This is a genomic window from Microbulbifer sp. CNSA002 (genome assembly GCF_047324085.1).
In the GTDB taxonomy this organism is placed as follows: Bacteria; Pseudomonadota; Gammaproteobacteria; order Pseudomonadales; family Cellvibrionaceae; genus Microbulbifer.
On sequence record NZ_CP172449.1, the window covers coordinates 57672 to 115342 of the forward strand.

Consider the following 57671-nt stretch of genomic DNA (forward strand, 5'->3'; position numbering starts at 1 on the left):
AACCTTTAAGCAAACACATATTCTTTTAATTATTATTATACTGCAAGCTGCTTTTGGGATGTGGACGGTAACCTTGAAGCTTTGGCCGCAGGTAGTTACTGCTCATCTATTAGGTGGAATGGCAACATTATCTATGTTGTGGATTCTCTGTGAAAGGTTGGCTGGTAAACCTAGACAATTACATGGGAGGTATTTGCCGGGAATAAGGCGATTACGGCTACTTGCTCTGACTGCAGTTGCAATAGTAATTCTACAGATTGGACTCGGCGGTTGGACCAGCTCTAATTACGCAGCTTTAGCCTGTCCAGATTTTCCAACTTGTCATAACCAATGGTGGCCACAGGCAAACTTTGTAGAAGGCTTTAATATTTTTCAACAAATTGGCCCAAATTATTTAGGTGGTGCATTAGAGAATGATGCGCGTACAGCCATACATCTTGCCCATCGTATTGGAGCACTGATTACAACAGCAATTGTACTTATTCTTTCAGTTTTAGCTTGGAGATATGAATTGAGAGGTTGGTCATTATGGCTTACCGGGGTACTACTTCTTCAAGTCAGCTTGGGAATAGCAAATGTTGTTATGTCTCTACCATTAGGGATTGCTGTGGCACACAATGCTGGTGCAGCTCTTCTACTTCTTAGTTTGCTAACTTTTTGTTATCGAATATACACAATGAATGCCGTCATTATAAATAAACAAGAGGTAGTCAATGTGGAAGTAATAGTGCGGGGAGAAGGTTTAACTACCGTATCCAATCTTAATTAGATACTAAGCGTATATAAATATAAAAATAGGTGCGAATATGGCCATAAACTCCACGGGAATACATCAAATTCAATGGCGGGACTACTATGAGCTTACTAAGCCTCGAGTAGTTATGCTTATGCTGTTAACTTCTGTTATTGGAATGTTTTTAGCTGTTCCAGGAATGGTGCCGCTAGATATTTTAGTATTTGGTAATTTGGGAATTGCATTTTGTGCGGGTAGTGCTGCGGCAGTAAATCATTTAGTTGATCGTCATATTGATACAAAAATGGCTCGTACCAGTAATCGCCCGATTGCGAAAGGACGGCTTGAGCCAGTTAAAGCGGTTGCCTTTGCTCTTATCTTGGGTGTGACAGGAATGTTTATCCTGTTGGTTTTTGTAAATGCCCTTACCGCTTGGCTAACCTTAATATCTCTTCTCGGATATGCGGTGATTTACACCATGTTCCTGAAACGCGCCACACCACAAAACATTGTTATTGGCGGGCTTGCAGGAGCCGCTCCGCCCCTACTGGGATGGACTGCGGTTACTGGGGAAGTGCATGGGCATGCATTGTTGTTAGTATTGATTATTTTTGCTTGGACTCCTCCACACTTTTGGGCCCTTGCCGTACATAGAAAAGAAGAGTATGCAAAAGCTGATGTTCCTATGTTGCCGGTTACACATGGAATACCCTATACAAACCTAAATATAGTTTTGTATACCTTTATTTTACTGGCCGTTAGCCTATTGCCCTTTGCCACCGCGATGTTTGGGTGGTTATATTTGCTGGGAGCTGTCGTACTTGGATTTGGTTTTGTTTATTGGAGCCTTGTAATGCTCATTGGAAAGGATCTCAATGCTGGCATGGAGACTTTCAAATATTCAATAATTTATTTAATGGCACTATTTTTTATCATGCTATTAGATCATTATTTAATTGAGGTGTGAGGGAAAAGTGGAAAATCAATATTCTGCCATCGATAAACAGAAACGTGGAATTAGAATTACCGTTATTGTTCTTCTAGTATTGATTCTTGCTGTGCTTGCTGGATTTATACATAAGCTCGGACAGCCTCGTATTATTACTGATGAGGAACTTAGAATTAATGGCACTGTAAAACTGCAGAGACCAAGAATCATAGAAGATATACAATTATTGTCTGATGACAGTAGAGATTTCTATACCAAAGACTTTCAAGGTAAGTGGACTTTGGTATTTTTTGGGTTTACCCACTGTCCAGATATCTGTCCAACAACTCTATCTACACTTAATAATTTTTATAAAACTTTAGACGAAAGCACCAGAGCATCTACAGACGTAGTACTCGTATCGGTTGACCCAAGCAGGGATAAGCCGGAGCAGTTGGGGCAGTATGTCCGTTATTTTAATTCTGAATTTCGTGGTATTACCGGTGATTTTTTTAAGCTGAAGAAATTTGCCACTCAGCTAAATGTACCTTTTAATAAAGTTTCTCTTGCTGAGGGCGGTTATACTATCGATCATGGATCTCAAGTTGTATTAATTAATCCTAGAGGACATTATCACGCCTTTTTTAAGGCACCTCTAGATCCTGCGAAAATGAAGTTGACCTATCGTTCAATACGAGCGACCTTTAATGGATAGTGAAGGAATCGCATGAGTCATTGTTATCAAATAAGATATTAATTCTGAGCCAATCGATGCAAAATGAAGTTGCTGCTTTAAGGAAAAAAGGAGATCAGACACCATCTGGTATGGTTAGTCCTTGGGCTGCACCTATCTTGCTATCACTTTGTATAATTCCTTTTGGCTGGAGTGGGCTTATAGCCCCTTTAATCTGGATTTTCCTGCGAGCAATAGAGTCTACTAGCAGTTGGCCGAGAGCGCTGTCTTTTCTTTCTGTAGCAGTTTTAATGCTAGTATCGGGGTTAAATTTGCTTCCCGGTAGTGAACATATCCAGGTATTGCCACCCTATACAGATGCAAGTGGTAATCTTATCTATGCCAGCATAAACAGCGGTAAAGCAGTTATTGCTATTGCCTTATTGGCTTTTATGTTGCGCATGAAGCAGACCTTCCGTTTTACGGACTTACCCTATCTTTTATTGGCTATATTTACTCCCGTTGCATTGGGTCTACTCCTATATACGCCTTCGATAAAATTTACTGGCACTATCGCCGTTGCGGTAATGATAAACTTAGTAATTGTTTGCATTTCTGAAGAGGGGTTCTTCCGGTGGATATTACAGCGGGGTACCGAAGAACTATTAGGGCGCTGGCGCTGGTTATCCGTACCAGTTGTAGCTACGGTGTTTGTGCTTCTACATGGAGGGTGGTCAACAGATATCTCCGCAGTTCTATTATTGATAGTCGCCTCAATCTGTTATGCATTGATTTGGACATTGCGGCAGAATTTGTGGATATGCGTAATGACGCATTGGGGGGTAAATCTTTTGCATATGCTCTTGTTGCCTTACCCGTTACCCGGCTAGGCCATATATCATCTGCTTTGGATCATTGTTTTATTGTTACCCGTAAGATTCAGCCAATCTGCAGTTATAAGAAAGACAACGATTTAATCTTTGTAGATTAACAAATCAAAGTATTGTATTTAAGAAATGTGATTCTAGATGAGCACCATATACGGTAAATTTTCTAGATATATTCATACAAATAGGGAGATTGTCATTTGAAAAATTATTTTTTAGTTGGGACATTATGTGCACTAACTTGCAACCCTGTATTTGCAGGTGAAGGTAAAGATCTGGCTCAAGAGCTGGTTCAAGAGTATTTGATTGTTGATGGACATGTAGATGTTCCCTATCGTCTCGAACAAGCTGAAGAAGATGTTGGACTTAGTACGGATAAGGGAGACTTTGATTACCCTCGAGCTAAAGCAGGTGGACTAAATGCTCCCTTTATGTCTATTTATGTCCCTGCAGAAAAGGAGGACGAGGGTATTGCCAAATCGTATGCAGATACTTTGATTGATAAAGTGGAGGCAATGGTCAAACAGCACCCGGATAAGTTTGCAATACCTAAGTCAATAAATGATCTACAAAAGCAAGTCGATGCCGGCTTAATTTCCTTACCTTTGGGTATAGAGAACGGAGCTCCTATTGAGGGAGATCTTGCCAATTTAAAGTATTTCTCTGATAGAGGGGTGAAGTACATTACCTTAGCCCACTCAAAGAGCAATCATATCTCTGATTCCTCGTATGATAAAAACAGGCCCTGGGAAGGTTTGAGTGCATTCGGAAAGCGCTTGGTACGAGAGATGAATCGGATGGGAGTAATGATCGATATTTCCCACGTATCAGATGCAGCTTTTTGGCAAGTTGTTGATTTATCCGCTGTTCCTGTTATCGCTTCACACTCTTCGGCAAGGCATTTTACGCCGGGATTTGAACGAAATATGAATGATGAAATGATAAAGGCGTTGGCTGACAACGGCGGTATCATCATGGTGAATTTTGGCTCTACTTTTATTAGTGGTGATTCACTGAATTCATATCGTGAAATAACTGATCAGGTTGAGAAATTTGCTAAAGAAAAGGGTTTACCCAAAGATAGTAAGGAAGTTGAGGAGTACTCCGATAAGCTTTCAGCTGAGAAGTTCATTTATGCAGATTTGGAAGATGTTCTTGATCATTTCGACCATATTCGTGATTTAGTGGGAGTGGATCATATAGGCATTGGATCGGATTTTGACGGTGTCGGAGATAGCTTGCCCGTCGGCTTAAAAGACGTCTCTCAATATCCTAATTTGGTTGAAGGCCTGCTAAAGCGTGGGTATAGCAAGCAGGACATTAAAAAAATTCTAGGCGGAAATTTAGTTAGAGTTTGGCAAGCTAATGAAGATTACGCCAAGCGCAATAAAGGATGAGACTCACACTCCTCTAACCAGCTGAGGCTGCACTATTCTGTCAATAATGTTCAAACGGGCAAAGCCCGTTTGTTTTGTATTATTAATGCAGAAAATGCTTTTGGCCGGTTATTTTCGATCTAAGAAAGTACGATTGATGGTGGGTTGGACTGGATTGTCGATTGCCGGTGTATTCTTTATGTGGGGAATTTTGGGTTTTATTCCCTTTATTCCCTCAATGTTAGATATTTTTGGCGTATTGGGATTGCGAATTCCTGCGGCCCTCACCGTGCTTGGATTACTGATGGCTGCAATAGGATTTTGGGAGTCCGATGAAGATTAGAGGGCTTGCTAGGTGTTGAAGGCGTCAGATTTCTTTATCTTGTTGGCAGTTTTAGTTTCACTGGTATTATCCGCCGGTTTATGGTTTAGCGGCTATAAGGAGCAGGGCATATTTACCGCCCTTTGGGTTCCAACCGTGCTCACTTTGGGTATCTATTTCAAAGTGACGGCTCTATTGGCCCGCAGGAACTGACTATGCCAGAGTCTTACTTGCTTTTTATTGGGATAGCAGTCTCACTGTTTGAATTGATCGGTATTATGCTGGGTATCCATGAGTTTCGTAAAGCGGGACTGGAAATGGCTAAACAGAGAATTTCCCTAGAGGCTGCTGCAAAGAAGGCTAGACAGAATATAGAGAACAAATAAATAGCGGCTGAAAAAGCAAAGCGGCGAAAATTGAAAAGGGGAAGCGTAAGCTTCCCCTTTTTTATGTGCTGATCTACTTATAGTGATTAGAAACTATAAGTCATCTTGCCGTAGATAAAGCGACCACGGGGATCGTGTTGTGACTGCACATAACCATAAAGGTCTGCGTCGCCATCACCGATAGCGAAGGGCGGCTCCTCATCGAAGACATTATCCGCACCCAGGCTCAATACCATATTCTCGAAGCCGGTATAACGGGCCTGCATATTCATGGTCAGGAAGGAGTCTACAGTGCGGGAGTTATTGCTGTCATAGTCGAGAGTCCCGTCGAAATCGATGTCCGGAGTATCCTCAAACTCACCAATATAGCTGAGTCCGGCACTAAATCCGAAGGTGTCAAAGGTCCAGTCAGCGGTAGCGTTCCAACGGTGTTGTGGATACTCGTACTCTCCGGCCAGATCGCGGGTGATAAATGCGTCTCCGCTGGAGTTCAGTTCGACACGCTCAAATTCAGCCAGGTAGGAGTAATCCAGGCGCAGGCCAAGCTCTCCGCCCACTAGCTCGAATCCGCTGTAGACAATACTTAGGTCGACGCCTGATACGTCCTGTTCGCCGATATTGGTGAAGCTGCTGTCAATAGATTGCAGGGCGCCAAGGGTTTGGCCGTCAACTGGTGTATCGCGACGGCACACGGTGCTGTCTTGGTCCCAGCAGTAGAGGTTGTAGATATAGCCGAAGGGGACCTCGTCAATCTTACCTTCCTGGGTGATATTCCAATAATCCAGAGACAGTCGCAGGTCCTCTATAGGCTCGTAAACAGCGCCAATGTTGAAGGATTCAGACTCTTCCGCATCAAGGTCCGGGTTTCCAGAGAAGATAATGGTGTAATCGGTGCTCGCGCAGTAAGCATCGTTAACTTCACAGCCGTAGGTATCGACAAAGAATAGGGATTCCTGTGATGGGCCGAGACCGACCTGCGCCAATGATGGCGCGCGGAAGCCGGTGCCCCAAGAGGCGCGCAAGGACAGCTGATCAGTTGCAGTCCACAACAGATTTGCCATGGGGTTGGTGGTGCTGCCAAAGTCGCTGTAATCATCGTAGCGGGCGGCCACAGTCAGATCGAACCTGGCGGGGAGGGGAATAGCTACCTCTACATAAGCGGAGGAGATATCCCGGCTGGCGCTGGCGGATACGGACTCAGTACCGAAGATCAAACCGCGCTGGAACTGGTCATCAGGGATATCGGAAGCCTTTTCCTCCCGATATTCCAGGCCTGCGGCCATTGCGATGGTGCCACTGGCGGTATCGACTAAATCTCCATTGACTGAGAAGTTATAGCTGGTCAGGTCAGACTTGCCTTGTCGGACCAGGCTGGTGGTGATGGCATCAATCACTGAGTCCGGGTTCTGAACCCCGCCAAACGGATTGTAGTTACCGGCATTAATCTGCTCCTGTAACAGGTCCGTACGCACCCAGCCTTGGGAGCGGTCACCGGTCTGGGTTGTTTCACTGCGGGAGCGCTGAACAGAAGCCTCCCAGTCCCAGTCGGCGACAGAGCCGCGCAGGCCGAAGACACCGCGCAAGTTATCGGTTTCGATATCCCACTGGCGGGCGCCTGCATCCACGGTACGATAGCGGTAAATATCAACATCTTCGCCGAATGGGTTATTGGGATGATCTGCCAATACATAGAGACCCGCGTCGCCATCGAGGGGGGTGGGTGCACCCTGGGCTACGGAGGTATTGTGCTGAACAGCGACCTCGCTAAAGAACTCCAAGCCTTCGGCCAACTGGGTATGGCCAAGCATTAATAGGCCAGTGCGCTCGGCTTCGGGTGTGATCAAAGTCCAGGGGCCGTAATCATAGACACAGACTTCACCGGTATCGCGCTCTTCGGGACAGTTGGGATCGGAAACAAAGGTACCGCCCACATTGAAGCTACCGGGATAGCCCCTGGAGGAGCGGAAGTCCATACCGCCACGGCTGGACTGGTTAGCGGTATCCAGTCCACTGCGCTCGGTGCTGGATAGGCGGCTGTTTTTATGGTGGTCAAAAATAACAGTCAGGTTTGAGTCATCCCCATTGATACCCCATACGGCGGACATGGATTGCTCGTCATAGCCATCGGCACCGCCGTAATCTACGGATACCTCAGTACCTTCAAAGTCTCTACGTAACACCAGATTGACCACACCGGCAACGGCATCGGAACCGTAAATTGCGGATGCTCCATCCTTTAGGACTTCGACCCGCTCAATCGCCGCAAGGGGTACACTGTTGATATCCACAAAGTTGGTAGTGATGCTCTCGGCAAATGCGCTGATAGCCACCCGGCGGCCATTTACCAATACTAAAGTGGCGTCGGCACCCATACCGCGCAGGCTCACAGCGGCAGCCCCATTTGCGGTAGAGTCTTGGTTGTTACCCCGGGTTGAGAAGGTGCCATTACCTGCGGCGGGGTTTTTCTCAAAAAGCTGCTGCAGATTGGTGTAGCCGGACTTTTCGATGGCATCGCGATCCATTACCTGGATCGGGGTAGCTGTTTCAAATTCAGCATTTCGACTAATACGGGAACCCACAACTGCAACTTCTTCCATCGCCTGATCCTCGGCGGCAAAGAGTGTTTGTGGGCTAGTGGCAGCGGTTGCCGCCACTATGGCTGTAGTTAATACCTTGCGACGAAGAGAGAACTTTTCCATATCGTTGTGAGTCCATTTTTTTGTCATTATTGGTGACCGGCCTAATACGGCTGGTCGTCGGGCAACACTAGCAACGACGGAAAATTGACACAATTAGCTAGCGGCTAACCATCAGCTTATTGCGATAAACGGTGACGGACATCTCACCAACGGGTAGATTTAAGCGACAATTTGCGACAAATAACGAAATAAAATAAGAAATTAGGATGAGATTAACCTGCGGCTACCTTCAGCTGGCACGCAGTTGTGAAGTGAGAAAGAACAGTGCTGCGGCCAGAACAATGGACGGGCCCGCCGGTGTATTCCACAGGATAGAGGCAAGAAGACCGAGTACTACCGCTAAGCATCCCAGTAATGAGGCCAACACCGCCATACGCTCTGGAGTGTGCGACAGTTTTCGCGCGGTAGCTGCGGGAATAATCAGTAGGGCGGTAATTAACAGAACCCCGACAACTTTCATTGCGATCGCAATCAGTATTGCCAGCATCAACATCAGAGCGATCCGCAATCGCTCGATAGGGACACCTTCCACTGAAGCTAATTCCTCATGCAGGGTGAAAGCCAGTAACTGTTCCCACAGGAAATAAAGGAGTCCCAGGATTGTGGCGGCGGCAATGGCCATTAGTACCAGATCCTGGCCACTGACCGCGAGTAAATCTCCCAGCAACAGAGATAAGAGATCCACCTTAATCTTAAAAAAACTGACGGTGACAATCCCCAGTGCCAGCATGGAGTGGGACAATATGCCCAGCAAGGTATCTACAGCGAGCTTTTGGCGCTGCTGTAAATACATCAGCAGCAGTGCCAGTACACAGCAAGTAATACCGACGGCCACCGTTGGCATAATCTGTAGTACAAAACCCAGCGTCACTCCAAGAAGGGCTGAGTGAGCCAGGGTGTCGCCGAAATAGGCCATGCGTCGCCACACGGCGAAGCAGCCCAAAGGGCCGCTGACAACAGCGACCATAAGGCCGGCGGCGAGGGCGTACCAGAGAAATTGGCTGTGCAGTAATTCGCCGAAATCAACCACTTATTTTTGCTCTTTGTTTTTAGTATTTGTGTGAGTGTGTTGATGATTGCAGCTGCTTGCGGGCGCAATATCTCCACTTAATTTATGTTGGTGGTTATGTTGGTGGGTATAGGGGGCGACCTTGTCCCCAAATAATTCCAGATAGGCAGGGTGGCGGCTTACTTGCTCCGGGTGTCCGTGACAACAGATATGCTGGTTCAAACAAAGGACCCGGTCGGTTGCAGCCATAACTAAATGAAGGTCGTGGGAAACCAGTAACACACCGCAGCCGAGCTCGTCGCGCAGAGTGGCAATTAACTGGTACAACTCACTTTGACCACCGATATCGACTCCCTGAGTGGGTTCATCAAGGACCAGCAGCTGAGGTTTGCGCGATGCGGCACGAGCGAGTAAGACCCGCTGCATTTCTCCACCGGATAGATTTGCCAGAGAGGCGCCTCTAAGCTGCCCTGCGCCCACCCTGTCCAATGCCGACTGCGCTTGCTCGGGCTTCATGGCCGGTTGGCCAAGTTGCAAGAAGCGTTCAACTGACATGGGCATTGAGCTATCGATATGAAGCCGCTGGGGCATATAGCCAATACGTAACCCAGTTTGTCGCCACACGCGGCCCTGGGTCGGCTGGCTGAGCCCCAGCAGAAGGCGCAGGAGAGTGGTTTTGCCGGCTCCATTTGGGCCTATTAAGGTGACAATCTCCCCCTGGGACAATTCGACTGTAATATCTTTAAGTAACTGCCTGCCGCCCACCTGAAGGGCGATATTGTCAGCTGTGATAAGCGGCTGGGGTGGATTCAGAATTCAATCTCCGCAGGGAAGTCTTTAAGATGTTTGCTTCCATACCTTCTTTACCGGATATGGACAACCAGGCTGGCAGCTTGGCGCTGGTTGTGATTATATCGCAATTTTTCGCCGCCTAATGTCTCTGATGTATCCCTTCAAACGTCTTTTTACAATCTCCACGGTGCTTCTATTCGGGCTCTTTCTCCCGGCTTGTAGCAAACCGGAATCCGGCAGTGGTGGAGAGCTGGTCGTCAGCGTGCGCCCTTTAGCCCTGATCGCCCGGGAAATAACCGGTGAGGATATTCCTGTTCGGGTGCTAGTTGAGGGAGCAGATCCTCACCATTATGCTCCTTCGGTTTCCGATCGGGCTGCACTAGAGCGCGCCCTACTATTGGTGTGGCTGGGGCCGCAAATGGAGGGGGTGTTGGCAAAACAGGCAGCGCTGTTACCAGCAGGCCGGCAAATGCAGCTGCTGGATATAGAGACCCTTGAATATGAGGGTGCCAGTGTTACCGACCCCCACCTCTGGTTGCGTCCCCGCAATGCGGCAATAGCTGCGGCGCAGATCGCTGAGCGCCTGGCGCAATTACAGCCGCAGCAGGCGGAATTGTTTATGGGGCGTGCACGGCAGTTTTCCAGTTCGATGGCCAACTTGCAGAAAGTACTCGATCGGGCCTTGTACGGGTATCGTGAAGTTCCCATCGTTGTTACGCACGATGCCTATGGTCACTTTTTTGGTTCTGCAGGAGTGAAAACCCACGCCCTGGGCGACGGCAGTGGCGGGGGCTATGGTGCCAAGGCAATGCTGGATTTGTCACAGATTGGCGACGGCTGTCTATTTGGAGACATGCCGGCTAATGAACGAGATCAACAGTTGGCAGAAAATTTGGGGCTGCGTTACGCCGCTTTGGATCTGCTGGGAGATCAGTTGAATGAAAATGCTGATTACAGGGAATTGATAGAGTCTCTCTTGTCTCAAGCCCGCACTTGCTTGAGTCAGGTTCCCGACCGCAACAAGGATAAATCAGAGGCTCCTTGAGGGCACCAAGTATCCCGCCTACCCAGGGAGGGGGCGGGATCTGGTAGGGTGGCTTCTAGGAACGATTGGTTATTTGCTGTAGTTTCTCTACCCGGGCAGCATCTCTTTCCGCTTGTTTTTGCAGTTTCTCCAGCTGCTGTTTTTGTCTCTCCAGCAAATCATTTTCTCTCTCACGGATAGCTTGCCTGAGTATTAACTCATGGCCTTCTACCTCAGACTGCTGTGAGTGTATTTCATCAGTCGCCTCGGCTTCAGCGGTATGCTCTCCACTGCAATCCGAGCCGGCACTTGCCGAAATGGCAAAGATACTTGCGGCAAACAACAGGGTGGCACGCATCACTCCTCTCATCTTTCGAATCCTTCCTTCAACATCGGGTGGCACAGTTTTTTGGAAATAAAAGATCCCTGACTGCCTGGGGGCAGCCTGTGACAATTTGATTTCCGGGGAGTAGCGAACGCATAAGGTCGCTACCGGCAAGACTAGCCAAGCCTGGAGATTTGGTGAGATCGATGCGCCGATAGTTTTAATCGGCGGGGTAAGTCGAGTGGGCTTTTGTGCAGAGGTTGCCTACGGTGTCTGGCGGGAAAGAATCAGTAAGCGGAAAAACAGAGCGAAGGGCGTTATCCTATCGGCCTGCCGCGCGTCCTGAACGCCAAACTAAGCAAGCAAGAATTCATCGTCTATGAGTAAACAAAACACCTCAGCCGCCCCGTTGATTTTGGTGGATGGTTCCTCCTACCTTTATCGCGCTTTTCATGCGCTGCCGCCATTGACCACCAGCCAGGGTAAGCCTACTGGTGCGGTGCGCGGTGTGATTAGTATGCTGCGCCGCCACCTCAAGGAGCATCCAGGCAGTCCTGTAGTGGTTGTTTTTGATGCCAAGGGCAAGACTTTTCGCGATGAGATGTTTGCCGAATACAAATCCCACCGCCCTCCTATGCCAGATGACCTGCGTGAGCAGATTCAGCCCATTCACGACATCATCGACGCTATGGGATTGCCGCGCTTGGTGGTCGACGGTGTTGAAGCTGATGATGTGATTGGCACCCTGGCGCTGGAGGCCCAGAGTCAGGGGCAGCAAGTCATAATCTCCACCGGCGACAAAGACATGGCACAGCTGGTGCGTCCGGGCGTTACCTTGGTTAACACCATGTCCAATACCGAAATGGACAGCGAGGGCGTGACTAAGAAATTTGGTGTAGGTCCAGAACTGATTATCGATTTTCTCGCCCTGATGGGAGATAAATCAGACAATATCCCCGGAGTTCCTGGTGTGGGCGAGAAAACCGCTCTGGCACTGTTACAGAATCTGGGAGGCTTGGAGACCATTTATTCCGACCTGGATGCCATTGCACCGCTGGGGTTCCGTGGCTCAAAAACCCTCGGCAAAAAGATGGCGGAGCACCGCGAGGCGGCAGAACTCTCCTATAAGCTCGCCACTATCAAAACCGATGTGGAGATGCCTTATCACCCCCAGGAACTGCACAATTCAGAGCCCAATACAGAGGCACTGGTTGAGCTATTCACGCAGAATGAATTTCGCGGCTGGTTAGAAGAGCTAACCAGTGAAGAGGCTGAAGAAGCCATGGCGGAAGCCGTTGAGCGCGATTACGTCATCGTCACAGAAATGTCGGAGTTCGATGCCTGGCTGGAACAACTGAAGAGTTCAGACATCTTTGCCTTCGACACGGAAACCACCAGCCTCAATTATATGCAGGCAAAATTAGTGGGGGTGTCCTTCGCGGTGGAGCCCTATCGTGCAGCCTATGTTCCCCTGGCCCACGACTATATGGGTGCACCAGAGCAACTGCCGTTTGACGAAGTACTGGCCAAACTCAAACCCCTGCTGGAAGATCCACAGCAGAAGAAGGTGGGGCAGAACCTGAAGTACGACAGTCATATCCTGGCCAACTACGATATTGAATTGCGCGGCATCGCACGGGATACCATGTTGGAGTCCTATGTTCTGGACAGCACTGGCAGCCGCCACGATATGGATAGTCTCGCACTCAAGTACCTGGGGGAGAACACGGTTCACTTCGAGGATATTGCCGGTAAAGGCGCCAAACAGCTGACGTTTAACCAGGTCGAGCTAGACAAAGCGGGCCCCTATGCGGCTGAAGATGCAGATATCACCCTGCGTCTCCACAATGAGTTGAGTGCGCGTCTGGAGCGAGAGCCAACTCTGGTAAAGGTACTCGATGAAATTGAGATGCCCCTGCTACCAGTTCTGGCCCGTATGGAGCGTAACGGTGCTTATATCGATGCCAAGATGTTGGCGGAGCAGAGTGCTGAACTTGAGCAGCGAATGCGAGAGCTGGAACAGCAGTCTTACGAAGTAGCCGGCGAAGAGTTCAATCTGGGCTCCACCAAGCAGCTGGGGGCGATCCTGTTTGAAAAGTTGCAGATTCCAGTGATCAAGAAGACCCCCAAAGGTGCGCCCTCTACCGCTGAGGCGGTATTACAGGAATTGGCCCACAACCACGAGCTGCCCGCACTGATAATGCAGTATCGCGGCCTGGCCAAACTGAAGAATACCTACACCGATAAACTGCCAAAGATGATCGACCCGGGTAGCGGTCGTGTACATACCTCTTATCACCAGGCAGTAGCGGCTACCGGGCGCCTGTCCTCCAGTGACCCTAACTTACAGAACATTCCCATTCGTACAGAGGAGGGGCGCCGTATTCGTCGGGCCTTCACCGTTGACCCAAGAATTAATGGTGGCAGTGAGATCATCGCTGCGGACTACTCCCAAATTGAGCTGCGTATTATGGCTCACCTGTCTGGGGACAAAGGGTTGGTGGATGCATTTGCTCAAGGCGCAGATATTCACCGCGCGACGGCGGCAGAAGTCTTTGAAGTAGCTCAGGATAAGGTGACTGATGAGCAGCGCCGGCGGGCCAAAGCGATCAACTTTGGTTTGATTTACGGCATGTCGGCTTTTGGCCTGGCCAAGCAGTTGGATATCCCCCGGGCTGACGCCCAAACTTATATCGACCGTTACTTTGAGCGCTACCCGGGTGTATTGCGCTATATGGAAGATACCCGTGCACAGGCCGCAGAAAAGGGCTATGTGGAAACCCTGTTTGGACGCCGTCTCTATCTGCCGGAAATTAACTCACGCAATGGCATGCAGCGCCAAGCAGCAGAGCGGACCGCAATTAATGCGCCAATGCAGGGTACTGCCGCCGATATTATCAAGCGGGCCATGATCGCTGTGGATAACTGGCTCAGGGAGAAGAAGCTGGCGACCCGGATGATTATGCAAGTACACGATGAATTGGTTCTTGAAGTACCCAAGGATGAGGTCGAAATTGTGGCCGATGGCATTGTTGAATTGATGCAAGGCGCGGCAGAACTCCACGTTCCCCTGATTGTGGATCTGGGGCAGGGCCGAGATTGGGATCAGGCGCACTAATTTGACCGAAAAAATCATCTAAGAATTGAGGGGAGGCGCGCTGTCCGGAATGATTTGGCGCGCTCTTGTTGGTACAGATGAATAAAATGCCAATTTTTGTGTTTTGTTAGGCGTTTTTACAATCTTTTTGAAATTCCGTGGAACTGTTCCGGCGACAGCCCCTCTAAAAAGGCAAGATCGTTGGAATGCGTCATCATCCCCCAAGGAAGTCAGATGTTTGCCCCGGTACTCCCCCAAGTCCGGGGCATTTTTTTGCCTGTTTTTTAGCCCTGACCCTCCCTATCCACGCAAGCCGCAACAACTGCAACACCCGCAGTACTCCAGATCCTAAATTCCACTGTCCATACTTCTATTAAAACGTGGGCAAGGCGCTTAGCGAGTGTGAGGCGCCAGGCAGGGTACTGAGCTTATGAGCCGCATTAAGTTATTCAGTCTCGATGTGGGAGCAGACTTCGCAGGACGTGTCGCCGCGAGTCTCGGTGAACCGGTATCTCGCCATGAAGAGCGTCAATTCGATGATGGCGAACACAAAGTTCGGCCACTGGATGACGTGGAAGGGGCGGATGTTTTTCTGGTCCAATCCCTTTACACCGATACCAGCAGCTGTGTTGACCAGAAACTTATGCGCTGCCTGTTTTTTATTGGGGCGCTTCGCGATGCCGGTGCCGCGAGAGTGACTGCGGTCATCCCCTACCTTTGCTATGCACGAAAAGAGCGGCGAACCAAATTGCGCGACCCCCTGCCGAGTCGCTATCTAGCCAGTTTTCTGGAAGCCGCCGGAGTGGATGTAGTCGTGACTATGGATGTTCACTCCCTGGCGGCCTTTGAGAACGCATTCCGCTGCCGCACAGTTCACCTGGTTTCCAACCCCCTGTTGATTGAAGTAGCGCGAATGCGCCTATCCGGAGACCCGGGTCCCCTGGTTGTTTTGTCTCCAGATGAAGGAGGGATAAAGCGTGCGGAAAAATTCCGTTTGGCCCTTGGGGATCAGTTGGGGGTGCCGGTGGCTAGCGCATTTGTGGAGAAGTATCGCAGCGGTGCTCTGTTGAGTGGGGGAACTTTGATTGGGGAAGTTAAGGATGCCACGGTCATTATCGTCGATGACTTACTTGCTACTGGCCACACAGTTACACGGGCAGTGGACGCGGTGATAAAAGCGGGAGCGAGGCGGATTTTGGTGTTTTGTGTCCACGGACAATTTAGTCGCGATGCCCATACAGCAATGGCGCGCTTGCCGGTGGAATCAATTGTGGTGACTAATTCTCTTCCTCAGTCGCAGCTGCGAGGAAACTGTGAGTGGATAGATTGTGCGCCGTTGATTGCAGATTGTATTCGCCGCCTGCACAGCAATGGGCCAGTGGCTGAGTTAACAATTTGATAAAAATCGACCGCCTTTATATAGAAGAACGTATGAGGCGCCAAAACACGTATTTTGTTTACACTTATTTACCAAAGGGGCGGGAACCATCGGGCTTGAGAGCCTATCCAAGTAATCAGTTCATTGTTGCTCCCTAACCCCAAAGCGTTTAGCTTTTTCTACCCCGGATGGTCCCCAACTCCGGGGTTTTTTTTATGTCTTTCATAGAGTTTTGCAATTTCATTCAGCGGGGCACCTGTACTTTCCTTTTTGAGTTAAGCGCTTAAATCGTTTTATGAGCCGCTCAGCTACTTTAAGTTTTCGTATGCGGCGAGCAGGTCCTTAGATTGGCTTTCCCCAAGACTCCCGCAGAGGTTTTTCACAGTTACCTCTAGGTCCCACGGTTACATTGCCTGTTATCCACTTCCGGCATAATCGGGGGCATGGCATAGGTCTAATCTAAAGGCTCAAATATGCGCTTGGGAAGCATGAAAGTTCAGCCTAATATCGAAGCAGGTAAAGAAATATTGGGATGAAAAGAACCCTCAGGCGTACCCGTCCCCCTGGGTGCGTCTGACAAGTGCCCCACCCCAAGGGCACTGTCCCCTAGCCGGCAGCCCCCATCTGCCGGCTTTTTTTATGTCAGTAAATGACGCCATCACAGCAGAAAGCAAAAGTTGCTTGTGAATGCGCTTGCAAATGATAATGGTTCGCATTATCTTTAAGTTAAATCAAATATGGGGGGTTATCGGTGAATTTACGTTACTTGTGTGCCAACCATCGCCAATGGTTGACCGCTGACACGGATCGAGCGGAAAAGGCGTGGCTCGATTGGATTGAGCGCGGCAAGCTTTTGCTTGAAGAGTGCAATTACGCCGAAGCAATACCTTATTTGGGATGCGCCTTCGATCTGGCCAGCTTTCTTCTGGAAAAGCAGTGGCCAACTTATGCCATTTCGGCAACGCGTTTTAGTGAAAGCGCTATCTGGTTAATGGCTGCCTACCGGGAGCTGGGTGATGAAAAACTTCGAAACTACATACTTGCCGGCGCCAGCTCAGTACTCGCCCGCGAGTTGGGCGATAGCCATAAGCAAAGGGTTGCGGCGGATTGCATCAGCTCACTCTACCCCGGAGAGACACAGCAGCAGGTACGCGAGTTCTCCACAGCCAGAATATCCGCCTGTATCAATGGCGGAAACAGAGTGCACTGAGGGGAGTGAAAAGATGAATGTCGATGGCAATTCCCGTCTGCTGACGATTGCCATACACGAAGAAACTCTTGCCGCTCTTCTCGCGCAGAGGTACTTACATGCAGAGGAATTGCATTGTTTAACTCCGGGGGCACGCCGACGGCTGCACCGGGTACTGCTTCGCTCCCTGATCCCCGAACAGAAGCGCAAAGCAGCGGCAACTGGTGTGCCCGGAGTTCACTTTTAGGAATTATCTCCGGTGTGAGAAAAATTGAAGTGCTTGTGTTGCTCGGGGGGGCGCTGCCCCCGGGCTCCCAGCTTGTTCAATCGTCAGTGGGGGCGCCTTCCTCTGGGATTTCCAGCCACTCATTGAGCTTGCGCTCGAGTTTGTCCAGGCCTGTTTTTTTGGTCGATGAGAAGATCTGCAGAGTGACCCCGTGATTAAGTCCCTGTTCCTTGAGGGTCTTCTCCACTGCAAAGCGAGTATTGTTGGCTGGACCGTTCTTCAACTTGTCGGCCTTGGTTAGCAGGATGTGCACTGGGAGCTCGGCCTCTACTGCCCAGGTGAGCATATGCAGATCGAACTCCTTGAGGGGCTGGCGAATGTCCATTAGTAACACGAGTCCACGCAAGCACTCCCGCTTCTCAAGGTAGGTGGCCAGATGGCGCTGCCACTCATCTTTCATACTGCGGGCGACCTTGGCAAAACCATAGCCGGGCAGATCCACCAGGCGCTGCTGGTCGGAGAGGCGAAAAAAGTTGATCAACTGGGTGCGTCCCGGTGTTTTAGAGGTACGCGCCAACTTGTTGTTTTCCGTGAGCGCATTGATGGCACTGGACTTCCCCGCATTGGAGCGACCGGCAAAGGCCACCTCCGCACCAAAGTCCTCCGGACACTCAGTCAGGGTGGGGGCACTGGTGAGAAATTGTATGGAACGGTAGTTCAGTTTTGGTGGTTGGGCTTTAAATTCTGAATTTGACATCGTATAAGTCTGTTTATTCGGTACACTCGCTTGGCGCGCAAGTATATAATGCCGCCGTTTTCGCGTCGCAGGACTATCGGGGGCGGTGCGAAACGCCATCTCTCAGCGCGCAACGGGACGACGTATGAACAGCATTATCAAGAACACTGCTCTGGCACTCGGTTTAGTTTTCGGCTTGGGCGCCGTGCCCTTGGCGCTGGCTGCGGGCGACGCTGCTGCGGGCAAGGCAAAAGCCGCTCAATGTGCAGCCTGCCACGGTGCAGACGGTAACAGTATTGCTCCGGCTTTTCCAAAAATTGCCGGACTCGGCGAAAAATATCTGTATAAGCAGCTTAAAGATATTAAAGGTACACCTGACGGTAAAAAGGCCCGCGATGTGCCGCAAATGATCGGTCAGTTGGATAGCTTCAACGATCAGGACCTGCAGGATATTGCCGCTTACTTTGCCTCGCAGCCAATGCAGCTGACCGGATCTGAGGCTATTTCCGTGATGCTAAACAACGGTGAGAACGTCGACGGCCTGATGCTTGGACGTAAAATCTACCGTGGTGGCAATATGGAGACTGGTGTTCCCGCCTGTATGGGATGCCACTCACCTGCTGGACTGGGCAATGCACCGGCCGGTTACCCTCGTCTGGGCGGTCAGTATCCAGAGTATATCGAAGCCCAACTGAAAGCATTCCGTGCGGGTACCCGCAACAATGACGGTGAAGTTCGCACTATGCGCACCGTGGCCAAGCAACTCTCCGATGCAGAGATCAAGGCGCTGGCCAACTATATCGCAGGCCTGACTGACTAATAGTCACAGGGTTTGAGTACACTGAGGCCGGTCTGCAACCGGCCTTTTTTGTGCCTGTCGCCTGAGCATAAAGCCGCTTTCCAAAGACGTACTAGGCAGTTTTTGCAGTGTTTCCTTGCACGAGGGTCCGGGAACTTAAATAATCTGCGTTGTCTATTGTGTCCTCAGTGGCTCGACAGCCCGCCGCTAGATGGCGTTCGCACCACTAAATAAAAGTTGGAGAAGACTTATGAGAGCATTTCTCGCCCCGATCACGATGGTTTTTGCTGTAATGTTCAGCCTCGTTGCCTGCGCCCAGGAAAGTGGCGAGTTCAAAGCGGGCCAGCACTATGAAGTATTGCCGCAGGCTGTACCACAAAAGAGCAACGACAAGATCGAAGTGACTGAGATGTTCTGGTACGGCTGTGCCCACTGCTTCACTTTTGAGCCAACTCTGGAGCGCTGGAAAGAAAAGATGCCCAGCGATGTTGCGCTGCTGAAATTGCCAGCAATTTGGCAGCCGGTTATGGATGTACACGCTCGTCTTTACTACGTAGCAGATTCCATGGGTGTTCTGGAAAAGATGCACACGCCTATCTTTAACACCATCTACACTCAGCGCCAGATGCTGGCTGTCCGCGAAGGTCGCAACTGGGTGCCTGACTTAAAGGCTATCGAGGCTCTGTTTAACAAGCATGGTGAAGATGGTGCCAAAGCTGCGAAGCTGATGAATTCCTTCGCTATCAACAGCAAAGTTAAGCAAGGTATGGCCAATCAGCGCGCTTACAAAATGACTGGTACCCCGGAAGTTGTTGTTGCGGGTAAATACCGCATCAGTTCCTCTTTCCCCGGATATAAGGGTAAGAGCAATGGCCAGGAGCTGATGCTGCAAGTGGCGGATTACCTAATTGCCAAAGAGCGAGCGGATCGCGGCTAAGCTTTCCGATTGCAGAAACCCCGCCTCGAGCGGGGTTTTTTATTTCTACCCTAATAAAGGTGCCCCGCAATCTGTCGAGAGGCTCCTAACATCGATCAAACTTGCCCGATCCGGAAGCCACTAATGGGATTCAAATGGATTTTACTGTTTACCCTCCTAGCTGGCTTAATCGCACCTGTTTCAGCCCAGGACACTTCAAGCAGCAATACTTTGGCCGCTCAGGCCAGCAATCTTCTCTCCTATATAGCGGTAGACTACGGCGACGCCGTAGAGAACGGGCAGCGACTGGACACTCCTCTGTATGAACTACAGAAGCAACAGGTAGAAGAAGTACTGCGTCTGGTCACTCAACTCCCCGATCGGCCTGGTCGGCAGGGTTTGCAGAAAAGCCTCTCGGACTTGCGTAAGGCGATTGAGAATAAGGATTCCGGCGCAGAGGTGCGCCGTCGAGCCAATGCAATCGCCGACCGCCTTGCTGCTTTGTATCAGCTGCAGCGGTCACCCAGTTACTCTTTGCCCTCGCCGGGCTTTATGATGCCTGTTTATCAGCAGCGGTGTGCCATCTGCCACGGTGTCGACGGTGGGGGTAGTAATGAAGGCCCAGCCCTCAATGATCTCGAGAGAATGGCGGGGTTCAGTCTCTATGATCTTTATAACACCCTGGACCCAGAAACTGACTCTATTCACACAGTCGACATTGATGGAGACTTGACCGGCCTACAGCGTTGGGGATTAGCGGTGACTGTCGCTGCTTTTCCAGTGGCAAATCAGTTGCCACCCTCTTCCGACTTGGCGACCCGTTACCCCGGCTTACTGGGACTGCCGGGAATGGCGACCACTAAACCGGCGGAACTTGATCCAACTCTGCAACAAGCACTGATGTGGTGGCGCGGAAACCCCCACCTTGTACGCACTCTGATCCCCCCTCTTATCAGCGCAATTGGCTTGCTGCAGCTGGCGGAGACGGACTATCGAGGAGGAGATATAACATCGGCATACGGTAAGTTAATGCTGGCTTATCGTGATGGGTATAGGCCGTTACGACAGGAGCTGCTGATTCGTGACAAGGTACTGGTGGAGCAGCTTCAGGTCCAATGGCAGCAATTGCGGGGTGACTTGATTGGTGGTGCCAGTTCTACAGAAGTTATTGCCGCGTTTCAAAATCTGCGGGCGGATCTCAATCTGGCCCACTCCAAGTTGGAGCCACCTGCGATGGGGGAGGAGCGATACCTATGGACTGCCGCTCTGTTTGCTTTGGCAATTGGTTTGGGGGCGCTGCTCTGGTGGGGACTGCGAAGACAAAAGCGAACTAGACTTTAAAAAGTTTTGTCCGCCATTTCCCTACGCAGTAGTGAGGCCATACCATGTCAAAATTAGTTGCCACTGCCTTCATGTTGTTACTGGCCCTGGATTGCCACAGTTCTGAGCCTCTGGATGCATTTCCAGAGGAGGTTGATGGCAAGTTACGTCACGTTATCAAGCTGCCCAAGGTTGTCGATGAAAGTCGCTTTAGGGTTGAGTTGATACCGGGAAAAAGCCAAGTCGCGGAATGCAACTTGCAAAGCTTTAGCGCCCCATTGCGCAAGGACATACTCCCAGGCTGGGGTTACCCCTTCTATGTCCTGTCCGACCTGACCCCGACCACAGATACGCAAAAGGTCTGTGCCCAAGGCAGTGAATCCCGGCGATTTATCACCGTGCGCGGTGATGGCTTGATGCTGCCTTATAGCAGTAAGTTGCCAATGGTTATATATCTGCCTCAGGGCGTGCAGTTAAAGTATCGGGTGTGGAGAGCAGACAAGAATTTTTCCGAAGCAAAATCCAGATAGATGGACTACCGGTAAAAGTGACTTGCCATTCTTTTTGTGAATTTGTCGTAAATTTGAATATTTTTAACGTTTAACCTGCCACCGTTGTAAATTGCGTCTAGCCTTACTTTTCGAGGAATGTGAAAAATAGCGCCTGAGCGTTTTTTCATGCCGATAAGTGAGGCTTTAGCCCCGTAATCGGAAAGGAAAATTGGCGACTTCCCCAGTCGTCTTTTGAATAACCCGCCCCCTGTAATGCACTGGGGCCGATACCGTAGGGCAGCGCATGAAGTTTTTGCGTCATTTACCAAAGCGGCGTTTTATCAAGCCGGTTGTTCCATTTGTCACAGCAATTTTCCTAGCGATACCAATGTGGGCCTCGGCGGAGTCCGCCCAGCAAAAGTGGGCGGGAAATTGGCTGGTTGTGAGTGAAGGCGATGATCAATTAGTGTGGCAACTGCATGCCGATGGCTCCGGATATGCCTATGGATTTAATGCCAAAGGCCTATTGACCCATGGTTTTGCCATTAACTGGCAATTGGATGGTGACCGGGTGCGGGTTAAAACGGGAACTTCGGTGCGCTGTAAGGGCGGGGTTGTATCTGTCGCATTTCGAGATTGGAGCCGTGCCACCCTCCTATTTGCAGTGATTGATGGCCGTCATTGGCTGCAGGCGGGCGGTGGACTTCTGAGCTTTCAGCGTCGGTTGGCTGATTGGCGAACCCCCAAGGCCGGTGCAAGTTGCCCGGATATTGTCAGTCGCTAGCAGCTTAATTCCGTGCGAACGCTATTTAATCCGTGCGTGGAAAAGATGAGTAGTGGGTGGGAATGGATAAAATTCTATCTCTTCCTGCCACTGCTAATTTTTGTCGTAAGTGCAAATGCCAGCGAAGAGAAACGAAAAACACTCAATGAAGGCTGGCATGCAAAATCACGCTACGATGCCAGTCAATGGGTTGGGGCCTGGCTGATTTCCCGCGATGGTGAAGCGCGGCATGTCTGGAGTCTCAAGCCCGATGGCACTGGGAGATCCTACGCTTTTTTAAGGCAAAATGGAGAGATGCAATTCGTATTTGGATACGATATTAATTGGTATTTTGATCCATTTACTCAAATGGCAAATATAAAGACCGGACGCAGAATTATTTGCAAGCGAGGGAAGATTTACCCCTATTTTCTCACTTTAAAATCCTACGAAAGCGACTATGCGGTAAGGGGAAAGTTTGCCTGGCAAACAACATGGACAGAAGTGAGTATTGGGCGAAATCGCCTGCATAAATCCTACGTAGTTTTTGTAGCCCCCCTATCCGCATGGCATGATCCAGATAGAGATTCACCCTGCCCCAAATTTCCCCGTGTGCGCCTGGAAAAGGATATTGACGCGGTGCTGAAGAGCTGGGAGGTTGAACAGGATTCGTCGGAAGTGGATACAACTCCGGCACCCAATGAACCGGAATTTGATGGTGAAGAGCTGAGAAATCCGTAACTTCTCACAGTCATTGGGTCAACTTCTCTCAATAAGAATTAATCCCATCAATATATTTTTAACTTTCCACCAGCTAAAATCCAACTTCTCTAAGCTTCAGGAAAACTCTTAAAAATATTTAGTTATTAAACTGCCAGCTCTGTTAGGAAAATAATTCTAAAAAAATGCGTGATCTTATTTTTTCCAAATTAGAATACTCTGCCGGGTAATAGAGAGCCCACAAAAAGTAGTTTTAGAGTTGGACTATTTTCATCTTAAGACAGGTATTAATCAGAAAGATTGATCCAAAAACAGTGCGACCGTGTAGAAACCGGTCGTATTAATCAGGTTGGAGAAAACTTCCAGACGGCAAAGAAAGCATGAAAGCTGATCTATCCATAGTGAGAGCATTGAGAACTTTGTATCCCAAGCTGCACGATGAAATCTATGTGTTTTGTCAGGTTTCAGATAGTCGGTTTACAGATATTTTGTCAGAGAGTTTGTGTTTCTTCCGAGAAGGTGAGGGAATGAGTGTGATACTGCCTCAACGTTCGGCTCGGCAATTAGATATTGCCGCAAGCGCCCCCTTTCGCCAAATCACTTTGCAGATCCTGGCTGGTCTTGATGCGGTGCGGGTTATTCCTGTGGTCGCCCAGGAATTAATGGAGGCTGGAATAGATACCAGCGTGGTATCCACACTACACCGTGACCACATTTTTGTCCCTGATGAGCGCGCGGAATTTGCAGTAAAAATTCTGCGCGGTATTCGAAATCGAGTTCAATATAGCTGATATGTAGCCTGCCAGTGCGTATCAACTATCCCCCCACAGAGCCCCACGGCGAGATTCGCCAACTGTTGCCTAATTTTTTTTATGTTCCCGGAACTATCAAACTAGCGCCGGGGGTCACTATCAATCGCAATATGGGAATCGCTCGCTGGCAGGATCACCTTACCTTGATTAATCCCATCAGATTGCGTCCACAGCAGGAGGAAAAGTTAAAAGATCTTGGGCGTGTGAGTCACGCGATACGGCTCGGCTATCACCATGGGCGTGATGATCTCTACTACAGAGACCACTTTGATCTTACCTTTTGGACACAACGCGGCTCAGATTTCTATCCGCCAAAAGCAGATAAGGTGTTGCGACAGGAGGATGTTTGTCCAATACCGGGGGGGCGCTTTATTGTCTTTTCCCAAAGTCAGTTTCCAGAAGCCGTATTGTGGCTCCCGTTTAGTGGCGGACTACTGGTCAGTTGTGATGCCCTGCAGTACTGGCAGTCATGGAAAGGATGTACCTGGTTTGGTAAAAACCTGCTGAGGTTTTCTGGTATCCGCCGAGGTATGCAGATTGCTCCCTCCTGGAGAGCAAGGGTGACACCAAGTGATAAAAATCCCAGGTTGTGGTTGAAGTACGACTTCGAACAAATCCTAAGGCAGCCATTTTTGCACTTTCTTGCGGCTCATGGAGATTTTTGTGCGGATAATGCCTACGAGAAAGTAGCTTATGCGGTTGGACAAGCGTTCCCCGGTTTGGGGAAGGCTGCATAGATGAGTTTAGCGAGTACAGTCAGGGCGCAGCTCACTGGGCCTCAGCTTAGATTGCCCTAAATCGTGGTAAGATGGGCAATTACTCGACGGTCCACAAGCACCTGTAGTGGTGCGATTTCAAATGACCTGTCCGTATCAACAATCACGCTTTGTATTCCTGAGAAGTAGCACTCCCCATGAGAGTTAAAAGTCTATTGGGTGCCCTGGCTATGGCACTATTGGTGGCTTGTACCACCTCCAGCATTAACAGCACTGGCCCCATTGCAGATAGTGATTACATCCGTAGAGATATCAATTTCCTCGCATCAGCGGAACTAGAGGGTCGCGATACCGGTAGCGAGGGTTATCGCCTAGCGGCACAGTATGTGGCTGGCCAATTTAAAAAGATGGGGCTGATTCCAGCAGGGGAGCAAGGTTACTTCCAGGAAGTGCCTTTTCGCAGTGCCAGTTGGGATGGGAGTGATCCTGAATTTGTCTTAGAGGGCCAGAACGATGAAATCGCCATGCAATTTGGCGAGGACTTTCTAGCATCGCCCTCCGCACTGAGTGAGCGCTCGCAGATCAATGCCGAGTTGGTATTTGTCGGTTACGGTATTGAGGCTCCGGATTTTGGCATTAATGACTATCACGGCCTGGATGTACAGGGAAAGATTGTCGTTGTGTTAGCTGGCCGGCCGCAGAGCTTGCCCAGTGAAGTGGGGGCTCACCACTCCTCTCCTCGCACCAAACGCCAGGTTGCAGCAAAACATGGCGCTGTGGGTTTTGTTCGCCTTTATACACCTGAGCGGGAGAAACGCCGCCCATTTGACTACTATGCGAAGCACCGTTTTGATGACACTTTTGACTGGGTGAAAAAGACTGGTATGCCCGGTAGTGCAATCCCGGGGATGCACCCGGGAGTTATGTTGAGCATCGCTGCAGGCGGCAAGCTGTTTGATGGCGCTGAGCGCAGTCTTGAAAGTATTTTTGCCGATATTGAGCAAGGAATAACTCCAGAAGGCTTCCCCCTTAGTTACCGTGCAAAAATGAGCAGCAGCTCTAACCACAAGCGCGTAACCAGCCCGAATGTAGTGGCCGTTTTACCGGGAAGTGATCCACTCCTGAAAGATGAATATGTTGTTTTTTCCGCACACCTGGATCATGTTGGAAAGAAAGAGGACGGCGAGATTTACTACGGTGCCCAGGATAACGCTGCCGGTATCGCGGTGATGTTGGAAACCGCACGTCTTTTTGTTGAATCCGGGCAAAATCCTCGAAGATCACTGCTGTTCGTTGCTGTTACCGCAGAGGAAAAAGGTTTGCTGGGATCGGATTATTTTGCCGAGTACCCCACGGTGCCACTGGAATCGATCGTAGCCAATATCAACCTTGATATGCCCATGCTGCTCTATCCATTCCGCGATATTATTGCTTTCGGTGCTGAACATTCATCTTTGGGGCGAGTTGCGGAGGAGGCTGCAAACCGTTCCGGGCTTAAACTCAGTCCCGATCCCATGCCGGAGGAAGTTATCTTCGTGCGCAGTGACCACTACAATTTTGTCCGTCGCGGAGTGCCCTCAATCTACTTGATTACCGGAAGGGAGGCAAAAGACCCCAGTGTGGATGGTACTGCTGCACAGATGGGTTTCTTCCGCGAGCGTTACCACAAGCCAGGGGATGCTGCGGACGAGCAGATTAATTATGAGGCGGCTGAGCAATTTACCCAGGTAAATTACCTGATTGCCCGGCAAGTTGCCGATGCAGACAGGCAACCATACTGGTACGACGGTGATTTCTTTGGGGATTTATTTTCCAGGGAGTGAGCGGCTTGAACACCCTGGGAGCAAGCCCTAACTGAAACCATTGATTGGCTTCAGGATAGTACTTTTGCTTGTTCTTTCGCAGTGGCTAGCTCTAAATGTGCCTATTGGGGTTACGACAGAGCTGGCTTGATTGTGTTTAACCGCAAGGCTTAGGTAGGCTCCAGGCCTCGGCTGTCCTGTCCACAATAGGTAATTCTTGTACGGATGGTTCAATTGCTGAGGTCGGTTAATTACAGGAGCTGAGGCCAGCAGCTGCCCCAAATCGACACCAGAACATTTAGCTAATGCTTCTTTGGCGGTCCATTTAGTGAGGAAACAAGCAGCTACTTGCGATGTCGGGAGCGAGTTTAGTTCGGTTATCTCCGCCTTGTGGAAGTATTGCTTAGCCATGGCCAACCAATTCCTTTGGTGGGACTCATTTTCGCAATCAATACCTACTGGAGTTTCCGCTATTGCTACGGCAACAAAGTCATCGGAATGGCTTATGGAAATATGACAAAGGGGTTTTCCTCTAACCATAGCAATGGTCGGTGCTTCAGCCTCAACTGTAATTTCCCAAGGTGAATACTCGTATTGCTCCGCAATTAAAGTGCGCAGTAATATTCGCCCGGCCAGGAACTGGGCTCGGCGTTTAATACTGTGTATTTTCTCCAGCCGTGAGAGCTCAGTGCTTCCCAGCAGGTGAATGGAATCTCCCTGCCAGTTTCCTGACCAGCTATTGAAGGAAGAGCAGGTAAAGTAAGGCATTTGATAACCCCTAAGAATTTGTTCTCTTTGGAAGAGATGGAATCTGGTCGACTTAAAAAACCTTCACTTTAACGGCTGGGGGGCTGTGCAATACAAGTTTCCATGGCAAATGTGTACCATGGTACGAGAGAATAAGTGGTCGGAAAAGCCCGTGTATTTCACTGTAATCTAAGGCTGCACTTCGACCTATAATTCAGCGCTTTTACTGGCGGCTATTGGTCATTTTGTGTACCATTCCCGCCCTGTCTCTGGTCGCGCAATACCTATTAGCCAATTAAAAATAATGGTGGGAAAGGCCAGCTTCAGCTTTTTGATTTTGGGGGATGGAGCTTTGCTCCAGAATTAATGTTTGGTTATGGAATTTGTTGTCAGTAAATGGCGAGCATGGTGCTCGGGAATATCAGATCAATCGGATTGGCAGGGTTGGCGTAGAGGAGAAAAGCAGCTTGGTGGAAGTAGCCAGGCGGATGTGTCTTTTCTTCCTGCAATGCAGCGCCGTCGTTTGAGTCCGCTAGCCAAAGCCGTTTTTAATACCGCTTTTCCGCTATTACAGCAGGAAGATATTCCTTTATTGCTTTGCTCAGTGCATGGCGAAGCAATGAGGACTTATTCATTGCTACAAGGCGTTGCAGCAAGTGAAGACCTATCGCCAACTGCATTTGGACTTTCTGTACACAACGCAATTGCAGGACAGTTCTCTATTGCCTGTAAAACCAGGTCTCCAGCACTTGCGTTAGCTGGGGGAGATTTTCCTATGCAGTCGGGTTTTATAGAGGCTGCTGGTCTACTCCAAGAGGGTGCTGAGGAATTGCTTTTAGTGTTCTGTGAAGAAACACTACCTGAGATGTACTATCCCAGCGCTGAGAGCTCAACATATATTTGCGCAACGGCTATGCGCTTGGCGAAACATAAATCTAGTGATACAGATATAAAACTATCGTTAACTGCCAGTGAATGTGCGGGAGCTGAGTCAGTATTTGCAGAGCCTGATTACCAGCTTCCGTTGATTAGATCTTTGATTGATCGCGAGGGGCGTATACCTGTTTCAGAGAGATGGGAGCTACAGATCAATGCCAGTTAACTTATTGCCGGCAAAGAAAAAAGACAAGTATTGGCTAAGGTTGGTCGCTACGGCGATAGCATTTAGCCTGTTCGGTATCGGTGGATTGATACTGCGGTTTGTTCTGTTCCCACCATTAAAGGTGATCTATCGGGACACAGAAGTTCGAAAATGCAAGGCTCGTTTGTGTATCCACAACGCTTTTCGATTGTTTATTGGCTTTATGCATATCACGGGTATCTACACTTATCAATTTCGTGATGAAAAAAAGTTAGCTAAACCAGGCCAATTGATATTGGCAAATCATCCATCGCTTATTGATGTAGTATTTCTAATATCCCGAATACCGAATGCCAACTGTATTGTAAAAGCCAGTTTATTTAGAAACCCGTTTATGCGCGGCGCGGTAATGACTGCAGGCTATATACCTAATGATGACCCGGAACAGATTATCGAACTGGCTTCGAAATCACTACAAAAAGGGGAATCAGTAGTTCTCTTTCCAGAGGGAACTCGCTCTGTACCAGGACAACCGTTTAGGTTTCAGCGTGGGGCAGCCTACATGGCGTTACGCTCCGGGGTGACCCCAACTCTGGTAACAATACGGTGTAATCCACCGATGCTGATGAAAAATATTCCTTGGTACAGTATTCCTCTGAGTCGACCACATTTTCAATTCGATGTGAATGAATCAGAAAGTTTTATTCAAGTAAAAGAAAAAGATGAAACACCACAAGTAGCCCGAGAGGTTACTCAAGAATTAAAAGCATTTTTTACCGAGGAGTGTGCTGCGTGAAAGAGTTAGTTGAAGAGCTTCAAGTTCTGATTATTGATGTATTAAATCTGGAAGATATTACTCCAGAAGAAATCGTAGCAGATGAACCCCTTTTTGGAGAGGGCCTGGGGCTGGATTCTATTGATGCACTAGAGTTAGGTCTTGCTTTGCAAAAAAAATACAACATATCAATAGATGCAGAAAGTGAAGATACAAAATCGCATTTTGCTAATGTGAATAGCCTGGCAAATTTTGTCAGCAGCAGCCGCGCATAGTAGAGGTATTTATGTTGAATAGCAGAGAAGAAATTTTGCCAAAATTGACCGAAATTCTGGTTGAGATGTTTGAGGTCGATGAGGCGGATGTAAAAGAAGAAGCCCACCTCTCTGATGATCTTGATATAGATAGTATTGATGCTGTGGACCTAATTGTTCGCTTGAAAGAAGTAACAGGAAAGAAAATTGCACCTGAAGAGTTCAAAAGTGTAAGAACTGTTGGAGATGTAGTTGGTGCAATTGAAAAGGTAATGGCAGAGAAGTGAGTCGATTCGCGCAGCTAATATTGGTCATTATTCTGACACTGTACCCTGTGGCAATTTACTTTGGCATAGAATACTTGTCTTTAAGTAGTATTCTGTTACTGCTGTTGATGGTTTCGGTTTTAAGGGTATTGTTTGGCGGCGCGAATAAGGCGATTGGCACCAAGTTAATGGCCGTGGCCTTGGCTTTTGTTGTTGGGGTTTCCTGGTTAAGGGGCGACTCAAACGGACTTCTTTGGTATCCAGTACTTTGTAACTTGATTCTATTTTCACTATTTTTATACAGTTTGAGTCAACCGCAAACATTAGTAGAACGGCTTGCTCGCCTTACGACTCCAGATTTACCACCTGAAGGTATTCTATATACACGAAAGGTTACCAAGGCATGGTGTCTATTCTTTTTAATTAATGGAAGCCTCGCACTGGCAACTGTTTTAAACGGCAATATGAAAGTCTGGACTCTTTACAATGGCCTTGTTTCATATGTGCTAATGGGAATTATGATGGGTGGTGAATGGCTACTGCGTCGTCGCGTCCAAAATAAGGTGTGAGTTAAGGCCGTGGACAAAGTACAGTTTGAACAGGTGTTTGGCTACTCGAATGACCAGGCAGTAGTTAGCTATTCAAGGCGTGGGGAAATTTCATTCGCACAATTTAAACGTGAATTGGCATTTGTTGAGCGAAAGCTAAAAAAATCCCTAAACGAAGCTGGGATCAAAAGAGCTGCCATTTTCTGTGAAGATAGTTACGAGTTTAGTTTGCTCTTTTTTGCAGCTATGTCTTGTTGTGAAGTCGTTGTTATTCCGGCAAATAACAAGCGATTTACTCAGCAAAAACTGGATGAGAAAACCCTATTACTGGGCAGCTGGAAAGATAGCTCGGCATTTAGTATAAATATTCCGGATCAATATAGCGAAGAGCTATCTGTTCCCAGTTATTTTGATGCTGGTATTCAATTATTCACATCAGGAACCAGTGGTGAACCACAAACCGTTGATAAAACCTTATCTCAATTGCTTAATGAGGTTAAGGCCCATAATCTGAAGTGGTCATCCCGGGTGGTTAATACAACTACTTTGGCAACAGTAAGCCACCAGCATATATATGGCTTACTGTTTAAATTACTGTGGCCGCTAGCCAGCGGGCGTCAATTTGTTAGTAAGACTTATGTGGATATTGTGGGATTACTCCAAGACGCCCAGAAATGGGGGCCTGCCGTGTGGGTTGCAAGCCCTGCACAATTAAGCCGCCGTATTTCTTCCTGGCCATGGGAGTTAGGAAAGTCCTTAGTGGATATCTTTTCTTCTGGGGGGCCTTTACTGGAAGTAGATGCAAAGGCGATTGATCAGTTGTGTGGAATCCAGCCCATAGAGGTCTATGGAAGCACTGAAACCGGGGGGATTGCCTGGCGTAATCAATTGCGTCAGAAAAGTTGGAGTCCACTAAAAGGAGTGAACATTGCAAAAAATAGCGATGGGTTACTTAAAGTCTCTTCTCCGTGGTTACCCAAGGAGTTTATTTGTCAGGACAAAGTACAAATAAGTACAGACGGTATGTTCGAACTTAAGGGGCGAGCTGATCGCATTATTAAGATTGAAGAGAAAAGAATTTCTCTTACACAGGTTGAGTCCCTACTAGTTGGTAGCTCATATATTGTAAAAGCCAATGCACTTGTCCTGGAGCGTAAAAGAAAAGTAGTTGCCGCTGTTGCCACACTTACGGAATCCGGGAAAGAACTATTGCAAAAGAAAGGAAAGGCTTCTCTTGTTCGTAAACTTAGAGAAACCCTGGCCATGGATCTTGATGGCGTGGCTGTGCCACGTTCTTGGCGTTTTGTTGATGAAATTCCCACTAACTTACAGGGAAAAATAACGAGAGACCTGCTAATGCAACTTTTTGATGAAATTCCGGCAGCAATGGTGCCACAGATTATTAGCAGCGAAATATTAGATAATACTCGTCAAGTTAATTTTACGGTTAATGACGATTTGCCTTGCTTGGATGGTCATTTTGAAGGCTCACCGGTAGTGCCGGGAGTGGTACAGCTGGATTGGGCTATGCATTTTGGCCGCCCACTTGTAAAAGCCGGCAGTACGTTTACCCAAATGGAAGTGATTAAATTTAAGCAGTTAATGATGCCCGGTGATGCTGTCACTTTATCTTTGGAGTTCAGCCAGGAAAAGAACAAATTAAATTATTCTTTTCGAAACACTCAAGATGGCAATATAGAATATAGCAGTGGTAGGTTGTGCTTCAGCCATGTCTAACTTTTGTTTTGTAATACCCGTTTATAATCATGAGGGGGCGATCGCACAGACGTTGGCATCTCTGGATGGCTTTAACCTGCCTTACATTCTGGTAGATGATGGCTGTGATAAACCCTGTAGAATTGAACTACAACGCTTAGAGCAGAGCTATGGTCCCCGGGTTCACTTGGTTGTTCGCCAGGCTAATGGTGGAAAAGGTGCTGCGGTAAAAAGTGGTCTGCGAGCTGCGAAAGAGCTTGGATATAGTCATGGAATTCAAGTCGATGCCGATGGTCAACACAGCCCCGCTGACATACCTCAATTCCTAGAGAAAAGCAGAAAGTGCCCTGATTCACTGATTTGTGGCTATCCGCAATACGATAAATCAGTACCTAAAGTTCGTTTGTGGGGACGCTATCTAACTCATGTATGGATCTGGATTAATACTCTTTCTCTGGAGATTAAGGATTCCATGTGTGGGCTGCGTTGTTATCCCTTATCTCGAACTGTAGATTTGTTAGATAACGAGTATACCGGTGATCGAATGGATTTTGATCCAGAGATCTTGGTACGGTGGTATTGGAGCAAAGGCGGTCTTTGCCAGGTACCTGTTAATGTGAGCTACCCAATAGATGGCGTTTCCCATTTCCGGGGATTTGAGGATAACTTCCTTATATCGGCAATGCACACCCGTCTATTTTTTGGCATGTTGGCCAGAACTCTGCGTATTTCGACAGTAGGGCGAAAAGCGTGAGTAATTTACACTGGTCAAAATACCGGGAACAAGGCTTTTTCCTGGGCATCAAGTTCTTATTCTGGTTGCATCACTGGTTGGGTCCGATCGCCTTTAAAGTTGCGGTATACCCGGTAGTTTTATGCTATTACCTAAAAAATCAGAGTGGCCGCAATTCGATCCGTGAGTACTTGGAATTATTCACCAAACGCTACCCATCTAGCGGTATAGAACCGAATTGGAAAACCGGATTTAGAATTTTTCTTAATTTTGCTAACAGCGCTAGAGAAAAGCTTGAAGCCTGGTTTGTGGGTATCCCGGATAGTCAGGTAAATTTCCCAAAAAGAGCGGGTCTTCACCAGTTGGCGGCTAGTGGCCAGGGTGGATTAATAATTGGCTCCCATCTCGGGAACCTGGAGGTTTGCAGAGCGCTTGGCAGCCTGACAAAGGTACGGGTAAATGTGCTAGTGCATACAAAGCATGCGGTGAAATTTAATCGCATGATGAAAATGCTCAATCCCCTGAGTCAAGTACGGCTTATCCAGGTGACAGAAGTAACTCCCGCTCTAGCGATGCGACTCTCCGAGGCTGTTGAAGCCGGGGAGCTGGTTGTTATTGTCGGTGATAGAACACCTATTAACTCTATGGGGCGCACCTGCGAGGCAGAATTCCTAGGGCGAAAAGCGCCTTTTCCCCAGGGGCCATATATTCTTGCTGCGCTGCTCAAATGCCCGGTGTACACGCTTTTCTGTCTGCGCAGTACTTCCGGATACGATATTTATATGGAAAAACTCTGCGATCGCGTTGTGATGAAACGCGGTGACAGAGAGGGGCATATTCGCTCTCTTGTCGAGGAGTTTGCACGACGGTTGGAACGCTATTGTCATATAGCACCTTTGCAATGGTATAACTTTTACCCGTTCTGGGATCAGCAAAAATGAATTCAGCAGTACTACAACGAACCCAAATAGTCTTTGATGGCACAGATCTATCTATTGATCAGGTAAACACCATTGCAGCTGGCCGTGGCGATATCTCTCTATCTGATGAAGAGGGCTTTGTCGCAAGGATAAATCGCGGTGCCGAGTTCCTGGATAGCCTTTGGCAGAAGGAAGGTGTGATCTACGGAGTAACCACTGGATATGGTGATTCCTGTACCGAAAGTATTCCAGCAGACCTGGTGGAAGAGTTACCTCATCGGTTATTTACCTTCCATGGTTGTGGAATGGGGGAAGTCTTTACTCTTGAGCAGAGTAGAGCGATTGTTGCTGCCCGGATTGCCAGCCTTGCAAAGGGCAGTTCAGGGGTCCGATATCGGCTGTTGCAGCAATTGGTTTTGTTACTTCAGAAAGACATTATTCCGGTAATTCCCCAAGAGGGTTCTGTGGGAGCCAGTGGCGACTTGACCCCACTGTCTTATGTTGCTGCGGTTTTGTGCGGGGAGCGCAAAGTTTGGTACCGAGGCCACCAGAGAGATACTGCTGAGGTATTCGATGAATTACAGATTGAGCCATTGAAGCTATACCCAAAAGAGGGTTTGGCGATAATGAATGGCACCGCCGCAATGACTGGCTTGGCGTGCTTAGCCTACAAACGGGCAGAGTATCTAGCACAGCTGAGTGCTCGTATTACCGCCATGATGAGCGTTGCGTTGGATGGCAATGCCTATCATTTCGATAGCGCGCTTTTTGCAGTGAAGCCTCACCCCGGTCAAAACCAAATTGCAAAGTGGATTCATGACGATCTCAATGTTGGTGCCGCTCCAAGACAAAATAGCCGATTGCAGGATCGCTATTCACTTCGGTGCGCTCCCCATGTAGTGGGTGTATTACAGGACTCTCTGCCCTGGCTCCAGCAGTTTATTCATAACGAACTAAACAGTGCCAATGATAACCCGATCATTGATGGTGAAAACGAGAGGGTGCTTCATGGTGGGCACTTCTATGGTGGGCATATAGCCTTCGCCATGGATAGCCTGAAGAATGCGGTAGCAAACCTCTCTGACTTACTGGATCGACAAATAGCCCAACTGGTAGACGTTAAGTTCAATAATGGACTCCCGGCAAACCTATCAGGTGTAACCGGGCCTCGAAGATCGATTAACCATGGCTTTAAGGCTGTTCAAATTGGTGCGAGTGCCTGGACTGCTGAAGCACTAAAGCAGACCATGCCCGCAAGCGTTTTTTCCAGATCAACGGAGTGTCATAACCAGGATAAGGTCAGTATGGGCACCATTGCTGCCAGGGACTGTATCAGGGTATTACAGTTAACGGAGCAAACAACCGCAGCGGCACTGATGGTTGCTTGGCAGGGCATTCAACTTCGAGTTCGTAGTGGGGGAGTGGATTTGGAAAAATTATCTACCGCTCTTAATACCACAATCAGGCAGATAGGAGATGAATTTCCTTTTCTCGAGGAAGATAGAGAGCTTGAACAGCCATTGAGAAAATTTGTTTCGTTAATTCAGCAAAGACATTGGCGCTTATATGAAAACTAATAAACCTATGCGCCCTGAAAAATGGACGGCGCAAGTTGAACTACAAATTCCTTTCCACGATGTGGATATGATGGAGATAGCGTGGCATGGGCATTATGCAAAGTACTTTGAAATAGCCCGATGCGCATTGTTTGATCAGTTGGAATATAACTACCAACAGATGAAGGAATCAGGTTTTGCCTGGCCGGTCATAGATTTGCGCGTACGATATGCCAAGCCTTTGCGATTTCAGCAGTGGATTGTTATTCGTGCTGAGGTGTCTGAATATGAAAATCGATTTAAGATAAATTATACGATAACAGATAGAGATACCGGTGTACGCTTAACAAAAGGACATACCGTACAGGTAGCTGTCGAAATAAGCAGTGCCGAAATGCTGTTTGCATCGCCTCCAATTTTGCTGGAAAAATTGGGGGTAAATTAGTGATGACTGCCAAGCGCTTGGTTTTATTTTTTATTTGTTTTCTATTTTCCACAGTAACTTCTGCTTTGACTTCGGAGCAGCAGGCAGTTTTGCGGGAGATAGAGAAAAATATTGTGTCATCTCCACAGATGCTTGGCACTTTTTCCCAGACAAAGAGGCTGCCCCAGTTGCCCAGGCCTCTGGTTTCTTCAGGTGTCCTAGCTATTTCTGAAGAGTTAGGATTAAGCTGGCGAATAGAGAATCCAATAGAATCCCATCGAATATTTAAGCTAGATGATGCTGATTCTGGGAATCGGGTCAATAGCAATATTGTAGGAAATCATGTAGCTGATCCTCTATTAAAGATTATCAGTGGTGATTTTAGTGAGCTAGATCAGACTTTTACGGTGGGACCAGAGATCGCAGAAGAGCAATGGCGAATTAACTTAATTCCCAAGCAAGAAGCTTTTAGAAAGGTTATTGAATCGATAGAAGTCGTGGGAGATAAAAAGATTCGGAAAATAGTACTAGCTGAAGCCAACATGGCAATTACTGAAATAGATATTATGAATTTACATTCAGTTGAAGCTAATAACAGTCAACTACTGAGTGAATTCTCAGAAGATAACCAGAAATAATCTCATGTCACGTCGAGTTGTTATTTGGCTTTCCTTTGTTAGTGTAATTATTGGGATAACTGTATTACGCTATCAATCGAGCTGGCTACAAACAGATATTTTGTTATTAGCTGATAATAACTCCGACTCGGTAAGTAGTGCTGGCATCCAGAAAAAAGTCAGTCAGCAATTACAGGGAAGTTTAATTTGGGTTTTAGTTTCTGAAGGAAAAGAATCACATCGTCTGGCCAGGCATACCCAAGAGTTGGCGCAGAAACTAAAGGCCGCAAAATCTTTAGAGTCTGTTGAATATCGTTGGGCCGACTCTGAAAGCTATAAAGAGGAGTGGGAGCTGCTCTTCCCTCTGCGCCAACAGCTACTCAGCCCTGAAGATAGGGCGTTATTAGACGCTACGCCAGAGGAACTTATACAGCGTCAATTGAGTAAATTATACGGGCCTGACGGCGCTGGAATTGATTTGGAGAAAGATACTTTCTCAACTTTTCGCAATTACTTTACCGCTGATATTGGAGTTACTCCACAAGTCTTTGATGGAATTCCGGTACATACAGAAGGACATAAAGTTTTTACCCTGCTTTATACGCTGGCCGCACCAGTTGATTTGACTGGAGAGAGCGATATATCACTTCTTTCTTTACAGTCAGAATTAAAGCAATGGGCTCAAAAAAATGGTTATTCGCTGCTGGTAGCTGGAGCCCCCCTGCATACAGAGTATGCTGCTGCTATGGCGCAGGATGAAATACGCCTGATTGGCTCCCTTTCGATCCTTGCTATTTGCTGTCTATGTATTGTTGTCTTTCGCTCATTAAAACCTCTACTAGCCTGTACATTCGCAATTCTATGCGGCGTAGCCAGTGGTATATCTGGTGTTATTATTATTTTGGGCCAAATTCATATACTGGCTTTTGTATTTGGTACAACGGTTTCTGGATTGGCGATTGACTACGCATTTCACTTTATTTGTAATAGATTGAGGCTGGGCAAGCCAAAAGATAAGGATATATTACCTGGGCTATTGCTGGGCTTGATATCAAGCTGCTTGGCATTTTTCTCTCTTGCATTAACACCTTTTCCGCTTTTACAACAAATAGGGGTTTTTGTCGGCTGTGGTTTAATAGGGGCTTGGTTGACTGTAATCCTGCTATTCCCACGCTGGATTAATATTAAGCATAGGCCTTTATCGTTTTCCAGTCAGTTTCCTAAACTCAATATTAGGTACTACCTGTTTCCATTGGTTGGGCTGTTGATGTTTGGATCTGCGGCACTTCAGAAAATTCAATTTAATGATGACCTAAAACTGTTTTACCAGCCTCCAGAATTTCTTACACAAGATGAAATAGAGCTAAATTCTCTGATTAAATCCCGGCCAGACTCCCGTTATTTTTTGGTTTTTGGTGAAGATGAACAACAAGTATTAACACGAGAATGGGAACTTAGAAATCAACTAGGCCATTTAGTAGAAAAGGAAATTATTAGTGGTTTTCAGGGGGTAACTAACCGGATACCTCCAAAAGAGGTTCAAGAAGCTGACTGGAAGTTATTGTCGAAGTTTTACAGTGGGGATGCTGTCAGGTCTTTTTATCAGCAATTGGGTTATTCTGAACAAGATATTAACCAGCAGTTAAGTTCTAAAATACAGCCATTCAATACCTTTAATTTCTCTGAATGGTTGCCAGTTGCAGGTCGGCAATATAAAGGACTATGGTTGGGTTGTGAAAATAATCACTGTTATTCTGTGGTACGTATTTATGGCTTAAAAGAAGATTTGTCATCTTTAGAGTTACTGCCTGGAGTAACCTATGTTGATACTACCAGAAGTATCTCTAATGTTATGTCACAACAGCGTGATCTGTTGCTGCAATTACTGCCATTAATATTCTTTGTTGTATTTCTGGTAACTGTAACTAAAACAGGAATAAAGCAAGCCTTAAGTATAGTTGCACTTCCATCCAGCGCAGTACTAGGCACCCTGGCGATAGTGATTTTACAGGGATCAGCAATTAATTTATTTCATGTTGCGGCTTTATTACTTGTCTTTGGTATTGGTATAGATTACGCAATATTTAGCCATACAAGCAGAAAGGCAGAGCAGCATTATACCCTGCTGGCGATAGCTATGGCTGGGTTAACAACTTTTTTAGGGTTTGGTTTGTTAGCATTGTCTGGCACACCGGCGATAGCAAATTTTGGGTTAGTCCTGGCTGTGGGCACAGTATTAACTTTGTTGTTGGCATTTTTATTTTTTTGTACACGGGGTAAGGGATATTAGCCAATGAAAGAAATTAAGTCTGACGTTGTTATTATTGGTGCCGGTCCTGCCGGAGCTATCGCAGGTGCGTTATTGGCTAAAAAAGGTTGGCAAGTTTCGATAGTTGAGCGGGAAGAATTTCCTCGCTTTTCTATTGGTGAAAGCCTACTGGCTCAATGTATCGAGTATCTTGAAAAAGCAGATATGTTAGAAGCTGTGAAATCAGCGGGCTTTCAATATAAAAATGGTGCTGCTTTTGAGTGGGATGGTGCTCGTACATCATTTGATTTCCGGGAGAAGTTCTCCCCTGGGCATGGCACCACCTTCCAGGTACAGCGAGCTAAGTTTGATAAAATCCTGGCTGATGAAGCCGAGCGCCAGGGAGTTAAGGTCTATTATCGCCATTCTGTAGTGTCAGTCGATATTGCTGAGAATAACGCAAAGTTAATCGCCGAGAATGATGGAGAAAACCTGGCTTTCCAGGCGCGCTTTGTATTGGATGCCAGTGGCTTTGGCAGAGTTTTACCGCGATTACTTGATCTCGATCGTCCGTCAGAGTTTCCTGTTCGAGAATCTGTATTTACACATGTTGAAGACAATATTGATGATAGCCATTTTGACCGGGATAAAATCTTAATCACTGTGCATCCCAGTGAGCGGGATATTTGGTACTGGTTGATTCCCTTTGCAGATGGAAGAGCTTCTATTGGGGTTGTAGGTGAGAAAGAAAAGATTTCGGCCTGGGGGCAGGATCCGGAACAGATATTGAAAGGGGCTATTGCCTCCGCCCCCGAGTTGGCAAAAACTCTGCGCAATGCAAAATTCGATACGGAAATACAACGTATTCGCGGATATTCCAGTGATGTGACTAAACTGGCCGGCCCTGGTTTTGCGCTTTTGGGGAATGCCGGAGAGTTTCTAGACCCGGTATTTTCATCCGGTGTTACCATCGCAATGAAATCCTCAGAGTTAGCAGTTGAGTGCCTGCATCGCCAGCTCTCAGGGGATGTGGTTGATTGGGATGAAGAGTTTGTTGAACCCCTGAAGCATGGTGTGGAAGTTTTTAAAACCTATGTCAAAGCTTGGTATGACGGTCGTTTCCAGGATGTAATTTTTTATCAAACCGACCAAAAAGAAATAAAAGGCATGATTTGCTCAATCTTGGCTGGTTATGCATGGGATAAAAAAAATCCGTTTGTTGCCGCTGCTGAGCGTCGATTGAATACACTGGTAGAAATATGTTCCGCCAAGTAATACTGTTTTTGAGCTTTCTTACTCTGGTGGGATGTATGTCCACAGGGGGGAGGAAAGAAGAGCTGCAAAGTTGGCCTTTGGCCCCGCTATTGAGCGAGGGACCGCGCCAGCTCAATCAACATTTACGCATTGTCTATCAAGGCGATGAGTATGAATTGATGGCGGCTACTTTCCACACTATGGAGAGTTTAAAGATATCTCTTCTCAGCCCTGAAGGGATAAGCCTGCTGGATGTTACATACGATGGTAATCAGGTCAGCACCCATTACCATATGAGTAGAGTAGAGAGAGTGCCACCAGAGAAATTGCTGGCAGATATCCAGTTTGTATACTGGCCAATAGCCCAGCTTCGTGAAGTATTGCCCGTAGGCTGGAATTTGGACGAGGCTATTGTCGAGGGAATTTACACGCGAAAACTCTCACGCAGTGGTGAAGTGAATTCAGTGGCTCGCTATAGCAGTAAAGATATTTGGAAGGCCCAAATTGAGCTGGAGCACAAACTACTGGGTTATAGGTTAAGCATTAGGAATTTCTAAGTATGAAAAATTTCTATCTTAATCATATGGGGATCATCTGCACCCTGGGAAATACTGCTGAGGCAGTAGCTAATTCCTTGTTCGGTGATGAGAGTTCTCATATGCAGGTCGATGAAACCTATTTGCCACAATACAGAGGGAATCTGGGTATTGTGCAGGGGAAGCTGCCTGATTTACCGAGTTCGTTGCAAGATTACCACTGCCGCAATAACCAGCTGGCTATGGCTGTGCTGACTCAAATTGAAAGTGCAGTCGCTGAACTAATAGAAAAACATGGTGCGGGCCGAATTGGCGTTGTGATGGGAACCTCAACCTCGGGAATAGACTCAGGTGAGGCCTACTTAAGTGGTGAGAAAGAGACCGGATATAATTATCGGCTTCAACAGCAAATGGCTGGTTTGAGTACCTTTGTTGCGAAGTACCTGGGAATCCAAGGCGTTCAGCTTACCGTCTCCACAGCTTGCTCGTCCAGTGCCAATGCTTTTGCCAGTGCCCGGCGCCTTATCTCAACCGGTACTTGTGATGCCGTTGTTGTTGGCGGTGTGGACTCCCTCTGTGGCATGACAGTCCGGGGGTTTCATAGCCTGGGGGCACTTAGTGCCGGCCAGACCAATCCTTTCAGCGTTAATCGGGATGGTATTAACCTCGGGGAAGCTGGAGCAATGTTTGTGCTGAGCAAAGAGCCTGGTCCTGTGATGCTATCCGGTGTTGCTGCCACTTCTGATGCCCACCATATGTCGGCCCCAGACCCAGAAGGACGTGGTGCGGAAGCCTGTATGCGCGGGGCTCTGGAGAATGCTGGCTTGGATACCGCCGACATTGATTATCTGAATCTTCATGGTACGGGAACGCCACATAACGACTCTATGGAGGCTCTAGCCGTTGAAAGAGTGTTTGGAAGCCAACTACCGTGTTCTTCCACAAAACCTCTCACCGGGCACACACTCGGTGCTGCAGGCGCTCTTGAAGCGGCTTTTTGTTGGCTTGCCTTACAATATGATCAACTTCCCCGCCATCAGTATGATGGCCAATATGACCCGGAGATCGTGCGACTGAACCTGTATCAAGGCCACGAGGCTCCTGGAAAATTGCGCTATGTAATGAGTAACTCTTTTGCCTTTGGTGGGAGTAATTGCTCGGTAATCTTGGGCAGTCAGAGGTAAAATAGATGCACAAATATACTGCTGAAGAACTGGTTCCACACAGTGGAAATATGTCACTCCTCGATGAAGTGATCTCTGTAGGCGAGGAGCAGCTACAGGCAAAGTTGCGAGTTCGTGATGATGGAATATTTTCCCGCAACGGTCGTGTTCCCGCTTACGTGGGTATTGAATATATGGCCCAATCCATCGCAGCTTTCTCCGGATATCATGCAAAAGAACAGGGTAAGGACGTTCGCCTGGGTTTTTTACTGGGTACTCGCAAGTTCCTATCAAATATCGAGAGTTATCGCTGCGGTGAAGAATTAACAATTGATGTCCAGCGCATTCTCCAGGCTGAAAATGGCATGGCGACATTTGAGTGTGTGATAACCGGCTCATCTATCGAACAGAGCGCGCGGCTTAATGTTTATCAGCCGGATAATGTAGAACAGTATTTGAAGGAAAGAAACTAAATGTCAGAGTGGGTTTTAGTTACCGGTTCCAGTCGTGGTATTGGCCGGGCGATTGCACTTCAGTTAGCTGAAGATGGCTACGATATTGTTTTACATTGCCGCAGCCGCCGTAATCAAGCAGAGGAAACAGCAGAAGAGATTGCTAAGTTAGGGCGAAAAAGCAGAATTTTGCAGTTTGATATTGCCGACCGGGAGCAAGCACGGGATGTCTTATTGGAAGATGTCGAGAGTAATGGCTGTTACTACGGCATTGTGTGCAATGCTGGTGTTACTGCCGACAATGCTTTCCCTGCGATGCCTGCTGAAGATTGGGATTCTGTTGTACACACCAATCTGGATGGTTTCTACAATGTTTTACACCCCTTAACCATGCCAATGGTCAGGCGCCGTGCGCCCGGCCGTATTGTCGTGATGACTTCTGTATCCGGCATTGCTGGAAATCGCGGCCAGGTAAATTACTCCGCATCCAAAGCGGGTTTGATCGGTGCGAGTAAGGCATTGGCGTTGGAGTTAGCCAAGCGAAAGATTACCGTGAATTGTGTTGCTCCGGGCCTCATTGACACCGATATGTTGGATGAAGACTTGCCCGTTGAAGAAATTTTAAAAATGGTGCCTGCCCGCAGAATGGGTAAACCAGAAGAAGTGGCGGCAACTGTAGCGTTCCTGATGCACGAACGTGCTGCTTACATCACCCGTCAAGTTATCTCAGTAAATGGTGGTCTCTGCTAATGAAGCGCGTGGTTGTTACAGGAATGGCCGGAATATCCCCTATCGGCCAGGGTTGGGACTCGGTTAGTCAGGCTTTACAGAGCGGTCTTTCAGGCATTTCCTACATGGAAGACTGGGATAAGTATGAGGGGCTTGAAACCCGACTGGGCGCGCCGGTAAAGGATTTCGAAAAACCGGCTCACTACAACCGTAAACGTGTGCGTAGCATGGGGCGCGTTTCATTAATGGCGGTTCGCGCCAGTGAGATTGCGCTTGAGGATGCGGGATTGTTGGATGACCCCATTCTCAAAAGTGGTGCTGTCGGAGTCTCCTATGGCTCGTCAGCAGGCACTCCGTCAGCAGTGGCTGATTTCGGCAATATGTTGATAAATCACCGCACCGATGGCCTTAATGCGACCAGTTATATAAAAATGATGTCCCATACGGCGGCGGTCAATATCGGGGTATTTTTCGGCTTGTGTGGACGGGTTTATACCACAAGCTCCGCTTGTACCTCTGGAAGCCAGGGGATTGGGTATGCCTATGAGGCAATTCGCAATGGTAGCCAAACCATTATGGTGGCCGGTGGTGCAGAGGAGCTGTGTGCAACCGAGGCTGCGGTCTTTGACACCTTATATGCGACTTCAACAAAGAACGATACCCCTGAATTGTCTCCACGTCCCTTCGATCGCAACCGGGATGGATTAGTTATCGGCGAGGGCGCCGGTACACTTATCTTGGAAGAATATGAACACGCGATTGCCCGTGGAGCCAGGGTTTATGCCGAGGTCGCAGGGTTTGGAACCAACTCTGATGGCAGCCACGTCACCCAACCTCAATCGGCAACTATGCAGGTGGCATTGCAGCAGGCAATAGCACAGGCTGGGGTAGAGACTAGCGAAATAGGTTATGTCAGTGCGCATGGCACAGCTACAGATCGAGGTGATATTGCAGAAAGCCACGCAACTCGTAATGCATTTGGGCGTGCAGTACCCATAAGCTCACTTAAGAGCTATACCGGTCATACGCTGGGTGCCTGTGGCGCATTGGAGGCTTGGGCAAGCATTCAGATGATGCGTAACGGTTGGTTCCATCCCACGATTAATTTGGCAGAGGTTGATTCTGACTGTGCGGAATTGGATTATATCCAAGGTAGTGGAAAGCACATCGATACTGAGTATGTGATGAGTAATAATTTTGCCTTTGGCGGAATCAATACGTCTTTAATATTTAAAAGACGTATTTAATTTTCCTCTCAGAGAGCTTTAATCTAGGGATAGCATATGAAGTGGGTACTGGCTGTAGTTTCGACAATTCTTTTGGCTCAGCCAGTTACTGCTGATGAACTCTTAGTGAGTTTTGGCGGTGGCCCGCAGCCTGATTCAAGTCAGAATAATAAAACCTTCGGGATAGATTACTCCTTTAAAACTTTTGAAAAGAGTTACCGTCAGCATATTGATATAGGTGTTAGCTATACAGAGCTAACTACTGATGCCGATGAAAATAAACGTATAAGAGCGTTTTCCATCTATCCTCAATTAAATCTATATCCCAGGCAAAGAAGTTGGGGGCAACCTTATTTCTTTGTTAGAGCGTTGGGTCCTAGCTATATTTCCAGCAACCAATTGGGAAACCGTCGTCAGGATAATAACTTTTCTTTTCAGGCACAGGTTGGATATGCTGCGCGAATTAACTGGAGAGGAAAAGAAGATCTGGTGCTAATGGTTTCCTGGAAACACTTCTCCAATGCCAACCTGTTCAGTGATAACGATGGAATAGATATTCCGTTTGTTATTAATTTGGGCATGAAAATCTAATTTCTAGTTAAGATAGCTCCCCAATAGTCACAGCTACTGGGGATAGATATAAAAGCTATTAAATGGATAGTTCTTTTATTATCGCGTCATTCAAATTTCTAACCCAGCGATTGTAGTTTCTGTGAATGGTGTAATATTTTTCACTATAGTCAAGCATATCGCTATCTTTATAGGTGATACTATAACTATTAAGGTTATATATAATATCTGCTTCAGCATGATGCTTGCGAACGTTAATGGTGGCTAATATTTTCCCAGGAGCAACTTGTTGGCAAGTCCAGTTTCTCTCGATGCACCCTGCAATAATTGATTTTTTAATTGAATCTTGAGTTTGAGCTGACCCGTCAAGACGATCGGGAATTAATCTACTTTCAATATTCATAATCGGATTGCTTGTACAGCCAGATACTATTAATGCAAAGGCTGCAATAGATATGGACTTAATAATATAATTCATGAAGTTTCCTTATTTGGGTGAAGCTAAATTTTATGGTTTCTAGAGATCCACTTGGCTACGTCATTACCAAGGGTGTGAACACAACGTTCGAGAACACTGCAGGAGCTTTTGAATTTATAAAATAAACCTCCACTTGAATTTCTGGTGGTCTTGAGAGTATCTATCAAGTCGCCGTTTTTGTAGAGTTCAGCCTCAATTGAGACTGATTTTTGATGGCTACCTGAAATATATCTTCCGCTATATGCATTGAGAATTGTTAATTTAAGACTGTATCCCTCTGATTGAATATCCAACTCTGGGTCTAGTGAACTGGCAAATCCATGCTTACCAAGAAATTTCTTGGTTGAGCTTGAAAATTGATAACCAAGGTTATTACACTCTTTAACTATATTGGATGCAATTAATTCTTCGTCGTGATATTCGGCTTTTTCATTGATGGAAATCAGGCCATTTCCGTAAGCGGATAGTGAGAGGCTGAAAACAGCACAAAACAATAAGATTCCTTTAATCTTCATATAATCTCTTTGTAAGTAAGGAGGAAACCACTTAAATAATCATAGATAAAACTATAAGTTGGGGAGGTCGTCTTAGGTTGCGTAATTTACCAAAATAAGTAGATAGGTAGTAGATCCTGGATTGATGGTAGAGGTGGATAAGTATTCATCATACGCAAAACGCAGGGTTAGCCCATACGGCTTAAAGACTGAAATGATGTAACTTTACTGATTTTAAGCAAACTAGATAACTCTATGATTTAAATACAAATTTTCTCAAATAATTACTCTTTTTTTATCCTGCTGAGTCACATAATTCCATCCATCGCTTAATTCCGGCGCTTCTGTATTTTTGTCGATGCAGGACAAAATAGAACTCTCGATGAAAGTCTCTATGTGGTACGGGTAGCTCAATAAGCGAGCCGCGCTTTAAAGCATCAGTTAATGAAACACGGGAAAGGCAGCTGATTCCCAGCCCCGCTTCTACGGCTCGCTTGATCGCTTCTGTATGTTGCAATTCCAATAGGATATGTAGTTGTGGCAATAGCCCTGCCATGGCTCTCTCAAAAGTCTGTCGCGTTCCAGAGCCCGATTCCCGGGTGATCCAGGTCGCACCGATCAGGTCTTTATCGGCGAGGCGCTTGCGGCCTGCCAAAGGGTGGTTTGGTGCACAGAAAACAACCAGCTCATCATGGCGCCAGGGGATGATTTCCAGATCCGGGTGATTGATCTCTCCTTCAATTAATCCCAGATCCAATTCAAAATTGAGCACCCTCTCGGCAATCGCTGCGGTATTGGCAACTTCCAGTTGTACTTGAGTACCGGGCTGCTCTTCCATATAACGAGCCATCACGCTGGCAGTCAGGTAGTTACCAATGGTCAGGGTGGCTCCGATCTTCAGGCTTCCCAGTTCCCGGTGAGTGGCCAGTGTCTGCTCAAGTTCCTGGGCTCGCTCCAGGAGTTCTTCCGCCCTTGGCCACAATTGCCGTCCCAGTTCATTGAGACGCAATCGCTTACCGGTGCGCTCGAACAGGCGCAACTCAAACTGCTGTTCAAACTCTTTCAGCGCTGTGGAGGCTGCGGACTGGGACATACTCAGGCTCTCCGCAGCACGACTGACATTTTCGTGATGGGCACAGGCAAGGAACACCTCTAACTGGCGGAGCGTGTAGCGCAAAGGGATATCTCCAGTTGATCGTTAAAATAGATAAGGAATATCGAAATATCCCACTTTGCCAATAGATCTTCTAGGGCTAAAATTCAACTATCAAGAGACTCGTGGAATAACCGGTTTTAAGTTTATGTCCAAATTGAATATAGAGAAGGTGTTGGAAGTCCATCACTGGAACGACACACTGTTTAGCTTCAAGACCACCCGGGATTCGGGTTTTCGCTTTGAGAACGGACATTTCACGATGATCGGTTTGCAGCAGGACAATGGCCGTCCACTGCTGCGCGCCTACTCTATTGCTAGTGCCAACTACGAAGACGAGTTGGAGTTCTTCAGTATCAAGGTTCCCGATGGCCCCCTGACCTCCCGCCTGCAGAAGATTAAGCCGGGCGATGAGATCTACGTGAGCCAAAAACCCACCGGTACTCTGGTGGCGGACCACCTGCTGCCGGGCAAACGCCTGTGGTTGCTGTCCACGGGTACTGGCTTGGCACCTTTCATGAGCATCATCAAAGATCCCACGGTCTACGAGCGTTTTGACCAGGTAATCCTTACTCACGGTGTTCGCTATGTTTCTGAGCTGGCTTACCAGGAGCAGATCGAGAACGAATTGCCGGAACACGAGTACTTTGGCGAGATGGTACGCGAGCAACTGCTTTACTACCCAACCGTCACCCGTGAGCCCTATCGGAATACTGGCCGCCTGACTGATCTCATGCTGTCCGGAAAGCTTTTCACCGATCTGGGTGTGCCCAAGCCGAGTGTTGAGGAAGATCGCTTTATGCTGTGCGGCAGCCCGGCAATGCTGAAGGATCTCACCAATATCCTCGATGACTGGGGATTCAAGGAGACCCGCGCAGGTGTACCTCACGAGTATGTGATTGAGCGCGCTTTCGTCGAAAAATAAGTTGGTCAGTCCAGCGATAAAAAAACCACCCTCGCGGTGGTTTTTTTATGGGTGAAATACAGATTCCCGAAACTATCCTGATCTTGTGAAACCCCTGCCTTCTATTCTGACTTGAGGGGAGCTTGCTGGGAGTGGCTAGATGAAGCTGTTTTCACTGGGTGTATTACTGCTTTCCTTGTTCTGGCTGGGTGCCTGTACACGGGTGCCGGAGGGGGTTGAGCCTGTCCAAAACTTCCAGCTACAGCGATATTTAGGTCACTGGTATGAGATTGCTCGATTGGATCACTCATTCGAGCGCGGCCTGACCCAGGTAACTGCCGACTACAGTCTCAACCATGATGGTTCTGTCGCGGTGATCAATACCGGCTATTCAAAAGCGCGTGATGCCTGGCAAATGGCGGAGGGGAGGGCCGAGTTTGTCGGCCCGAAAAATGTGGGCCATTTGAAAGTCTCTTTTCTTGGCCCCTTCTACTCATCCTATATCGTGATTGCCCTATCGGATGACTACCAATACGCGATGGTATCTGGCTACGATAAATCCTATCTGTGGATATTGTCCCGCACCCCAACCATGCCCAAGGATGTGTTGGAGCAGTTTTTACAGAAGGCCAAAGCTTTGGGGTATCCCGCCGACCAGATGATATTTCCCAAGCAAGAGGCTAAGCCGGGAAATAAACCTACGGCGAAGCCCTCAGGGTCGTGATCTATTCAAAAGCCTGCGTTCCCGCCACCAGCTTATACACACTAGTAACAGCAATATAAGGGCCGGCCATTGGCGCCCCAACAAAACCCTGTTTGCGTGATTATTTGCTTCTGGCCCTAAACGTGCGGCAGCCATTAGTTGGGTTTCCCTGGCATTCAGGGACTGCTGCCATAGAGGCCAGTCCTCTTTGGCAAAGATATAGAAGTCTAGTACCGACTCCCCTTCCAATTCAGTCCAAAGCTGGTGCCAACCTGAATTTTGGGGCCAGAAGCTGTAGCACTGACCCTGGGAACTTCTGCTTGCGGCGATTCCTTTGGTAGAGCGGGAGCTATCTTGAAACTCTGATAAGAATGGACTCTGATCAGAAAAAAGTGGGCTGCATAGGGTGATGCGTTCTTGTGTACGCGGTAACTCATTGGAGAGGATTACTGGCTGCTGACTACCCAAATGCTTGAGTTGGTAATCAATAATGGACTTCCACAGGCTGGCGAATTCAGTAGTAAAGCCACTGGTTAGCCAGCGATGGCTGTCACTAAATAGGATAAACCCCAGGTGTTGTGTCTCAGTCGAACGCCCCCAGAAAAGTGGGGGCTCTCCATTGCCCAGTAAAAAGTCGTAGGAGCCGGACTGTGTGACTTTGAAGCCAAGATTACGCAGTGGGGGAATCTCCGGATTGTCCGCTTTTTGGTAGCCAAAGCCGGAATGTAAGTGGGTGGCTTCTTCCTTTTGTAGAGGCATGGATTGGGCAGCAGCGTATTGGAGAAACTCTTCAGAGCTGTCGTCACTGACTAACCATAACAGTGACTTTGTAGTGGCCAGTTCGTTGAGCTGACGCTTTTGCAGAGCAGAAAATTGTGGCCACAAACTGCTGTCGAGTATCACTAAATCGAAGGGACTTTCATTCGTGAATAAATCCGCAGACTCGGTAAGTGGAAGGCCGTTGAGAGTTTCTTTTCTACTAATTTCAGGTGCCAACTGGGTCATCACTTGTGCTGTTACACCGGATTGGCGCAGCCAGCGAGAGAGGGCGGCCGTCTCAAAAGAGGGGCGTGCCAGCCACAGTAACAATTTGGGTTGGAGCGGTTCACGCACCAGGATGGGTAAAGGATCTGTATGGGTTTCGCCGGCTTCGCTTTCCGTCCGTACTCGGTATAGCTGGGGGCCTGCGAGTTTTGGAGTGGCAGTGAGTTGTGCCTGAATTGCTTCTCCCACTTTCAGCTCAAGACTGTCTTCAATATGGCCGTAGGGATTGAGCAAACTAATTCGTAGGTTTTCAGTTAGTGGCTGGTTGTTGTGAACCTTTAACTTTAAAGAATCACCCAGGGTAATTCGCCGCTGCCAGTCGAATTCCCAGCGGCTATCAGATTCCTGGATCTTCGATAACTCCAGGCGCACTGGTGCCAGGTCCCGCAGTTTGTCGCGGCCGAGTGACTCCCCATTGAGGGAGATATTTTCCACACCATTGAGATTTATTGGGTTTGAGCTCGCCAGCTGTTTGCTGTCGATAGAGATATTGCGCTCGGCGGGAATGATTGCCGGCTGCTGCCAGAGCATCCAGGCACTCAGCCAAATCGCCAGTTGCAGGCCATAGTCGAACGGCTTGGCGCCACGGCGGCGTAACAGTACGAGTGATGCTAAACAGGCCAACAGGCACAAGCCAGGTATCAAGAAATCAATCACAATGATTTCTCCCCTTGCTGGTGCAGCCAACGGCTGAAATGGCCGTCTGCCTCAGTTTGCAAAGGCAGTGAAGGCGCAGATTCCGGTGCTGGCAGTAGCTGATAGAGCAGCTGATTCAGGGAGTTCGTGCAATCAATACAATTCGGTTGCTGGTGGCGCTGCTGGTATAAACGCAGCTGTTTGGACAGCTCCAGGCCAAGATCTAATGATTGCTCTGTGGCTAGCTCATTTATCTGCACCAGCAGATCGGTATCGAGTTCGGCGCCAGAGTCTACCTGGGCCATTAGGGCGAGCACCTGTGCTCTTTGTTTTTGTTCAAAGGCACTGTCGACAGTTTTTGGCGCTATGTCTTCCCGTTCACCGCTAAGCCGGCGGCTTTCGTCTATGGGGGGCGCCTCGAACCCGACTCTTTGTAAGTAAATACGCGAAGCCTGCTGTACTTCCTTGATAAACCGCAGAGCCCGGTGCTGGTGGGGCAGGGAGGCTTGGGGCTCTATAACCGACAGGTCGCGCCAGGAACTCCACATGGCATTCAGCGCGTTGCGCAGTAGCTCCTTGGTTTGGGGGTCGAACAGGGTGGCATGCTCTGAGCTGTCATGCCGGTGTCCGGCAGAGGCAGCTATGCGCTCTGCCTGTTGGAAATGGGAGTCTCGCTGTGAAAAGGGAGTGGCATTTTCTTCGCCATGTGCCTGGTGCTCACCTTGTTCTGTATGATCGTGGCTATGGCCGTGTTCGGACTCCTCTTTATCATCGTGCTCCTCGCTCTCTGCGCTAGAATACTCCACTTCCGAATCCTCTTCGCCGAGAAAGCGGCCGTAGCGCATGCGCAGCAAATTCTGTTCATAGGCTAAACCCTCGGAGCGTTTGCGAAACGCCTGCGGATGCAGCTGCTCTCGCTCGGCTAGCAGGGCCTCGGTGTCAATAATCAGCTGGCGTTGGCTGCGGAAGTACTCCGGTAATATCTTAATCGCCATCCCCTCGCTGTCACTCAGCCCGAAAATCTCTTCTTGCGGCCAGCGCAAGATAAAGTGTTGGCTCTTGGCAATGTTGGCGCTGGGCTCGCGGTTATCCCTGGCCTCCAGATACCAGTAGAGTTCATCTCCCGCTTCCATGGAAAACTGGTGGATGGGCAGGAGGAAATCGTAGCGAGCTGCTTTCTTATCTTCCGAGAGGCTTGTTGATAAAGCAGTGGATTGCAAACTGGTGAGAGGAATACGCTCTTCGCGAAAGCGTAAATTTTCCCCGGTGCCGCTGGCGAGGGTGACCAATAAATCTGCAGAACTCACCTGGTAATCATCACTAATTATTACTTTCACGGGAATACCTTGGGTGCTCCCTTGAATGGTATCGACGCGCAGGCTGGGTGCCTCAAAGGTAAACTCCGGGGCACTGTCTTTATGCACCCGAATATTATGGATTTCCGGCAAAAGTATTTGGTTCTCCCCGAATTGCACTGAAAGCTGGTAAAAGTCTGCCTTAGCGATAGTGCGTTGTAATTGCCATTTTTTACTGGGTAGATTACCTAGCGGAGAAAAGATGAAGCGCTCAGCTTCGGCCAGCATTTCCAGCCCTTGCACCGGCTGATTCAATTCAAGTTGCCACTCGACCGCAGACTGCTCCGGCACATCGACTTGTAGGGATTGGCTGTCGGCTGCGAGCCCAGTGTAGGCGGGCGGCTGGATATGGGTTGCCGCCCGCGTTATGGCGAGTTTTTCGGCAACGGGAATAGCTGTATTTTGTTGCGTGGTCTCAGCTTTATCCCAGGTGAAGTGAGAATCGCTCAGTACAAATAACAATAGTCCCAGGCAGGCACCGAAGGCATTTGTCAGGGTACTGCGGAGTTTTTTTGGACCGAAAGGCGACCGGTCGCCACTTTCCAGCAGTTTTTGCAGCTCTGTTTCGATACGCGTGCGCTGTAATTGCTGCAATGGATTTAGGTTGGTTTTCTGTTGGCTAAGCAACTGGCTGCTGTCTTGCAGCTGTGGATATTGTCCATCCAACTGTCGACATAGGCTCTCGGGGCTTGGGCGCCAGCTGCGATCCAATAGAATTGCTACAACAATAATTCCAAGCCAGGCGAGCAATAGCCACTGTGGCCAGCCGAATACAAAAATACCCAAGCCTGCCAGAAGGCTGAGGCCAGTGGCAAGCCAGAGATAGGGCCGCAGGGCTGTCAGTTGCCAGCGCCTGCGCACAGCGTTAAGGGTGGACTCACGCTTATCCATGGTCGGCCTCCCCGTTACTATCGGTTGCCATGATGACTGCGGGTCGCGATAGGACAATTAGGCGTTCAAAAGCCAGAAGTAACAGTAGGGCGGCTATTAACCAGGGTTGCAGTTGTTCAATACGGCGGTTTTCTACCTCGCTGTCTTCTACAGGAAGGCCTGCCACTACTTTATTGGCAGACCAGTGGCCACGATTTTGGTGTTGCAGAGCCCAGTCTTGCCCAGACCAGTGCAGCCATAAGCGTTCAGGTAAATCTGCGCGGCGATAAAAGGCCTCACTGTACCAGTCACTTTCGTAGCGCAGCCAACTTCCCCGTCCCATTGAGGCCGCTTGAGCTGACTGGCTGTTATCCACAGCAACGAAGTTGAGATTATCGGTAGGGGGGATACTGTTGTCGGTGATTAACAGGCCGCCATCTGAAACAAATTCCAGCACAGCTTGTGGCAGGGGCGCGGGGCCCGTGTAGATCAACCAATCTGCCTGCTCGGCATTGGGAGTCTCTTCTTGTTCCTGAATATGCACCGATAGTCCCGGCATATTGCCTTGCCAGTCTTCTAGCACCGGCGCCCACCAGCTGGGCGCTTTGCCCATTAAAGCGATACTCGGTAATGCCTGGCTCGGAGCTGTGGATGCTTTGTTGAGGCCGTGCCACTGCCAATGGGGACTGACTCTTAGTGCCTGGTGGGATGCTGGAACCCCGTTGTTTATCAACAGGATATGAGCCCTGCGCAAATCCGCCCGGCGTGATAGTGCTGATAGAGTTTTCCACAGGTCCACATTTTGTGGTGGGGGTGAGGTTACGGAAGACGTTTCTGGGGATAACCACAGCACTTTATTACCTTCCCCGACAAGCTGCGGCAGTGAATTGTGGATAAATGTATTCGCTTCGTCCGCCCCAATTCTGGGGTCTACCAGTATCACGCCCTCTTGGGGATAAATTTCCCGTTTAATCAGCGGCTGAGCCAATAAACTTGCCAGCATGGCGACGATTAGCAGGCGCAATAGCAGCAACCACTTGTTATCCACAATAGGGCGGCGCGCGCGACTCTGTGAATATCTTTGTACCCATTGCAGCGCAGCAAAGGAGACCTGTTGTGGATTACTTCGGCGCAGCAAATGAATGGCGATAGGGATAATCAGGGCTGTGAATAGCCATAGCCACTGTGGGGATTGAAATAAGTTATTTATCCACAACATCTCAGCACAACCTGCCGTGCAGCTGAACAAATTGTCGCAGTGACTTTTCCACAGGCTGCTCGATAAGGTCGGTCTGTAGTGAACACTCCTGTGTGGCAAAGCGCGCTTTTAACTCGCTCTGCGCTTGAGCAAAAGCATCCAGGTAAGACTGGCGTTGCCGTTCGGCGTCCACTTCCAAAGCTATGGGTCCACTGGCGTTCGCTTCCGGGTTAAGGAGCTTTAGCTCTCCGCCAAAAGGAAAAGTCTGTTCGGCTTCAATTAACAACTGCAGCGGTAGGCAGGGGCGGCCGGCGGCATGCAGGCGTGCGGCAAAATCGTCGATCTCATTGCCCTGTTGAAAAAAATCACTCAGTAACACCACCTGACTGGAGCGTTCAAAGTATTGCCACAGCGGCGCCAGTTGAGTGTGATCTGGCCAGTGGTCGCTGGCGTCGAGTTGTTGTAGCTGAAGGGCGATTTGACGCTGGTGGCTCTCACCCTGGCCTTCGGGTACATAAACCGTCCGGCTGCTGTTAAACGCCAATAGGGAAAAGCTGTCTCCCTGGGCGTTGAGCAGCCAGCAGAGGCTGGCAATCCAACACTTGGCGTAATGCAGTTTATTCAGGCTGGGCTCGACAAAGCTTGCCTGGCCCAGGGAAGCGCTGGTATCGAGCACAAAGCACACGTGCATGCGGCTCTCCTGCTCTGTCTCGCGCACATAGTAGCGATCACTGCGGGCGAACAGTTTCCAGTCTATATGGCGAATGGAATCGCCCGCTTGATAGCCTCGGTATTGGTGAAATTCCAGACCGGTGCCACGGCGCTGGCTGTGTTGCACACCGAGCATCACGCCCTCGGCGATATGCCGCGACAGCCACACCAGATCGCGACAACTGGCTAGGGTTTTGGGGGACAGATATTCCACGCTGATCAGTCCCGGCCCGGTTCCGGCACCGCCGTCAGTAATTCGTCAATCAGCTGTGGCATCTGTACGCCATCGGCCTGGGCCTGGAAGCTGAGCAGCACCCGGTGGCGCAGTACCGGCAGTAACAGGCTGCGGATATCCTCGCGGGTGACGGCGAGGCGTCGTTGCAAAAGGGCCCGCGCCTTGGCGGCGAGAATCAGAGCCTGCCCCGCGCGGGGACCGGCGCCCCACTTGATCCACTGTTGCAGGGTATCGCTGCCGCTGGTTTCCATACGGGTGGCGCGTACCAGGGCTGCTACATAGCGGTACAAATCGTCGCTTACATGAATTTCCCGCACCAGTTTCTGCATTTCTCGCAATTGCTCTGCATCCAGGCTGGGGCTGGGTTTGACCCTGCTGGCACCGGTGGTGGAGCGCAGGATTTCAACTTCATCCCGCTCATCGGGATAGTCGATATGAATATTTAACAGGAAGCGGTCCAGCTGAGCTTCCGGCAGCGGATAAGTGCCGGCCTGCTCGATGGGGTTTTGTGTGGCCAGTACGAAATAAGGATCGGGCAATTTCAGTGTTTTACCGCCCACGGTTACCGAGCCTTCCTGCATGGACTCCAATAGGGCTGCCTGGGTTTTCGGCGGTGTGCGGTTAATTTCATCGGCGAGCAGGATATTGGTGAAAACCGGGCCCTGCTGGAATTTAAAAAAGCGCTTGCCGGTGCTGTGATCCTCTTCGAGGATCTCACTGCCGAGAATATCTCCGGGCATTAAATCCGGAGTGAACTGTACCCGTTTAAAATCCAGCGCACTGGCATCGGCGAGGGTTTTTACCAGCAGGGTTTTACCCAGCCCCGGCACCCCTTCGAGTAGGGCGTGGCCGCCGGCCAACAGGCAGATCAGCATCTGTTCCACCACAGGTTTCTGGCCGACAATCACTCGCGCAATCTCCTGTTGCAGATTGTCGAGGCTGTGCAGTTGTTGTTCGATACTATTTTCCAGGGTGGTCAGCATAATCAGCTCGTCAGTGCGTAAATAACAATGTTCACCGCAAATTTTGTGTTATCGATGGCGAGCCAGCGTTTGTTGCGGTAGTCGTAGTCCCATTCGCAGCCGAAATCTTTGTTGCTGTAAAGCACGGCGATACGGCCGTTTACAACAATGGCTTTCAGGTAGTCGTGTACCAGATCATCACCCCAGCCATTTAATTCAAAGCTGGTTACCGGCAATTCATCGAATTGAAAGAAACAGCGGTAGAGGTCGTGATCGTCCGGGAGCTTTTGCAGGCAGTCTTCGCCAAACAGCTTGGCCATTTGCGCTTCGAAGGATTTGGCAAAGAGACCGTCGATATCGTGGTTGCAGTCGTCGACAAATATAAAGCCACCGCGATTGACGTAATCGCGAAAATTCTTTGCCTCTCCCGTGGTGAATTGCACCAGCTTGTGTCCGGCCAGGTAGCAGAAGGGCGCCAGCAGCATTTTCTTATCGGCCAGCGGCACTATGTGCTCTTTGGGGTCAACCCTGAGATTGGTGTACTCCACCAGAGAATTGAGCAGGTTGGAGGGCATGCGCTGATCCACATCCCAGTCACCGGATTCGTACATCAAGCGGGTGAAATAAAAATCGTAGTGCTCCTGTGCACTACCCGGTGCGGTATTTTGTGCGCGTGTGCCCAGCGGCAGCGCTGCGGCGCAGCTACCCAGGATCAGGCGCTGGAGAAAAGCCTTGCGGGTGAGGGACACGGGATAACTCTGTTACTGCGTTGGTTTTTATTGTTGAGAGCAAAGGAAAGAAAGTGCTCCGTTCGAGACACGCTGTAAATACATCCCTGTACGCTCGTAATCGGCATCCATGCCTCATACGGTCTCGAACGGAGCACCTTATTTCCTTCTACCCATTTATTTTCAATACTGGGAGCTGACTGGTTTGCTGGCCAGCTCCCGTGTGGATCAGTGGTTAGCCCAGCTTGCGCTTGGTATTGATCACATTGATACCGTCGAAGCGTGCTGTGGAACTACCGTGGGACACGGCACTGGTTTGCATCGGCTGTCCCTTACCGTCAAAGAAGGAACCACCCAGACGATAATCATCTTTGCCGCAGACCTGCGAACAGGCATTCCAGAATTCCTGGGTGTTGGACTGGTAGGCGACATCCTCCACCATGCCGGTAATCTTGCCGTCTTCAATCTCGTAGAACAGTTGTCCACCAAACTGGAAGTTGTAGCGCTGCTGATCGATGGAGAAGGAACCGGCACCCACAATATAAATGCCTTTCTCCACATCCTTGATCATATCGTCGACGCTCAGCTCCTCCTTGCCAGGCAACAGCGAAACGTTGGACATGCGCTGGAATTGCACGCTGGACCAGCTGTCGGCGTAGCAGCAGCCGTGGGATTCCTTTTGCCCCAGCATATGTACCTGGTCGCGGGTGGCCTGATAGTTCACCAGCACACCGTCTTTTACCAGATCCCAGTTGCGGGTCTTCACGCCTTCATCGTCGTAGCCGACGGCGCCGAGAGAGCCGGGCTGTACCTTATCGGCAAACAGGTTGACCTTGTCGCTGCCGTATTGGAATTTGCCGCTGCGCCATTTATCGATAGTGGCGAAAGAGGTACCGGCAAAATTGGCCTCGTAGCCGAGCACGCGGTCCAGCTCCAGTGGGTGGCCGACGGATTCGTGGATGGTGAGCCAGAGGTGGCTTGGGTCCAGCACCAGGTCGTACTTGCCCGGTTTGACCGATTTAGCCGTAAGCTTTTCCTTGGCTTGTTGCGCCGCCAGGCGTGCGTCTTCGGCCATATCGTAGGAGTCGCGGTAGAGCACTGTCTGTGCTTGGATCTTGTCTTCGGCGCGGCCATCCAGGTATTCAAAGCCGCGTCCTACCGGCTGGCTGAGGCCCTGGCGGGTACGGAAACCGCCAGTTTTCTTGTCCACTGCGGTGACCGAGAAGGGCGCCCACAAACGGTGAACGTCCTGGTCGATATAGGAGCCGTCGGTAGAGGCAAAATACTTTTGTTCATTCACCAGGTACAACATGGAGTTGATATAGCTGGCGCCGGCATCCATAGCGGACTTGTTCACGTCCATTAACAGGTCCACCTTGTCGGCCAGGGGGATCTGCATAGCGTTTTTCTGGATGGGTGTCTGCCAGCTCACCTCGCCGTGGCCTTTTACCGGAGCCAACTGTACGGGCTCCTGCTGGTACTTGGAGTTGGCCTTGGCGGTAGCTACTGCCTGGCGGGTGGCGCGAGCGACGCCATCGGCTGTCAGGTCATTGGTGGCAGCAAAGCCCCAGGTGCCGTTGGCAATAACCCGAATCCCCATGCCGATAGATTCGGTGTTCACCACGTCCTGCACTTTCATCTCGCGGGTGATCACATATTGGTTCAGGTAGCGACCAATACGCACATCGGCATAAGTGGCGCCGAGTTTAGTGGCGGTATTCAGGGCGACATCGGCAAATTCTTTTTTTACCGAGAGATCAACACCGCTTTGCGTCAGTTTGCTCTCGGCGACCAGATTGCCGGACAGCGGCAACATGGAAACACCCAGGCCGGCACCGCTGAGCTGGAGAAATTTTCTTCTTTCCATTTCGTTATCCTCGATGGGTGCTGGCTGTTATACGGCGTCGGAAAGGCTGCTGAAGGTGAAGTCGCGCACTTTCAACGCGGGAATCATGGCGGACATGCCCCACATACCCACTCGCTGGGGTACACCCATATCTTCGATATTGTTGAGCATGATTACCGGGCTCTCGTTGAAGCGGAAGTTCTTCACCGGGTATTTGATCTTGCCGTTTTCGATATAGAAGGTGCCGTCGCGGGTGAGGCCGGTCAGGAGCATGGACTGCGGATCGACCATACGGATATACCAGGTGCGGGATACCAAAATACCGCGGCGGGTATTTTTGATCAGTTCTTCGGTGGTTTTATCGCCGCCGATCATAATCAGGTTGTTGGGTTCGGGGACCACTTCGCCTTTGCTTTGCTC

59 protein-coding genes (2 of these 59 cut by a window edge) are annotated in these 57671 nt (G+C 48.8%); 42 read left to right on the forward strand and 17 right to left on the reverse strand.

What is annotated here, in order from left to right:
• From ACG1BZ_RS00250 to ACG1BZ_RS00280, 7 genes are all read left to right on the forward strand, one after another.
• A protein-coding gene (locus ACG1BZ_RS00250; RefSeq protein WP_413663915.1) for a COX15/CtaA family protein crosses the window boundary here: on the forward strand, positions 1-769 show its 3' portion. Its footprint begins 323 nt before the window's first position; only the last 769 of its 1092 coding nucleotides appear in the window; its start codon lies off the left edge, out of view; its stop codon occupies positions 767-769.
• 37 nt (positions 770-806) lie between these two features.
• Positions 807-1700 (forward strand): heme o synthase, encoded by an 894-nt coding sequence (gene cyoE / locus ACG1BZ_RS00255; RefSeq protein ID WP_413663916.1) that lies wholly within the window; start codon positions 807-809, stop codon positions 1698-1700.
• 7 nt (positions 1701-1707) lie between these two features.
• Positions 1708-2376: an SCO family protein gene (locus ACG1BZ_RS00260; protein ID WP_413663917.1), complete on the forward strand. Its 669-nt coding sequence runs from the start codon at positions 1708-1710 to the stop codon at positions 2374-2376.
• A gap of 20 nt (positions 2377-2396) precedes the next feature.
• Complete coding sequence (locus ACG1BZ_RS00265; RefSeq protein WP_413663918.1) at positions 2397-3224, forward strand: CPBP family intramembrane glutamic endopeptidase; 828 nt, start codon at positions 2397-2399, stop codon at positions 3222-3224.
• Positions 3225-3421: 197 nt separating this feature from the next.
• The gene (locus ACG1BZ_RS00270; protein ID WP_413663919.1) at positions 3422-4618 is read left to right on the forward strand and encodes a dipeptidase; all 1197 of its coding nucleotides are present in this window, start codon (positions 3422-3424) and stop codon (positions 4616-4618) included.
• Positions 4619-4703: 85 nt separating this feature from the next.
• Entirely contained in the window at positions 4704-4940 is a 237-nt protein-coding gene (locus ACG1BZ_RS00275) for a hypothetical protein (protein WP_413663920.1), read from the forward strand.
• Positions 4941-5134: 194 nt separating this feature from the next.
• On the forward strand, positions 5135-5305 hold the full coding sequence (locus ACG1BZ_RS00280) for a hypothetical protein (RefSeq protein ID WP_413663921.1): 171 nt from the start codon (positions 5135-5137) through the stop codon (positions 5303-5305).
• Positions 5306-5391: 86 nt separating this feature from the next.
• Here ACG1BZ_RS00280 and ACG1BZ_RS00285 read toward each other — a convergent pair whose 3' ends face one another.
• The 3 genes from ACG1BZ_RS00285 to znuC form a co-directional block, all read right to left on the reverse strand.
• Positions 5392-8031, reverse strand: coding sequence for a TonB-dependent receptor (locus ACG1BZ_RS00285; RefSeq protein WP_413663922.1), 2640 nt, complete (start codon positions 8029-8031; stop codon positions 5392-5394).
• 202 nt (positions 8032-8233) lie between these two features.
• The gene (locus tag ACG1BZ_RS00290) at positions 8234-9034 is read right to left on the reverse strand and encodes an iron chelate uptake ABC transporter family permease subunit (protein ID WP_413663923.1); all 801 of its coding nucleotides are present in this window, start codon (positions 9032-9034) and stop codon (positions 8234-8236) included.
• The gene (gene znuC / locus ACG1BZ_RS00295) at positions 9035-9826 is read right to left on the reverse strand and encodes a zinc ABC transporter ATP-binding protein ZnuC (protein ID WP_413665908.1); all 792 of its coding nucleotides are present in this window, start codon (positions 9824-9826) and stop codon (positions 9035-9037) included. It abuts the gene before it with no gap.
• A gap of 121 nt (positions 9827-9947) precedes the next feature.
• Here znuC and ACG1BZ_RS00300 point away from each other — a divergent pair, with 121 nt between their 5' ends.
• Entirely contained in the window at positions 9948-10850 is a 903-nt protein-coding gene (locus tag ACG1BZ_RS00300; RefSeq protein WP_413663924.1) for a metal ABC transporter substrate-binding protein, read from the forward strand.
• Positions 10851-10905: 55 nt separating this feature from the next.
• On the opposite strand, the gene ACG1BZ_RS00305 is transcribed toward ACG1BZ_RS00300, so the two are convergent.
• Positions 10906-11199, reverse strand: a complete 294-nt coding sequence (locus tag ACG1BZ_RS00305; protein ID WP_413663925.1) for a hypothetical protein — start codon at positions 11197-11199, stop codon at positions 10906-10908.
• Positions 11200-11533: 334 nt separating this feature from the next.
• Between ACG1BZ_RS00305 and polA the strand changes: the two genes are divergently transcribed.
• From polA to ACG1BZ_RS00325, 4 genes are all read left to right on the forward strand, one after another.
• Positions 11534-14272 (forward strand): DNA polymerase I, encoded by a 2739-nt coding sequence (polA, locus tag ACG1BZ_RS00310; RefSeq protein WP_413663926.1) that lies wholly within the window; start codon positions 11534-11536, stop codon positions 14270-14272.
• 409 nt (positions 14273-14681) lie between these two features.
• Positions 14682-15650, forward strand: a complete 969-nt coding sequence (locus tag ACG1BZ_RS00315) for a ribose-phosphate diphosphokinase (RefSeq protein WP_413663927.1) — start codon at positions 14682-14684, stop codon at positions 15648-15650.
• Between the two features lie 730 nt (positions 15651-16380).
• Positions 16381-16839 (forward strand): hypothetical protein, encoded by a 459-nt coding sequence (locus tag ACG1BZ_RS00320; RefSeq protein WP_413663928.1) that lies wholly within the window; start codon positions 16381-16383, stop codon positions 16837-16839.
• Positions 16840-16852: 13 nt separating this feature from the next.
• A complete protein-coding gene (locus ACG1BZ_RS00325) occupies positions 16853-17065 on the forward strand; it encodes a hypothetical protein (RefSeq protein WP_413663929.1) in 213 nt (70 codons plus the stop codon).
• Between the two features lie 76 nt (positions 17066-17141).
• Here the strand turns inward: ACG1BZ_RS00325 and yihA are convergent, their stop codons facing one another.
• Positions 17142-17801: a ribosome biogenesis GTP-binding protein YihA/YsxC gene (yihA, locus tag ACG1BZ_RS00330; protein WP_413663930.1), complete on the reverse strand. Its 660-nt coding sequence runs from the start codon at positions 17799-17801 to the stop codon at positions 17142-17144.
• A 124-nt stretch (positions 17802-17925) separates the two neighbouring features.
• Between yihA and ACG1BZ_RS00335 the strand changes: the two genes are divergently transcribed.
• The 9 genes from ACG1BZ_RS00335 (at position 17926) to ACG1BZ_RS00375 (ending at position 26140) form a co-directional block, all read left to right on the forward strand.
• Positions 17926-18600 (forward strand): c-type cytochrome, encoded by a 675-nt coding sequence (locus ACG1BZ_RS00335; RefSeq protein WP_413663931.1) that lies wholly within the window; start codon positions 17926-17928, stop codon positions 18598-18600.
• Between the two features lie 229 nt (positions 18601-18829).
• Positions 18830-19516, forward strand: a complete 687-nt coding sequence (locus ACG1BZ_RS00340) for a thiol:disulfide interchange protein DsbA/DsbL (protein WP_413663932.1) — start codon at positions 18830-18832, stop codon at positions 19514-19516.
• 123 nt (positions 19517-19639) lie between these two features.
• Positions 19640-20836 (forward strand): c-type cytochrome, encoded by a 1197-nt coding sequence (locus ACG1BZ_RS00345; RefSeq protein WP_413663933.1) that lies wholly within the window; start codon positions 19640-19642, stop codon positions 20834-20836.
• A 44-nt stretch (positions 20837-20880) separates the two neighbouring features.
• The gene (locus ACG1BZ_RS00350; RefSeq protein WP_282930499.1) at positions 20881-21345 is read left to right on the forward strand and encodes an ecotin family protein; all 465 of its coding nucleotides are present in this window, start codon (positions 20881-20883) and stop codon (positions 21343-21345) included.
• Positions 21346-21610: 265 nt separating this feature from the next.
• Positions 21611-22090, forward strand: coding sequence for a hypothetical protein (locus tag ACG1BZ_RS00355; RefSeq protein WP_413663934.1), 480 nt, complete (start codon positions 21611-21613; stop codon positions 22088-22090).
• A gap of 45 nt (positions 22091-22135) precedes the next feature.
• On the forward strand, positions 22136-22810 hold the full coding sequence (locus tag ACG1BZ_RS00360; protein ID WP_282930497.1) for a hypothetical protein: 675 nt from the start codon (positions 22136-22138) through the stop codon (positions 22808-22810).
• A gap of 359 nt (positions 22811-23169) precedes the next feature.
• Positions 23170-23580, forward strand: coding sequence for an ACT domain-containing protein (locus ACG1BZ_RS00365; RefSeq protein WP_413663935.1), 411 nt, complete (start codon positions 23170-23172; stop codon positions 23578-23580).
• A 14-nt stretch (positions 23581-23594) separates the two neighbouring features.
• Positions 23595-24338, forward strand: coding sequence for a hypothetical protein (locus ACG1BZ_RS00370; RefSeq protein ID WP_413663936.1), 744 nt, complete (start codon positions 23595-23597; stop codon positions 24336-24338).
• 176 nt (positions 24339-24514) lie between these two features.
• Entirely contained in the window at positions 24515-26140 is a 1626-nt protein-coding gene (locus ACG1BZ_RS00375) for a M28 family metallopeptidase (RefSeq protein ID WP_413663937.1), read from the forward strand.
• A gap of 27 nt (positions 26141-26167) precedes the next feature.
• On the opposite strand, the gene ACG1BZ_RS00380 is transcribed toward ACG1BZ_RS00375, so the two are convergent.
• Complete coding sequence (locus ACG1BZ_RS00380) at positions 26168-26887, reverse strand: 4'-phosphopantetheinyl transferase family protein (protein ID WP_282930490.1); 720 nt, start codon at positions 26885-26887, stop codon at positions 26168-26170.
• Between the two features lie 355 nt (positions 26888-27242).
• Between ACG1BZ_RS00380 and ACG1BZ_RS00385 the strand changes: the two genes are divergently transcribed.
• From ACG1BZ_RS00385 to ACG1BZ_RS00475, 19 genes are read left to right on the forward strand one after another with little or no spacing between them, the layout of a single operon-like run.
• Positions 27243-27968 carry a beta-ketoacyl synthase chain length factor gene (locus tag ACG1BZ_RS00385; RefSeq protein ID WP_413663938.1) on the forward strand — a complete coding sequence of 242 codons (726 nt, stop codon included), beginning with the start codon at positions 27243-27245 and terminating at the stop codon, positions 27966-27968.
• Positions 27958-28743, forward strand: coding sequence for a lysophospholipid acyltransferase family protein (locus ACG1BZ_RS00390; RefSeq protein WP_413663939.1), 786 nt, complete (start codon positions 27958-27960; stop codon positions 28741-28743). Before ACG1BZ_RS00385 ends, ACG1BZ_RS00390 begins: the two co-directional genes overlap by 11 nt.
• On the forward strand, positions 28740-28997 hold the full coding sequence (locus ACG1BZ_RS00395) for a phosphopantetheine-binding protein (RefSeq protein WP_413663940.1): 258 nt from the start codon (positions 28740-28742) through the stop codon (positions 28995-28997). The genes ACG1BZ_RS00390 and ACG1BZ_RS00395 overlap by 4 nt, the downstream gene beginning before the upstream one ends.
• A gap of 11 nt (positions 28998-29008) precedes the next feature.
• A complete protein-coding gene (locus ACG1BZ_RS00400; protein WP_413663941.1) occupies positions 29009-29263 on the forward strand; it encodes an acyl carrier protein in 255 nt (84 codons plus the stop codon).
• Positions 29264-29283: 20 nt separating this feature from the next.
• The gene (locus ACG1BZ_RS00405; protein ID WP_413663942.1) at positions 29284-29811 is read left to right on the forward strand and encodes a hypothetical protein; all 528 of its coding nucleotides are present in this window, start codon (positions 29284-29286) and stop codon (positions 29809-29811) included.
• Positions 29812-29820: 9 nt separating this feature from the next.
• Positions 29821-31527, forward strand: a complete 1707-nt coding sequence (locus ACG1BZ_RS00410) for an AMP-binding protein (protein ID WP_413663943.1) — start codon at positions 29821-29823, stop codon at positions 31525-31527.
• Positions 31520-32260, forward strand: coding sequence for a glycosyltransferase family 2 protein (locus ACG1BZ_RS00415; protein WP_282930482.1), 741 nt, complete (start codon positions 31520-31522; stop codon positions 32258-32260). Before ACG1BZ_RS00410 ends, ACG1BZ_RS00415 begins: the two co-directional genes overlap by 8 nt.
• Positions 32257-33180: a hypothetical protein gene (locus ACG1BZ_RS00420; protein WP_282930481.1), complete on the forward strand. Its 924-nt coding sequence runs from the start codon at positions 32257-32259 to the stop codon at positions 33178-33180. The genes ACG1BZ_RS00415 and ACG1BZ_RS00420 overlap by 4 nt, the downstream gene beginning before the upstream one ends.
• The gene (locus ACG1BZ_RS00425; RefSeq protein ID WP_413663944.1) at positions 33177-34736 is read left to right on the forward strand and encodes an HAL/PAL/TAL family ammonia-lyase; all 1560 of its coding nucleotides are present in this window, start codon (positions 33177-33179) and stop codon (positions 34734-34736) included. Before ACG1BZ_RS00420 ends, ACG1BZ_RS00425 begins: the two co-directional genes overlap by 4 nt.
• Positions 34726-35160 (forward strand): acyl-CoA thioesterase, encoded by a 435-nt coding sequence (locus ACG1BZ_RS00430; protein ID WP_413663945.1) that lies wholly within the window; start codon positions 34726-34728, stop codon positions 35158-35160. Before ACG1BZ_RS00425 ends, ACG1BZ_RS00430 begins: the two co-directional genes overlap by 11 nt.
• Positions 35160-35777, forward strand: coding sequence for a LolA family protein (locus ACG1BZ_RS00435; RefSeq protein ID WP_413663946.1), 618 nt, complete (start codon positions 35160-35162; stop codon positions 35775-35777). Before ACG1BZ_RS00430 ends, ACG1BZ_RS00435 begins: the two co-directional genes overlap by 1 nt.
• A 4-nt stretch (positions 35778-35781) precedes the next feature.
• Positions 35782-38046 (forward strand): MMPL family transporter, encoded by a 2265-nt coding sequence (locus ACG1BZ_RS00440; protein WP_413663947.1) that lies wholly within the window; start codon positions 35782-35784, stop codon positions 38044-38046.
• A gap of 3 nt (positions 38047-38049) precedes the next feature.
• A complete protein-coding gene (locus tag ACG1BZ_RS00445) occupies positions 38050-39279 on the forward strand; it encodes an NAD(P)/FAD-dependent oxidoreductase (protein WP_413663948.1) in 1230 nt (409 codons plus the stop codon).
• Between the two features lie 35 nt (positions 39280-39314).
• The gene (locus tag ACG1BZ_RS00450; protein ID WP_413663949.1) at positions 39315-39815 is read left to right on the forward strand and encodes a DUF3261 domain-containing protein; all 501 of its coding nucleotides are present in this window, start codon (positions 39315-39317) and stop codon (positions 39813-39815) included.
• Between the two features lie 2 nt (positions 39816-39817).
• On the forward strand, positions 39818-40978 hold the full coding sequence (locus ACG1BZ_RS00455; protein WP_413663950.1) for a beta-ketoacyl-ACP synthase: 1161 nt from the start codon (positions 39818-39820) through the stop codon (positions 40976-40978).
• A gap of 5 nt (positions 40979-40983) precedes the next feature.
• A complete protein-coding gene (locus ACG1BZ_RS00460; protein ID WP_413663951.1) occupies positions 40984-41430 on the forward strand; it encodes a hypothetical protein in 447 nt (148 codons plus the stop codon).
• A complete protein-coding gene (gene fabG, locus ACG1BZ_RS00465; protein ID WP_413663952.1) occupies positions 41431-42159 on the forward strand; it encodes a 3-oxoacyl-ACP reductase FabG in 729 nt (242 codons plus the stop codon). It abuts the gene before it with no gap.
• The gene (locus ACG1BZ_RS00470; protein WP_282930471.1) at positions 42159-43385 is read left to right on the forward strand and encodes a beta-ketoacyl-ACP synthase; all 1227 of its coding nucleotides are present in this window, start codon (positions 42159-42161) and stop codon (positions 43383-43385) included. Before fabG ends, ACG1BZ_RS00470 begins: the two co-directional genes overlap by 1 nt.
• A gap of 36 nt (positions 43386-43421) precedes the next feature.
• Positions 43422-43955 (forward strand): acyloxyacyl hydrolase, encoded by a 534-nt coding sequence (locus ACG1BZ_RS00475; RefSeq protein WP_413663953.1) that lies wholly within the window; start codon positions 43422-43424, stop codon positions 43953-43955.
• A gap of 58 nt (positions 43956-44013) precedes the next feature.
• Here the strand turns inward: ACG1BZ_RS00475 and ACG1BZ_RS00480 are convergent, their stop codons facing one another.
• From ACG1BZ_RS00480 to ACG1BZ_RS00490, 3 genes are all read right to left on the reverse strand, one after another.
• A complete protein-coding gene (locus ACG1BZ_RS00480; protein WP_413663954.1) occupies positions 44014-44412 on the reverse strand; it encodes a hypothetical protein in 399 nt (132 codons plus the stop codon).
• A gap of 23 nt (positions 44413-44435) precedes the next feature.
• Positions 44436-44927: a hypothetical protein gene (locus tag ACG1BZ_RS00485; protein WP_413663955.1), complete on the reverse strand. Its 492-nt coding sequence runs from the start codon at positions 44925-44927 to the stop codon at positions 44436-44438.
• Positions 44928-45201: 274 nt separating this feature from the next.
• Complete coding sequence (locus ACG1BZ_RS00490; RefSeq protein ID WP_413663956.1) at positions 45202-46083, reverse strand: LysR family transcriptional regulator; 882 nt, start codon at positions 46081-46083, stop codon at positions 45202-45204.
• 124 nt (positions 46084-46207) lie between these two features.
• On the opposite strand from ACG1BZ_RS00490, the gene ACG1BZ_RS00495 reads away from it, so the two are divergent.
• Both ACG1BZ_RS00495 and ACG1BZ_RS00500 read left to right on the forward strand, forming a co-directional pair.
• Complete coding sequence (locus tag ACG1BZ_RS00495) at positions 46208-46984, forward strand: ferredoxin--NADP reductase (protein WP_413663957.1); 777 nt, start codon at positions 46208-46210, stop codon at positions 46982-46984.
• Positions 46985-47123: 139 nt separating this feature from the next.
• On the forward strand, positions 47124-47687 hold the full coding sequence (locus ACG1BZ_RS00500) for a lipocalin family protein (RefSeq protein ID WP_413663958.1): 564 nt from the start codon (positions 47124-47126) through the stop codon (positions 47685-47687).
• On the opposite strand, the gene ACG1BZ_RS00505 is transcribed toward ACG1BZ_RS00500, so the two are convergent.
• From ACG1BZ_RS00505 to ACG1BZ_RS00540, 8 genes are all read right to left on the reverse strand, one after another.
• Positions 47676-49367, reverse strand: coding sequence for a hypothetical protein (locus ACG1BZ_RS00505; RefSeq protein WP_413663959.1), 1692 nt, complete (start codon positions 49365-49367; stop codon positions 47676-47678). The two genes, ACG1BZ_RS00500 and ACG1BZ_RS00505, sit on opposite strands and share 12 nt — an antisense overlap.
• Complete coding sequence (locus ACG1BZ_RS00510; protein ID WP_413663960.1) at positions 49364-51592, reverse strand: hypothetical protein; 2229 nt, start codon at positions 51590-51592, stop codon at positions 49364-49366. The genes ACG1BZ_RS00505 and ACG1BZ_RS00510 overlap by 4 nt, the downstream gene beginning before the upstream one ends.
• On the reverse strand, positions 51585-52790 hold the full coding sequence (locus ACG1BZ_RS00515; RefSeq protein ID WP_413663961.1) for a BatA domain-containing protein: 1206 nt from the start codon (positions 52788-52790) through the stop codon (positions 51585-51587). Before ACG1BZ_RS00515 ends, ACG1BZ_RS00510 begins: the two co-directional genes overlap by 8 nt.
• Before the next feature lies 1 nt (position 52791).
• Positions 52792-53694 (reverse strand): DUF58 domain-containing protein, encoded by a 903-nt coding sequence (locus ACG1BZ_RS00520; protein ID WP_413663962.1) that lies wholly within the window; start codon positions 53692-53694, stop codon positions 52792-52794.
• A 5-nt stretch (positions 53695-53699) separates the two neighbouring features.
• Entirely contained in the window at positions 53700-54698 is a 999-nt protein-coding gene (locus ACG1BZ_RS00525; protein WP_413663963.1) for an AAA family ATPase, read from the reverse strand.
• Between the two features lie 2 nt (positions 54699-54700).
• A complete protein-coding gene (locus ACG1BZ_RS00530) occupies positions 54701-55426 on the reverse strand; it encodes a DUF4159 domain-containing protein (protein WP_413663964.1) in 726 nt (241 codons plus the stop codon).
• A gap of 214 nt (positions 55427-55640) precedes the next feature.
• Positions 55641-57272 carry a TldD/PmbA family protein gene (locus ACG1BZ_RS00535; RefSeq protein ID WP_282930458.1) on the reverse strand — a complete coding sequence of 544 codons (1632 nt, stop codon included), beginning with the start codon at positions 57270-57272 and terminating at the stop codon, positions 55641-55643.
• A gap of 27 nt (positions 57273-57299) precedes the next feature.
• Positions 57300-57671 carry the end of a TldD/PmbA family protein gene (locus tag ACG1BZ_RS00540; RefSeq protein ID WP_413663965.1) on the reverse strand. The gene runs 960 nt beyond the window's last position, so only the last 372 of its 1332 coding nucleotides appear in the window; its start codon lies off the right edge, out of view; it ends in the stop codon at positions 57300-57302.

What these genes read in the sequence shown, in the direction of transcription:
- ACG1BZ_RS00375 (WP_413663937.1), top strand. Translation starts at nt 24,515, where the DNA reads ATGAGAGTTAAAAGTCTATTGGGTGCCCTGGCTATGGCACTATTGGTG.
- ACG1BZ_RS00325 (WP_413663929.1), top strand. Translation starts at nt 16,853, where the DNA reads ATGAATGTCGATGGCAATTCCCGTCTGCTGACGATTGCCATACACGAA.
- ACG1BZ_RS00400 (WP_413663941.1), top strand. Translation starts at nt 29,009, where the DNA reads ATGTTGAATAGCAGAGAAGAAATTTTGCCAAAATTGACCGAAATTCTG.
- ACG1BZ_RS00430 (WP_413663945.1), top strand. Translation starts at nt 34,726, where the DNA reads ATGAAAACTAATAAACCTATGCGCCCTGAAAAATGGACGGCGCAAGTT.
- ACG1BZ_RS00500 (WP_413663958.1), top strand. Translation starts at nt 47,124, where the DNA reads ATGAAGCTGTTTTCACTGGGTGTATTACTGCTTTCCTTGTTCTGGCTG.
- fabG (WP_413663952.1), top strand. Translation starts at nt 41,431, where the DNA reads ATGTCAGAGTGGGTTTTAGTTACCGGTTCCAGTCGTGGTATTGGCCGG.
- ACG1BZ_RS00340 (WP_413663932.1), top strand. Translation starts at nt 18,830, where the DNA reads ATGAGAGCATTTCTCGCCCCGATCACGATGGTTTTTGCTGTAATGTTC.
- ACG1BZ_RS00305 (WP_413663925.1), bottom strand. Translation starts at nt 11,199, where the DNA reads ATGAGAGGAGTGATGCGTGCCACCCTGTTGTTTGCCGCAAGTATCTTT.
- ACG1BZ_RS00525 (WP_413663963.1), bottom strand. Translation starts at nt 54,698, where the DNA reads ATGCTGACCACCCTGGAAAATAGTATCGAACAACAACTGCACAGCCTC.
- ACG1BZ_RS00425 (WP_413663944.1), top strand. Translation starts at nt 33,177, where the DNA reads ATGAATTCAGCAGTACTACAACGAACCCAAATAGTCTTTGATGGCACA.
- ACG1BZ_RS00285 (WP_413663922.1), bottom strand. Translation starts at nt 8,031, where the DNA reads ATGACAAAAAAATGGACTCACAACGATATGGAAAAGTTCTCTCTTCGT.
- cyoE (WP_413663916.1), top strand. Translation starts at nt 807, where the DNA reads ATGGCCATAAACTCCACGGGAATACATCAAATTCAATGGCGGGACTAC.
- ACG1BZ_RS00350 (WP_282930499.1), top strand. Translation starts at nt 20,881, where the DNA reads ATGTCAAAATTAGTTGCCACTGCCTTCATGTTGTTACTGGCCCTGGAT.
- ACG1BZ_RS00475 (WP_413663953.1), top strand. Translation starts at nt 43,422, where the DNA reads ATGAAGTGGGTACTGGCTGTAGTTTCGACAATTCTTTTGGCTCAGCCA.
- ACG1BZ_RS00415 (WP_282930482.1), top strand. Translation starts at nt 31,520, where the DNA reads ATGTCTAACTTTTGTTTTGTAATACCCGTTTATAATCATGAGGGGGCG.
- ACG1BZ_RS00380 (WP_282930490.1), bottom strand. Translation starts at nt 26,887, where the DNA reads ATGCCTTACTTTACCTGCTCTTCCTTCAATAGCTGGTCAGGAAACTGG.
- ACG1BZ_RS00445 (WP_413663948.1), top strand. Translation starts at nt 38,050, where the DNA reads ATGAAAGAAATTAAGTCTGACGTTGTTATTATTGGTGCCGGTCCTGCC.
- ACG1BZ_RS00385 (WP_413663938.1), top strand. Translation starts at nt 27,243, where the DNA reads ATGGAATTTGTTGTCAGTAAATGGCGAGCATGGTGCTCGGGAATATCA.
- ACG1BZ_RS00300 (WP_413663924.1), top strand. Translation starts at nt 9,948, where the DNA reads ATGTCTCTGATGTATCCCTTCAAACGTCTTTTTACAATCTCCACGGTG.
- ACG1BZ_RS00275 (WP_413663920.1), top strand. Translation starts at nt 4,704, where the DNA reads ATGCAGAAAATGCTTTTGGCCGGTTATTTTCGATCTAAGAAAGTACGA.
- yihA (WP_413663930.1), bottom strand. Translation starts at nt 17,801, where the DNA reads ATGTCAAATTCAGAATTTAAAGCCCAACCACCAAAACTGAACTACCGT.
- ACG1BZ_RS00535 (WP_282930458.1), bottom strand. Translation starts at nt 57,272, where the DNA reads ATGGAAAGAAGAAAATTTCTCCAGCTCAGCGGTGCCGGCCTGGGTGTT.
- ACG1BZ_RS00480 (WP_413663954.1), bottom strand. Translation starts at nt 44,412, where the DNA reads ATGAATTATATTATTAAGTCCATATCTATTGCAGCCTTTGCATTAATA.
- ACG1BZ_RS00440 (WP_413663947.1), top strand. Translation starts at nt 35,782, where the DNA reads ATGTCACGTCGAGTTGTTATTTGGCTTTCCTTTGTTAGTGTAATTATT.
- ACG1BZ_RS00355 (WP_413663934.1), top strand. Translation starts at nt 21,611, where the DNA reads ATGAAGTTTTTGCGTCATTTACCAAAGCGGCGTTTTATCAAGCCGGTT.
- ACG1BZ_RS00455 (WP_413663950.1), top strand. Translation starts at nt 39,818, where the DNA reads ATGAAAAATTTCTATCTTAATCATATGGGGATCATCTGCACCCTGGGA.
- ACG1BZ_RS00315 (WP_413663927.1), top strand. Translation starts at nt 14,682, where the DNA reads ATGAGCCGCATTAAGTTATTCAGTCTCGATGTGGGAGCAGACTTCGCA.
- ACG1BZ_RS00510 (WP_413663960.1), bottom strand. Translation starts at nt 51,592, where the DNA reads ATGGATAAGCGTGAGTCCACCCTTAACGCTGTGCGCAGGCGCTGGCAA.
- ACG1BZ_RS00460 (WP_413663951.1), top strand. Translation starts at nt 40,984, where the DNA reads ATGCACAAATATACTGCTGAAGAACTGGTTCCACACAGTGGAAATATG.
- ACG1BZ_RS00280 (WP_413663921.1), top strand. Translation starts at nt 5,135, where the DNA reads ATGCCAGAGTCTTACTTGCTTTTTATTGGGATAGCAGTCTCACTGTTT.
- ACG1BZ_RS00485 (WP_413663955.1), bottom strand. Translation starts at nt 44,927, where the DNA reads ATGAAGATTAAAGGAATCTTATTGTTTTGTGCTGTTTTCAGCCTCTCA.
- ACG1BZ_RS00470 (WP_282930471.1), top strand. Translation starts at nt 42,159, where the DNA reads ATGAAGCGCGTGGTTGTTACAGGAATGGCCGGAATATCCCCTATCGGC.
- ACG1BZ_RS00515 (WP_413663961.1), bottom strand. Translation starts at nt 52,790, where the DNA reads ATGTTGTGGATAAATAACTTATTTCAATCCCCACAGTGGCTATGGCTA.
- ACG1BZ_RS00365 (WP_413663935.1), top strand. Translation starts at nt 23,170, where the DNA reads ATGAAAGCTGATCTATCCATAGTGAGAGCATTGAGAACTTTGTATCCC.
- ACG1BZ_RS00450 (WP_413663949.1), top strand. Translation starts at nt 39,315, where the DNA reads ATGTCCACAGGGGGGAGGAAAGAAGAGCTGCAAAGTTGGCCTTTGGCC.
- ACG1BZ_RS00335 (WP_413663931.1), top strand. Translation starts at nt 17,926, where the DNA reads ATGAACAGCATTATCAAGAACACTGCTCTGGCACTCGGTTTAGTTTTC.
- ACG1BZ_RS00360 (WP_282930497.1), top strand. Translation starts at nt 22,136, where the DNA reads ATGAGTAGTGGGTGGGAATGGATAAAATTCTATCTCTTCCTGCCACTG.
- ACG1BZ_RS00345 (WP_413663933.1), top strand. Translation starts at nt 19,640, where the DNA reads ATGGGATTCAAATGGATTTTACTGTTTACCCTCCTAGCTGGCTTAATC.
- ACG1BZ_RS00495 (WP_413663957.1), top strand. Translation starts at nt 46,208, where the DNA reads ATGTCCAAATTGAATATAGAGAAGGTGTTGGAAGTCCATCACTGGAAC.
- ACG1BZ_RS00390 (WP_413663939.1), top strand. Translation starts at nt 27,958, where the DNA reads ATGCCAGTTAACTTATTGCCGGCAAAGAAAAAAGACAAGTATTGGCTA.
- polA (WP_413663926.1), top strand. Translation starts at nt 11,534, where the DNA reads ATGAGTAAACAAAACACCTCAGCCGCCCCGTTGATTTTGGTGGATGGT.